The organism is Achromobacter sp. B7, from assembly GCF_003600685.1.
Taxonomy (GTDB): Bacteria; Pseudomonadota; Gammaproteobacteria; order Burkholderiales; family Burkholderiaceae_B; genus Achromobacter; species Achromobacter spanius_B.
The window spans coordinates 913,252-970,922 of record NZ_CP032084.1 but is presented as its reverse complement, the minus strand read 5'-3'; the positions used below and the strand labels follow the sequence as shown (position 1 = coordinate 970,922).

The 57,671-nt window shown below is 66.2% G+C and carries 49 protein-coding genes (2 of these 49 only partly in view); 31 read left to right on the top strand and 18 right to left on the bottom strand.

Going from position 1 to position 57,671, the window contains the following annotated elements:
- The 6 genes from DVB37_RS04325 to DVB37_RS28280 form a co-directional block, all read right to left on the bottom strand.
- Positions 1-282, bottom strand: partial view of an ABC transporter ATP-binding protein gene (locus DVB37_RS04325; protein WP_120153993.1) — the start only. It extends 699 nt beyond the left edge of the window; 282 of the gene's 981 nt are visible here — the first part of the coding sequence; it begins with the start codon at positions 280-282; its stop codon lies beyond the left edge, outside the window.
- A gap of 7 nt (positions 283-289) precedes the next feature.
- On the bottom strand, positions 290-1,204 hold the full coding sequence (locus tag DVB37_RS04320; protein WP_046803503.1) for an ABC transporter permease: 915 nt from the start codon (positions 1,202-1,204) through the stop codon (positions 290-292).
- Positions 1,204-2,193 (bottom strand): ABC transporter permease, encoded by a 990-nt coding sequence (locus DVB37_RS04315; RefSeq protein WP_120153991.1) that lies wholly within the window; start codon positions 2,191-2,193, stop codon positions 1,204-1,206. The genes DVB37_RS04320 and DVB37_RS04315 overlap by 1 nt, the downstream gene beginning before the upstream one ends.
- A 64-nt stretch (positions 2,194-2,257) precedes the next feature.
- Positions 2,258-3,829, bottom strand: a complete 1,572-nt coding sequence (locus tag DVB37_RS04310) for an ABC transporter substrate-binding protein (protein ID WP_046803505.1) — start codon at positions 3,827-3,829, stop codon at positions 2,258-2,260.
- Positions 3,830-4,053: 224 nt separating this feature from the next.
- Complete coding sequence (locus DVB37_RS04305; protein ID WP_046803551.1) at positions 4,054-4,560, bottom strand: MarR family winged helix-turn-helix transcriptional regulator; 507 nt, start codon at positions 4,558-4,560, stop codon at positions 4,054-4,056.
- 26 nt (positions 4,561-4,586) lie between these two features.
- Complete coding sequence (locus DVB37_RS28280; RefSeq protein ID WP_146073902.1) at positions 4,587-4,949, bottom strand: hypothetical protein; 363 nt, start codon at positions 4,947-4,949, stop codon at positions 4,587-4,589.
- Between DVB37_RS28280 and DVB37_RS04300 the strand changes: the two genes are divergently transcribed.
- The 14 genes from DVB37_RS04300 to DVB37_RS04235 all read left to right on the top strand — a co-directional run bounded on the left by DVB37_RS04300 (position 4,930) and on the right by DVB37_RS04235 (position 22,277).
- The gene (locus DVB37_RS04300; RefSeq protein ID WP_120153989.1) at positions 4,930-7,167 is read left to right on the top strand and encodes an indolepyruvate ferredoxin oxidoreductase subunit alpha; all 2,238 of its coding nucleotides are present in this window, start codon (positions 4,930-4,932) and stop codon (positions 7,165-7,167) included. The genes DVB37_RS28280 and DVB37_RS04300 overlap by 20 nt on opposite strands.
- Before the next feature lie 13 nt (positions 7,168-7,180).
- Positions 7,181-8,737: an indolepyruvate oxidoreductase subunit beta family protein gene (locus DVB37_RS04295; RefSeq protein WP_120153987.1), complete on the top strand. Its 1,557-nt coding sequence runs from the start codon at positions 7,181-7,183 to the stop codon at positions 8,735-8,737.
- Between the two features lie 50 nt (positions 8,738-8,787).
- Positions 8,788-9,765, top strand: a complete 978-nt coding sequence (locus DVB37_RS04290) for a PDR/VanB family oxidoreductase (protein WP_120153985.1) — start codon at positions 8,788-8,790, stop codon at positions 9,763-9,765.
- Between the two features lie 30 nt (positions 9,766-9,795).
- Positions 9,796-11,115 carry an aromatic ring-hydroxylating dioxygenase subunit alpha gene (locus DVB37_RS04285; RefSeq protein WP_046803509.1) on the top strand — a complete coding sequence of 440 codons (1,320 nt, stop codon included), beginning with the start codon at positions 9,796-9,798 and terminating at the stop codon, positions 11,113-11,115.
- Complete coding sequence (locus DVB37_RS04280) at positions 11,112-11,603, top strand: aromatic-ring-hydroxylating dioxygenase subunit beta (protein ID WP_046803510.1); 492 nt, start codon at positions 11,112-11,114, stop codon at positions 11,601-11,603. Before DVB37_RS04285 ends, DVB37_RS04280 begins: the two co-directional genes overlap by 4 nt.
- A gap of 9 nt (positions 11,604-11,612) precedes the next feature.
- Complete coding sequence (locus DVB37_RS04275) at positions 11,613-13,262, top strand: AMP-binding protein (protein WP_120153983.1); 1,650 nt, start codon at positions 11,613-11,615, stop codon at positions 13,260-13,262.
- Positions 13,259-14,428 (top strand): thiolase family protein, encoded by a 1,170-nt coding sequence (locus DVB37_RS04270; RefSeq protein WP_120153981.1) that lies wholly within the window; start codon positions 13,259-13,261, stop codon positions 14,426-14,428. The genes DVB37_RS04275 and DVB37_RS04270 overlap by 4 nt, the downstream gene beginning before the upstream one ends.
- Positions 14,425-15,666: an SDR family NAD(P)-dependent oxidoreductase gene (locus tag DVB37_RS04265; protein ID WP_120153979.1), complete on the top strand. Its 1,242-nt coding sequence runs from the start codon at positions 14,425-14,427 to the stop codon at positions 15,664-15,666. Before DVB37_RS04270 ends, DVB37_RS04265 begins: the two co-directional genes overlap by 4 nt.
- A gap of 90 nt (positions 15,667-15,756) precedes the next feature.
- A complete protein-coding gene (locus DVB37_RS04260) occupies positions 15,757-16,542 on the top strand; it encodes a cyclase family protein (protein WP_046803514.1) in 786 nt (261 codons plus the stop codon).
- Between the two features lie 45 nt (positions 16,543-16,587).
- Positions 16,588-17,316 (top strand): SDR family NAD(P)-dependent oxidoreductase, encoded by a 729-nt coding sequence (locus DVB37_RS04255; protein WP_046803515.1) that lies wholly within the window; start codon positions 16,588-16,590, stop codon positions 17,314-17,316.
- A 193-nt stretch (positions 17,317-17,509) separates the two neighbouring features.
- Positions 17,510-18,661, top strand: a complete 1,152-nt coding sequence (locus DVB37_RS04250) for an ABC transporter substrate-binding protein (RefSeq protein ID WP_046803516.1) — start codon at positions 17,510-17,512, stop codon at positions 18,659-18,661.
- Positions 18,662-18,679: 18 nt separating this feature from the next.
- Positions 18,680-19,720 (top strand): branched-chain amino acid ABC transporter permease, encoded by a 1,041-nt coding sequence (locus tag DVB37_RS04245; protein WP_046803517.1) that lies wholly within the window; start codon positions 18,680-18,682, stop codon positions 19,718-19,720.
- On the top strand, positions 19,717-21,510 hold the full coding sequence (locus DVB37_RS04240; protein ID WP_120153977.1) for an ATP-binding cassette domain-containing protein: 1,794 nt from the start codon (positions 19,717-19,719) through the stop codon (positions 21,508-21,510). Before DVB37_RS04245 ends, DVB37_RS04240 begins: the two co-directional genes overlap by 4 nt.
- The gene (locus DVB37_RS04235; RefSeq protein ID WP_120153975.1) at positions 21,510-22,277 is read left to right on the top strand and encodes an ABC transporter ATP-binding protein; all 768 of its coding nucleotides are present in this window, start codon (positions 21,510-21,512) and stop codon (positions 22,275-22,277) included. Before DVB37_RS04240 ends, DVB37_RS04235 begins: the two co-directional genes overlap by 1 nt.
- Here DVB37_RS04235 and DVB37_RS04230 read toward each other — a convergent pair.
- On the bottom strand, positions 22,274-23,209 hold the full coding sequence (locus DVB37_RS04230; RefSeq protein WP_120153973.1) for a glycosyltransferase family A protein: 936 nt from the start codon (positions 23,207-23,209) through the stop codon (positions 22,274-22,276). The two genes, DVB37_RS04235 and DVB37_RS04230, sit on opposite strands and share 4 nt — an antisense overlap.
- A 256-nt stretch (positions 23,210-23,465) precedes the next feature.
- Here DVB37_RS04230 and DVB37_RS04225 point away from each other — a divergent pair, with 256 nt between their 5' ends.
- Positions 23,466-24,449: a LysR family transcriptional regulator gene (locus tag DVB37_RS04225; RefSeq protein ID WP_120153971.1), complete on the top strand. Its 984-nt coding sequence runs from the start codon at positions 23,466-23,468 to the stop codon at positions 24,447-24,449.
- A gap of 56 nt (positions 24,450-24,505) precedes the next feature.
- Here the strand turns inward: DVB37_RS04225 and DVB37_RS28825 are convergent, their stop codons facing one another.
- The 4 genes from DVB37_RS28825 to DVB37_RS04210 form a co-directional block, all read right to left on the bottom strand.
- The gene (locus DVB37_RS28825) at positions 24,506-24,634 is read right to left on the bottom strand and encodes a hypothetical protein (RefSeq protein ID WP_006226408.1); all 129 of its coding nucleotides are present in this window, start codon (positions 24,632-24,634) and stop codon (positions 24,506-24,508) included.
- A gap of 221 nt (positions 24,635-24,855) precedes the next feature.
- The gene (locus DVB37_RS04220) at positions 24,856-25,815 is read right to left on the bottom strand and encodes a sugar kinase (protein WP_046803522.1); all 960 of its coding nucleotides are present in this window, start codon (positions 25,813-25,815) and stop codon (positions 24,856-24,858) included.
- Complete coding sequence (locus DVB37_RS04215; protein WP_120153969.1) at positions 25,808-26,455, bottom strand: bifunctional 4-hydroxy-2-oxoglutarate aldolase/2-dehydro-3-deoxy-phosphogluconate aldolase; 648 nt, start codon at positions 26,453-26,455, stop codon at positions 25,808-25,810. Before DVB37_RS04215 ends, DVB37_RS04220 begins: the two co-directional genes overlap by 8 nt.
- A gap of 22 nt (positions 26,456-26,477) precedes the next feature.
- Positions 26,478-27,263: an IclR family transcriptional regulator gene (locus tag DVB37_RS04210; RefSeq protein WP_120153967.1), complete on the bottom strand. Its 786-nt coding sequence runs from the start codon at positions 27,261-27,263 to the stop codon at positions 26,478-26,480.
- Positions 27,264-27,555: 292 nt separating this feature from the next.
- Between DVB37_RS04210 and uvrA the strand changes: the two genes are divergently transcribed.
- The 3 genes from uvrA (at position 27,556) to DVB37_RS04195 (ending at position 35,225) form a co-directional block, all read left to right on the top strand.
- On the top strand, positions 27,556-33,360 hold the full coding sequence (uvrA, locus tag DVB37_RS04205; protein WP_120153965.1) for an excinuclease ABC subunit UvrA: 5,805 nt from the start codon (positions 27,556-27,558) through the stop codon (positions 33,358-33,360).
- Positions 33,361-33,365: 5 nt separating this feature from the next.
- Positions 33,366-34,517, top strand: coding sequence for an aminodeoxychorismate synthase component I (locus DVB37_RS04200; protein ID WP_120153963.1), 1,152 nt, complete (start codon positions 33,366-33,368; stop codon positions 34,515-34,517).
- A gap of 75 nt (positions 34,518-34,592) precedes the next feature.
- A complete protein-coding gene (locus tag DVB37_RS04195) occupies positions 34,593-35,225 on the top strand; it encodes an aminotransferase class IV family protein (RefSeq protein WP_046803527.1) in 633 nt (210 codons plus the stop codon).
- Here the strand turns inward: DVB37_RS04195 and DVB37_RS04190 are convergent.
- Positions 35,206-36,138, bottom strand: coding sequence for a LysR family transcriptional regulator (locus DVB37_RS04190; RefSeq protein WP_120153961.1), 933 nt, complete (start codon positions 36,136-36,138; stop codon positions 35,206-35,208). The two genes, DVB37_RS04195 and DVB37_RS04190, sit on opposite strands and share 20 nt — an antisense overlap.
- Before the next feature lie 135 nt (positions 36,139-36,273).
- Between DVB37_RS04190 and DVB37_RS04185 the strand changes: the two genes are divergently transcribed.
- Genes DVB37_RS04185 through DVB37_RS04175 form a run of 3 tightly spaced genes read left to right on the top strand, consistent with a single transcriptional unit; the run spans position 36,274 to position 38,325 of the window.
- Positions 36,274-37,512, top strand: a complete 1,239-nt coding sequence (locus tag DVB37_RS04185) for an aromatic ring-hydroxylating dioxygenase subunit alpha (RefSeq protein WP_046803529.1) — start codon at positions 36,274-36,276, stop codon at positions 37,510-37,512.
- Positions 37,513-37,514: 2 nt separating this feature from the next.
- The gene (locus tag DVB37_RS04180) at positions 37,515-37,988 is read left to right on the top strand and encodes an aromatic-ring-hydroxylating dioxygenase subunit beta (RefSeq protein WP_120153959.1); all 474 of its coding nucleotides are present in this window, start codon (positions 37,515-37,517) and stop codon (positions 37,986-37,988) included.
- A gap of 25 nt (positions 37,989-38,013) precedes the next feature.
- Positions 38,014-38,325, top strand: a complete 312-nt coding sequence (locus DVB37_RS04175; protein ID WP_120157387.1) for a non-heme iron oxygenase ferredoxin subunit — start codon at positions 38,014-38,016, stop codon at positions 38,323-38,325.
- Positions 38,326-38,333: 8 nt separating this feature from the next.
- On the opposite strand, the gene DVB37_RS04170 is transcribed toward DVB37_RS04175, so the two are convergent.
- The 4 genes from DVB37_RS04170 to DVB37_RS04155 are packed head-to-tail and all read right to left on the bottom strand — an operon-like array spanning position 38,334 to position 43,821.
- On the bottom strand, positions 38,334-39,176 hold the full coding sequence (locus tag DVB37_RS04170) for a ThiF family adenylyltransferase (RefSeq protein ID WP_104143502.1): 843 nt from the start codon (positions 39,174-39,176) through the stop codon (positions 38,334-38,336).
- Between the two features lie 10 nt (positions 39,177-39,186).
- Entirely contained in the window at positions 39,187-40,668 is a 1,482-nt protein-coding gene (locus DVB37_RS04165; protein WP_240434036.1) for an efflux transporter outer membrane subunit, read from the bottom strand.
- Between the two features lie 5 nt (positions 40,669-40,673).
- Positions 40,674-42,632: a MacB family efflux pump subunit gene (locus DVB37_RS04160; RefSeq protein ID WP_104143501.1), complete on the bottom strand. Its 1,959-nt coding sequence runs from the start codon at positions 42,630-42,632 to the stop codon at positions 40,674-40,676.
- A 1-nt stretch (position 42,633) separates the two neighbouring features.
- Positions 42,634-43,821, bottom strand: a complete 1,188-nt coding sequence (locus DVB37_RS04155; RefSeq protein WP_104143499.1) for an efflux RND transporter periplasmic adaptor subunit — start codon at positions 43,819-43,821, stop codon at positions 42,634-42,636.
- 430 nt (positions 43,822-44,251) lie between these two features.
- On the opposite strand from DVB37_RS04155, the gene DVB37_RS04150 reads away from it, so the two are divergent.
- The 6 genes from DVB37_RS04150 to purU all read left to right on the top strand — a co-directional run bounded on the left by DVB37_RS04150 (position 44,252) and on the right by purU (position 49,463).
- The gene (locus DVB37_RS04150; RefSeq protein WP_104143672.1) at positions 44,252-45,460 is read left to right on the top strand and encodes an MFS transporter; all 1,209 of its coding nucleotides are present in this window, start codon (positions 44,252-44,254) and stop codon (positions 45,458-45,460) included.
- Positions 45,461-46,123 (top strand): gamma-glutamylcyclotransferase, encoded by a 663-nt coding sequence (locus tag DVB37_RS04145; RefSeq protein ID WP_046807884.1) that lies wholly within the window; start codon positions 45,461-45,463, stop codon positions 46,121-46,123.
- A gap of 140 nt (positions 46,124-46,263) precedes the next feature.
- Complete coding sequence (gene pdxH / locus DVB37_RS04140; protein WP_120153957.1) at positions 46,264-46,893, top strand: pyridoxamine 5'-phosphate oxidase; 630 nt, start codon at positions 46,264-46,266, stop codon at positions 46,891-46,893.
- A 39-nt stretch (positions 46,894-46,932) separates the two neighbouring features.
- Positions 46,933-47,457, top strand: coding sequence for a flavin reductase family protein (locus tag DVB37_RS04135; RefSeq protein ID WP_046807882.1), 525 nt, complete (start codon positions 46,933-46,935; stop codon positions 47,455-47,457).
- On the top strand, positions 47,454-48,563 hold the full coding sequence (locus tag DVB37_RS04130; protein WP_046807881.1) for an NAD(P)/FAD-dependent oxidoreductase: 1,110 nt from the start codon (positions 47,454-47,456) through the stop codon (positions 48,561-48,563). The genes DVB37_RS04135 and DVB37_RS04130 overlap by 4 nt, the downstream gene beginning before the upstream one ends.
- Before the next feature lie 45 nt (positions 48,564-48,608).
- Positions 48,609-49,463, top strand: a complete 855-nt coding sequence (purU, locus tag DVB37_RS04125) for a formyltetrahydrofolate deformylase (RefSeq protein ID WP_046807880.1) — start codon at positions 48,609-48,611, stop codon at positions 49,461-49,463.
- Positions 49,464-49,466: 3 nt separating this feature from the next.
- Here purU and DVB37_RS04120 read toward each other — a convergent pair whose 3' ends face one another.
- Entirely contained in the window at positions 49,467-50,384 is a 918-nt protein-coding gene (locus DVB37_RS04120) for a LysR family transcriptional regulator (protein ID WP_120153954.1), read from the bottom strand.
- A 114-nt stretch (positions 50,385-50,498) separates the two neighbouring features.
- Between DVB37_RS04120 and DVB37_RS04115 the strand changes: the two genes are divergently transcribed.
- The 4 genes from DVB37_RS04115 (at position 50,499) to DVB37_RS04100 (ending at position 55,903) form a co-directional block, all read left to right on the top strand.
- Positions 50,499-52,214 (top strand): acyl-CoA dehydrogenase family protein, encoded by a 1,716-nt coding sequence (locus DVB37_RS04115; RefSeq protein WP_120157386.1) that lies wholly within the window; start codon positions 50,499-50,501, stop codon positions 52,212-52,214.
- Between the two features lie 52 nt (positions 52,215-52,266).
- Positions 52,267-53,250, top strand: a complete 984-nt coding sequence (locus DVB37_RS04110; RefSeq protein ID WP_104143494.1) for a tripartite tricarboxylate transporter substrate binding protein — start codon at positions 52,267-52,269, stop codon at positions 53,248-53,250.
- A gap of 12 nt (positions 53,251-53,262) precedes the next feature.
- Entirely contained in the window at positions 53,263-54,399 is a 1,137-nt protein-coding gene (locus DVB37_RS04105) for a CaiB/BaiF CoA-transferase family protein (RefSeq protein WP_104143492.1), read from the top strand.
- A 97-nt stretch (positions 54,400-54,496) separates the two neighbouring features.
- Positions 54,497-55,903: an APC family permease gene (locus tag DVB37_RS04100; RefSeq protein WP_104143491.1), complete on the top strand. Its 1,407-nt coding sequence runs from the start codon at positions 54,497-54,499 to the stop codon at positions 55,901-55,903.
- Positions 55,904-56,036: 133 nt separating this feature from the next.
- Here the strand turns inward: DVB37_RS04100 and ggt are convergent, their stop codons facing one another.
- Positions 56,037-57,671 carry the 3' portion of a gamma-glutamyltransferase gene (gene ggt, locus DVB37_RS04095; RefSeq protein WP_120153952.1) on the bottom strand. 132 nt of this gene lie beyond the right edge of the window, so the window shows 1,635 of its 1,767 coding nt (coding positions 133-1,767); the start codon falls outside the window, past its right edge; its stop codon occupies positions 56,037-56,039.

Sequence of the window (57,671 nt, the reverse complement as noted above, 5' to 3'; positions counted from 1 at the left end):
CGCGCCGATTTCGCGGCCGCGCACGCGGCGCATCTGCTCGTCGGGCAGGTTGTCGATGCGGCGGCCCGCCAGCAGGATTTCGCCCGCCGCGATACGGCCAGGCGGTTCCAGCAGGCCGATGATGGAGGCGCCGGTCAGTGATTTGCCGGCGCCCGATTCGCCCACCACGCCCAGCACTTCGCCGGCCTGGATGGAAAAGGACACGTCGTCCAGGGCGCGTAGCGTGCCGCGGCGCGTGGGAAATTCCACGCGCAGATTGCGGACTTCCAGAAGTGCGCTCATGGTTACCTCAATTCAGCCGCGGGTTGAGCGCATCGCGCAGCCAGTCACCCAGCAGGTTGACCGACAGCACCAGCAGCACCAGCGCCGCGCCCGGGAAAATGGTGATCCACCATTCGCCGGAAAACAGGAAATCGTTGCCGATGCGGATCAGCGTGCCCAGCGACGGCGCGGTCGGCGGCACGCCCACCCCCAGGAACGACAAGGTCGCCTCGGTGATGATGGCGGTGGCCAGGTGCACCGTGGCCAGCACCAGCACCGGCCCCAGCACATTGGGCAGCACGTGGCGGAACATGATGACGGGCGAGGCCACGCCGATCACGCGCGCCGCCTGCACGTATTCGCGGTTTTTCTCCACCAGCGTGGACCCGCGCACGGTGCGTGCGTACTGCGGCCAGCCGGCCAGCGCAATGGCGCCGATCAGCACGGGGAACGCGATCAGCTCGTGCATCTCGCGCGGCACGGCGGCACGCGCCACGCCATCGATCAACAGCGCGATCAGAATCGCCGGGAACGACAGCTGCACGTCGGCCACCCGCATGATGAACGCATCGATGCGCCCACCCGCGTAGCCGGAAATCAGCCCCAGCACGATACCGATCAACATCGACAGCAGCACCGACGCCAGCCCGATCAACAGCGACACGCGCGTGCCGTAGAGGATGGCGGAATACAGGTCGCGGCCCTGGCTATCCGTGCCCAGCAGGTAGGTGGCCTGACCGTTGGCTTCCCAGGCGGGCGGCAGCAAGGCGTCCAGCAGTTCTACCGTAGTCAGGTCGAACGGGTTGTGCGGCGCGACCCAGCCGGCGCCGAACGAGCCGATCAGCAGCGTCACCAGCAACAGCGTCGCAATGATGGCTACGGGCGCGCGGCGCCAGGCCCAGGCAATGTCGCTGTCCCACCAACGTTTGAGTGCGGCGCGCATCAGTGAGCCCCCCCGGCGCGAGTCATCCCGGAACGCAAGCGCGGGTCGACGACGAAATAAAGCAGATCGACCACCAGGTTGATCACCACGAACACCAGCGCGATCAGGCACAGGTACGCGGCCATGACCGGCACGTCGGCAAATTGCACCGCCTGGATGAACAGCAGGCCCATGCCCGGCCACTGGAATACGGTTTCCGTGACGATGGCAAACGCGATGATGCCGCCCAGTTGCAAGCCGGTGATCGTGATGACGGGCACCATCGTGTTCTTCAGCGCGTGGCCAAAGTGAATGGCGCGGCGCTTCAGCCCCCGTGCGCGGGCGAACTTGATGTAGTCGGACCGCAGCACTTCCAGCATTTCAGAACGCACCAGGCGCAGCACCAACGTCATCTGGAACAACGACAAGGTGATGGACGGCAGGATCAGGTGCTTCCAGCCGGTGGCGGTGAACAGCCCCGACGTCCACCAGCCTACGGCGACGGTATCGCCCCGCCCGTAGCTGGGCAGCCAGCCCAGCTGCACCGAGAACACCAGGATCAGCAGGATGCCGATCAGGAAGGTGGGCAGCGACACGCCCAGCAAGGAACCGGCCAGCAGCAGCTGCGAAACCAGGCTGTTGCGCTTGAGCGCGGTGTACACGCCCAGCGGCACGCCCACCACCAAGGCCAGCAAGGCGGCCACCATGGACAGCTCCAGCGTGGCCGGCAGGCGGGACTTGAGCAAAGTGGAAACGGGTTCGCTCTGGCGCAGCGAAATGCCGAAATTGCCCTGGGCGGCGTTGGCCACGAAATGGCCGAATTGAACGATGGCGGGCTCGTTCAGGCCCAGGCGTTCACGCAGTTCGATGCGCTCGGTATCGGTGGCGTCCTGCCCGAGCATGATGGTGACAGGGTCGCCGACGTATTGGAAAAGCACAAAGGCCAGCAGCGCGACGGTGAGCATCACCGCTACGGCCTGCAACAGGCGGCGCAGTATGAAAGCAAACATAGGGGAACAACCAAAAACAGACGGCGCGCGCCGGGTGGGCGCCGCGCCGTCTGGTTAGCCGGGATCAGTCAACCTTGACCCAGTCGGCAACAAGGCGATTGTCGGCACGGTGGATAACCGTGACGTTCTTGCGCATCGCCCAGGGGATGACCTGGTCATGCAGCGGGATGTGGCCGAAGTCCTTGGCGTGCCCTTGCAGCACGGTGATGATGTCGGCGTCGCGCTTGGCGGGATCGGTCTCGGTCTTGATGCGGTCGATGATGACGTCAAGTTCCTTGTTGCTGTAGCCGCCCAGGTTGTACATGCCGTCCGCGCCCTCGCCCTTGGTGCGGATCAGGTTCTGCAACGAGTACATGGCGTCGAACGTGGGCACGCCCCAGCCGAACAGGTAGGCGCTGGTGTCGAACGACTGCACCTTGGGGAAGTACGTGGAACGCGGCATGGCGTTCATCGTGGCCTTCACACCCACCTTGGCCCACATGCCGACCACGGCCTGGCAGATGGCTTCGTCGTTGATGTAGCGGTTGTTGGGGCAGTCCAGCGTGAAGTTCAAGGTGCCGTCGTAGCCAGCTTCCTTGAGCAACGCGCGCGACTTTTCGGGATCGTAGGGCACGCGCTTGTGCACCGATTCCGCCCAGCCATGCACCTGCGGCGCGATCATCGTGCCGGTGGGCGCGGACAGGCCGCGCATCACGGCGCGCTTGATGGCGTCCACGTCGATGGCGCGGTACAGCGCTTCGCGCACGCGGATGTCCTGGAACGGGTTCTTGCCCTTGATGTTCGAGTACTGCAATTCCGGACGCTTCTGGTCCAGGCCCAGGTAAATGGTGCGGTATTCGTTGCCTTCGACCACCTTCTGCGCCTGGCGCAAGCGCTCCAGATCCTGCGCGGCGGGGTCCAGCACGAAGTCGATTTCGCCGGACAGCAACGCGGCGGTGCGCGTGGCGTTCTGCTTGATGGGCGTAAACACCACCTCGGTCACGTTGCCGACCTTGCCGGCCTTGTTCCACCAGTCCTTGTTTTCTTCAAAGACGGTGCGCACGTCCACTTCGCGCGTCTTCAGCTTGTAGGGGCCGGTGCCGTTGGTGTTGCGCGCGCCAAAGGTCTCTTCTTTGTTGACGTAGTCCTGCGGCTTGGCGATGTTGTTCTTTTCGGACCAGGCCTTGTTCATGATGAACACGTTGGTCAGCTGGCGCAGCAGCACCGGGTTGGGCGCCGACGTTTCGATCTCGATGGTCAGGTCGTCGATCTTGCGCGCTTCCTTGATGCCGGTCGTGTAGGCCTTGTAGTTCGACGTGGGCGCCATGGCGCGGTGAATCGAGAACACCGCGTCGTCGGCGGTGAAGGCCGCGCCGTCATGGAACTTCACCCCGGGGCGCAGCTTGAAGCGATACAGCGTCGGCGACACCTGTTCCCATTCCGTGGCCAGGCGCGGCACCACCTTGAACGTCTTGTCGTAGTCCACCAGCGGCTCGTAGATGTAGCTGTTGGCGGCGATCGTCATGCCCTCGTTTTGCGAGTGCGGGTCGAACGTAAGGATGTCGCCTTGGGCGGCCCAACGGAAAGTCTTGGCCTGCCCGATCGAGGGCACAGCCACGGCGGCGGCGATCGCGATAGCAATCAAAGTGCGGCGCATAGGGGTTAACTCCTGACATTAGTCTGAATACCGGCGCCGAGTGTGCCTACGCGTAAGACCCCAGTCAATTCAGGGTTTATGCGTACCGTGGCCCCTTTTCACAGAGGGGGATCTATTAAGGGACGTATAAGCATGTAACAAAATTGTCGGGTCGAACAATGTTCGAGTGCGCGGATGCAACGTCCGCCATCACCGCCCGAATCACCGCCCGAATCACCGCGCGCTTATTCCTCGGCGTCGATCGGCAGTTCCAGCGGCACGTGCTCGGTCATCAACACTTCCAGCATGTCGATCAGCAGCGCCGCCTTTTCTTCACCAAACGGCGCCAGCACGGCTTTTTGATGCTGCAACGCCTGTTCGCACAGGCCCGCGATCAAGTGGGTGCCCTTGGTGGTGATGCACACGCGCGTCTGGCGGCGGTCGGCCCGCACGCCGGTGCGCGCCACCAGCCCCTCGGCCTCCATCCGCTGCACCACCTTGCTTAGCGTGGGTTGCTTGGTGATGGCCAGCACGGCCAGCGTGCCGATGGTTTCGCCGGGGCTGCCTTCCAGGCTGGCCAGCACCCGCCATTCGGTCACCGATAGCCCGGCCGCCTTGACCTGCATATGGAATTCGGCCGAGATGCGCTGGCTGGCCTGCGCCAGCAGGTATGCCAGATAGCCGTCAACGAAACGCGGCCCTGAAGTGCCGCGCCCCGTCAGTTGTGTGTCCCGCTGCTTGTCCAACCGCATGTTGCTTTGCTCCCACGCACCGGAATTCATGAATGGCCGACGGCCGAAAAAACGCATTGCACCACGACGGCGCAAACGCGCGCCATGATGCACGGCAATGCTGTTGCGCAGCACAGGGTATACCCCGAATCGCAACCCGTTTTTGCACCATGGCGGGGCCGAAAACCCGCCATGAAGCTAGAGAACAACCAGTATATACATCCTTGTTTTAGCGTGATATTTTTTGATTTCCATGAAATTTCATCTTTTTTGTTGACAGCTAAAACGTTGACTCCTAAAGTATTTTTCAGACGACAATTTCGTGGCACGACGATGCTGCACGGCAGCAAGGCTTGAGGACCGGTCATCCGGCCCCACCAGGAGTTCGAGATGGCTGAAAGGTCTTTCAAGAAAGAAGTCCAGCAGTTGCGCATCGGCGCCGGCGAAGAGTTTCGCGGCGAGGGCATTCTTGCCGTCACCAAAGCCTTGCTGCAATCGGGTGTGGGCTATGTGGCGGGCTATCAGGGTTCGCCCATTTCGCATTTGATGGATGTGCTGGCCGACGCCAACGACATCCTGCAAGAACTGGGCGTGCACTTCGAGGCCAGCGCCTCGGAAGCCACCGCCGCCGCGACCCTGGCTGCATCGGTCATGTACCCGATACGCGGCGCGGTCACGTGGAAGTCCACCGTGGGCACCAACGTGGCGTCGGATGCGCTGGCCAACCTGGCATCGGGCGGCGTGACGGGCGGCGCGCTGGTCATCGTGGGCGAAGACTACGGCGAAGGCTCATCCATCATGCAGGAACGCTCGCACGCGTTCGCCATGAAGTCGCAGATCTGGCTGCTGGACCCGCGCCCCAACCTGGAAAGCATGGTCAAGGCCGTGGAAGACGGCTTTGAATTGTCGGAAGCCAGCAAGACGCCGGTGATGCTGCAACTACGAATTCGCGGCTGCCACGTGCATGGCCGCTTCATTGCCAAGGAAAACAAGCGGCCCGCGTTTTCGCTGGCGCAGGCGTTGGAAAGCCCGGCGCGCGACACCAGCCGCATCGTGCTGCCGCCCGCGTCCTTCCTGCACGAGCAGGAAAAGATCAAGGACCGCTGGCCCGCCGCCATCCGCTATATCAAAGAACACAAACTGAACGAGCACTTTGACGGCGACCAGGACGATATCGGCCTGATCCTGCAAGGCGGCCTGTACAACGGCGTCATCCGCTCGCTGCAACTGCTGGGCCTGGCCGATAACTTCGGCAACAGCCGCATTCCGCTTTACGTCATGAACGTGACCTACCCCGTCATCGAAGACGAGGTCACGGAATTCTGCCGGGGCAAGCGCGCGGTGCTGCTGCTGGAAGAAGGCCAGCCGGATTACATCGAACAGAACCTGCACGCTGTCCTGCGCAAGGCGGGTATCGACACGCACCTGTCCGGCAAGGACGTGTTGCCGATGGCGGGCGAATACACCACGCAAGTGATGCGCGACGGCGTGCGCGAATTCTTGAAGCGCCATCGTCCTGAATCGCTACAGACGCATGCGGCGGTGGCGGTGGATGCGGTGGCCCAAGCCCAAGCCCCCACCAGCCAACTTGAAATCACCGAAGTCGCGCGTCCGAAGCCTGCGGCAAAGCACGTCGAGCAACCGATCACCTTCCACAAGCAGGTGGACGGGCTGGCCTCGGTGGTGCCGCCGCGCCCTGCCGGCTTCTGTACGGGCTGCCCCGAACGCCCGATCTTTTCCGCGCTGACGCTGGCCCAGGAAAAGCTGGGGCAGCATCACATTTCCTGCGACATCGGCTGCCACCTTTTCTCCATCCTGCCGCCCTTCAACCTGGGCGCCACCACCATGGGCTACGGCCTGGGCGCCTCCAGCGCGGCGGCGTTCAATGTGCCCGCCGCCAAGCGCCCCATTTCCATCATGGGCGACGGCGGCTTCTGGCATAACGGCTTGTCGTCCGGCATCGGCAACGCGGTATTCAACAAGTACGACGGCGTCATCGTCATCGTCGACAACTTCTATGCGTCGGCGACCGGCGGGCAGGACATTTTGTCGTCGCGTGCCGACAACCCCGACCGCTCCACCAACAACCCCATCGATCATGCCGTGCGCGGCGTGGGCGTGAAGTGGGTGCGCACGCTGGACCGCACCTACGACGTGGCCAAGGTGCGCGCCACCATCGAAGAAGCGCTGACCACCGACATCAAGGGTCCGAAGGTCATCATCGCGCAGTCCGAATGCATGCTGAACAAGCAGCGCCGCATCAAGCCGCTGTTCAACAAGGCCGTCAAGGAAGGCCGCCGCGTGGTCAAGGAACGCTTTGGCGTGGACCCCGACGTCTGCACCGGCGACCACGCCTGTATCCGGCTGTCCGGCTGCCCATCGCTGTCCATCAAGGACAGCGGCGACCCCTTGAAGGAAGACCCGGTAGCGCACGTGGAAAGCAGCTGCGTGGGCTGCGGCAACTGCGGCGAAGTGGCCCATGCCGCCGTGCTGTGCCCGTCTTTCTATCGCGCCGATATCGTGCACAACCCCACCGGCACCGACCGCTTCCTGGCACGCATGCGCGGCGCCGTGATCGGTTTCCTACAACGCCGCCGCGCCGCGCGGCTGGCCCAATACGCCCTGTAAGGACTAGCCCTTCATGAACCCGCCGGCAATGCAGCAAGGCAACCCCATCAAGATCGCCATCCTGGCCATGGGCGGCCAGGGCGGCGGCGTCCTGGCCGACTGGATCGTCGACATGGCCGAACACGCCGGCTGGTGGGCGCAAACCACATCGGTGCCCGGCGTGGCGCAGCGCACCGGCGCCACCATCTACTACCTGGAACTGCTGCCCGAAGCGGACGTGGCGCGCGCCGGACGCCCGCCCGCGCTGGCGTTGATGCCCACCCCCGGCGACGTGGATCTGGTCGTTGCCGCCGAACTGATGGAAGGCGGCCGCGCCATCCAGCGTGGCCTGGTCACGCCGGAACGCACGGTGCTGCTGTCCTCGTCGCACCGCAGCTACGCCGTCAGCGAAAAGTCCGCGCCCGGCAACGGCATTGCCGACCCCAACAAAGTGCTGGAAGCCGGCCGCGCCGCCGCCAAGCGCTTCCTGTGCTTCGACCTGCAAGACCTGGCCGACCGCGCCGGCAGCGTCATCAGCGCCAGCCTGTTTGGCGCGGTGGCCGGCAGCGGCGCCCTGCCCTTCACGCGCGACGACTACGAGGACACCGTGCGGCGCGCGGGCCTGGGCGTGGACGCCAGCCTGCGCGCCTTCGCGCTGGGCTTCGACGCGGCGCATCAGGCGCCCGCCCAACCCGCCGCCATCGACCTGACGCGCCCCGTGGCCGACGTGCCCGAACGCGCCGCCAGCCCGAAAACGCAGGCGCTGCTGGACACCATCAAGCGCGACTTCCCCGCCTGTGCGCAGCCCATGCTGACGGCCGGCGTGCGCCGCCAGCTGGAATTCCAGGACGCCGCCTACGCCGCCGACTACCTGCGCCACATGAAGGCGCTACGCGACCTGGACGCCCAACACGGCGGCGACGCCCAAGGCTGGGCGCTGACCTGTGCCGCCGCGCGCTACGTGGCCACGGCCATGGCCTACGACGACGTGATCCGCGTGGCCGACCTGAAAACGCGCGGCACCCGCTTTGAACGGGTGCGAAACGAAGTGGGTGCACGGCCGGACCAACTGGTGATGACGACCGACTACATGCACCCGCGCCTGGAAGAAATCTGCGGCACGATGCCCACGCGCATGGGCCGCTGGCTGGAAGGGTCCAAGGCCTTCGGCGGCTTTGTGGAACGCCGCCTGGGCAAAGGCCGCCTGATGCAAAGCGGCACGCTGGGCGGCTTCCTGATGCTGTATTCGCTGGCCGGCATGCGCCGCTTTCGCCGCCGTACATTGCGCCATCAAATCGAATCGGAAGGCTTGCGGCAATGGCTGGACCTGATTGCCCGGCTGGCGCCGCGGGACTACGCGCTGGCGGTTGAAACCGTTAATTGCCGGCGCCTGGTCAAGGGCTATAGCGATACGCACGTGCGCGGCGGAGGCAAGTATCGCCAGCTGATCGCGGCGGCGGCACAGCTGGTGGGCCGCCCCGATGCGGCCGAGACGCTGCGCACGCTGCGCGAGACCGCGCTGGCCAACGAAAGCTGCGCCCCGATGGAACGCCAGATGGCCGAGAAGCTGGCCGAAAAACTGGCGGCCTGATCCCGCTACCCGAATACCGGAATACCGGAATACCGAAAGAGACAAACGCCGTGCAGACACTGAAACTGATCGTCCGGGAAGTCCGGCAAGAATCGCCGTTGATCCGTTCCTTCCGGCTGGCGCGCGAAGATGCCGGGCCGCTGCCCGCCTTCGGCCCCGGCGCGCATCTGAAGGTCACCGTGCCCGGTGTGCATGAACCGCGCTGCTATTCGCTGGTGCAGCTGACGCCCGACGCCGGCCAGTTCGCGCAGCCCACCGAATACCGGCTGGGCGTGCGGCTGGAAGAAACCAGCCAGGGCGGCTCGCGCCACATGCATGCGCTGGCCGAAGGCGACACGCTTAGCGTGGAAGGCCCCAAGAACGATTTTCCGCTGCATGAATCTCCGGCAGGCGACGAACCCGTGGTGCTGATCGCGGGTGGCATCGGCATTACGCCGGTGGCGTCCATGGCCGCCGCGCTCAAAGCCGCCGGGCGCGACTTTCATCTGCACTACTGTGGCCGCAGCAAGGATCAGCTGGCCTTCCTGGGCGAGCTCGAAGCGCTGGCGGGCGGCAACCTGACCGTACACGCGGATGACGACCCAACCTGCCGCTTCGACCTGCAAGCGCTGCTGGCCGCCTCCAACCCGCGCCAGCACCTGTACGTGTGCGGCCCCAAGGGCTTGATCGATGCCGTGATTGCCGGCGCCAGGGCCCGCCACTGGCCCGACGCCCACGTTCACTTCGAACTGTTCGTCACCGCCGCCGCGCAAGCCGGCGACCAGGCCTTTGAAGTCGAGCTGCGCCAGTCCGGCCGCACGCTGACCATTCCCGCCGACAAGACCATCGTCGACGTCATGGAAGAAGAAGGCTGCGACCCGATGTACGACTGCAAGCGCGGCGAATGCGGCGTGTGCCAGGCAACGGTGCTGGAAGGCGAGCCCGATCATCGCGACTACTACCTCTCGGACACCGAGAAGGCCAGCGGCAAGATCATCCAGATCTGTATCTCGCGCGCGAAATCCGCCCGCCTGGTGCTGGACCTGTAACGCTGCCGGCCCGACGACAAGGAAGCGACCATGGCCAAATACCGCGACAACCCCGACGCCATCCGCGCCCTGGTGCGCGACACGGAAGTGCACAAGGACCTGTTCATCGACCAGGAACTATTCGACCTGGAAATGGAACGCCTGTACGCCAACACCTGGGTCTACGTCGGCCACGACAGCCAGGTGCCCAACAACGGCGACTACATCACCACCACCGTCGGCAACCAGCCCGTGGTGATGGTGCGCCACAGCGACAAGACCGTGCGCGTGCTGCACAACCGCTGCCCGCACAAAGGCACGATGGTGGCCGGCGACGCCTGCGGCAACACCGGCAAGTTCTTTCGCTGCCCGTACCACGCCTGGACGTTCAAGACGGACGGCAGCCTGCTGTCGATCCCCCTGAAGAAAGGCTACGAGAACACCGGCCTGGAAAACTGCGAAGCCAGCCAGGGCATGGCCGCCGTCAAAGACGTCAAGAACCATCGCGGCTTTGTGTTCTGCCGCCTGAATCCGGAAGGCCAGTCGTTCGAGGATTTCTTCGGCGATTCCTTGTCCACGCTGGACAACATGGTGGACCGCTCGCCCGAGGGCCGGCTGGAAGTGGCCGGTGGCGTGCTGCGCTACATGCACCGCTGCAACTGGAAGATGCTGGTCGATAACCAGACCGATACCTGCCACCCGATGGTGGCGCACGAATCGTCGGCGGGCACGGCGGTAAAAGTCTGGGAGCAGGCGCCCGAAGGCACGCCCAAGCCGATGGCGGTGGAACTGTTCGCGCCCTTTATCTCGCCGTACGAGTTCTTTGAAAACATGGGCATCCGCGTCTGGGAAAACGGCCACGGGCACACCGGCGTGTCGGACTCGATCCACGCGTCGTACTCCGGCGTGCCGGGCTACTGGGAATCCATGGTGGCCGCCTACGGCGAGGAACGCGCCAAACAGATCCTGGGCGACGTGCGCCACAACACCGTGTACTTCCCCAACATCATGGTGAAGGGCCCGATCCAGACGCTGCGCATCTTCAAGCCCCTTGCCGCCGACCGCACGCTGGTGGAATCGTGGACCTTCCGCCTGGTCGGCGCGCCCGACCTGCTGCTGGAGCGCACGCTGATGTACAACCGGCTGATCAACGCGCCCACCTCCGTTGTCGGCCATGACGACCTGGAAATGTACGAACGCGCCCAAGACGGCCTGAATTCCCGCGCGCGCGACTGGGTCAATGTGGGCCGGCTGTATACGCCCGACGAAGCCGGCCAGAAGAACGTCACCACCAACGGCACCAACGAATGGCAGATGCGCAACCAATACCGCGCATGGGGCCGCTACATGACCGGATCGGAGTCGGTATGAGCGCAAGCGACCGCGAGTTGATCGACTTTGTCTACGCCGAAGCGCGCCTGCTGGACGAGCTGCGCTTCGAAGACTGGCTGAACCTGTACACCGAAGACGGCTACTACTGGATGCCGCTGGCGCACGGCCAGACGGACCCCAAGCTGCACGCGTCCCTGATGTACGAAGACAAGCTGCTGCTGCGCGTGCGCGTGGAGCGCTTGGCGGGCCAGCGCACATTTTCGCAGCAGCCTAAAAGCCGCTGCCATCACCTGCTGCAAGCGCCCACCGTCGAACACGGCCACCCCGACGCCGCGCCTGAAGAAGGCCGCCATGTGGTGCGCACCGCCTTTCACTATGTTGAAACGCGCCAGGACTTGCAGACGCTGTACGCCGGCTGGGCCACGCACCACCTGGTGGAACAGGACGGCGCGCTGCGCATCCGTTTGAAGCGCGTTGACCTGGTCAACTGCGACGCCGCCTTCGGCAACATCCAACTGTTCATGTAGGAGCGGCTTGTGAGCACCACCGTCCACCAGGCATTTGCCGACACCGCTTCGCGCTACCGCGCGCAGCCCTTCCTGTGCATCCTGCCGGAAACGGCCCAGGTCTATGGCATAGACGCCGGCGAACTGTCGTATGGCCGCGCGGCCGACGCCATTGAAACGCTGCGCGCCGCCTATGCGGCGGCCGGCTACGGCCACGGCCACCGCGTGGGGCTGCTGCTGGAAAATCGCCCCGCCTTCTTCCTGCATTGGTTCGCCTTGAACGCGCTGGGCGTGTCGGTGGTGCCGATCAACCCGGACCTGCGCGCGGCCGAACTCGAATACCTGACCGGCCATTCCGAGATCGCCCTGGCCGTTGCCCTGCCCACCCGCCACGCCGGTTTGCTGGCCGCCGCCGAACGCGCGGGCCGCCCCTTGCGCGTGATGGGCCCCGACGATGCACCGCCGCCCGCGCCCTTCACCGCCCCGCTGGCCGACACCGCGCCCACCGAGCTGACGGAATGCGCCCTGCTGTACACGTCCGGCACGACCGGCCGCCCCAAGGGTTGCATCCTGCCCAACCGCTATTTCCTGCACGCGGGCGGCTGGTATGCGCGCATCGGCGGGCTGGCAACGCTGCGCCCCGGCCAGGAACGCATGCTGACGCCGCTGCCGCTGGTGCACATGAACGCCATGGCGTATTCCGCCATGGCCATGGTGCTGACCGGCGGATGCCTGATTCCGCTAGACCGCTTCCACCCCAAGACGTGGTGGGACAGCGTGCGCGACGCCGGCGCCACCGTGCTGCATTACCTGGGCGTGATGCCCGCAATACTGATGAAGGCGCCGCCGTCCGACCGCGACCTGCAACCCGCCATCCGCTTCGGCTTTGGCGCGGGCGTGGACCGCAAGCTGCATGCGCCGTTTGAAGCGCGCTTCGGCTTTCCCTTGCTGGAAGCCTGGGCCATGACCGAAACCGGCGCGGGCGCCGTCATCATCGCCAACCACGAACCGCGCCACGTCGGCACCAGCAGCTTTGGCCGCGAAGAAGACGACGTGCAGGTGCGCATCGTGACGGACGCGGGCCAGCCCGCCGCCGTGGGCGAACACGGCGAACTGCTGGTGCGGCACGCCGGCGACGACCCGCGCTACGGCTTCTTCGCCGGCTACCTGAAAGACGAGGCCGCCACCGACGAGGCCTGGCAAGACGGCTGGTTCCATACGGGCGACATCGTGCGCCGCGAAGCCGACGGCGCGCTGCGCTTCGTGGATCGCAAGAAAAACGTGATCCGCCGCAGCGGCGAAAACATCTCGGCCGTGGAAGTGGAAAGCGTGCTGATGCAGCATCCGCTGGTCAAGGCGGTGGCCGTGGCCGCCGTGCCCGACCCGGTGCGCGGCGACGAAGTGCTGGCCTGCGTTGTGGCCGACACCCTGCCCGCCGACGACGCCGCCATGGCCGATGCCGCGCGCGATATCGTGCAGTGGTGCCTGCAACAGCTGGCCTATTACAAAGCGCCCGGCTATGTGGCCTTTGTGGACAGCCTGCCGCTGACCACCACCAACAAGATCCAGCGCGGCGAAATGAAAACGCTGGCGCCGACCTTGCCCGGCACGGCGCGCTGCATCGACACCAACGCCATGAAAAAGCGGCAGGCGCCCGACCGCCAGGAGTCTGCCCAATGAGCCGCCTGGGCTATGACGGCATCGTGGCGGCCCTGCCCGTCACCATCCCGTACGAACGTTATTCCACGCATGCCGCCCACTGGTGGCTGGGCCGCGCGCTGGGCGCGCTGATCCGGCAATCCGGCGTGGCCAAGCAGGACGTGGACGGCCTGTGCGTGTCCAGCTTCACGCTGGCGCCGGACACCGCCGTCGGCCTGGTCCAGCACCTGGGCATGAGCCCGCGCTGGCTGGACCACATCCCCATGGGCGGCGCCAGCGGCGTGGCCGCCTTGCGCCGCGCGGCCCGCGCGGTGCAGGCGGGCGACGCGAACATCGTCGCCTGCATCGCGGGCGACACCAACCACGTGGACTCGTTTCGCAATACCGTCAGCCAGTTCTCGCGCTTTGCGCAAGACGCCGTCTACCCCTATGGCGCGGGCGGCCCCAACGCCAGCTTCGCGCTGCTGACGGCGCATTACATGCGCACCACCGGCGCCACGCGCGAGGATTTCGGCAAGCTGTGCGTGGCGCAGCGCGACAACGCCTTGCGCTACCCGCACGCGCTGATGAAAAAGCCGCTGAGCCTGCAACAGTATCTGGACGCGCGCGTCATTACCGACCCCATCCATCTGTTCGACTGCGTGATGCCCTGCGCGGGCGCCGACGCCTTCCTCGTCATGCATGAAGACCAGGCCCGCGCCTTGAACCTGCCCTATGCCCGCATCCTGTCCACCATCGAACGCCACAACGCCTGGATCGAAGACCCCATCCAGACGCGCGGTGGCTGGACCATGGACGTGGACGAACTGTACGGCCAGGCCAACGCCACGCCGGCCGACATGGACTTCCTGCAAGCCTATGACGACTACCCCGTCATCAACCTGATGCAGATCGAAGACCTGGGCTTTTGCAACAAGGGCGACGCGCCGGAATTCGTCCGCGCCCACACCTTCACCGTGGACGGCAGCTTCCCCTTCAACACCAACGGCGGCCAGCTGTCGGTGGGTCAGGCGGGCGCGGCGGGCGGCTACCTGGGCATGGTCGAAGCGCTGCGCCAATTGACCGGCACGGCGGGCGGCACGCAAGTGGCCGACGCGCGCGTTGGCATGGTCAGCGGTTTCGGCATGATCAATTACGACCGCGGCCTGTGCACCGCCGCGGCCATCCTGGCAAGGAGCGACGCATGACCGAGCCGCTAGCCAAGCCGCCCCGGAAGAATCCGGTTGCGCGCACCCGCCAGCCCACCTTGCCGCCCGGCTCGCGCAGCCGCGCGGCGCTGGGCCTGACGGCCGCCGCCGCCGAAGGCCGCTTCGATTTGCAGACCTGCGCCGATTGCGGCGCGGTGCAGTATCCGCCGCGCGAAGTGTGCGGCCACTGCCTGTCCGAACACCTGCCCTGGCGTCCTGCCGACCCCAACGGCACGTTGCTGGTCAGCACCACGCTGCATCACAGCAACGACCTGTATTTCCGCGAACGCCTGCCGTGGCGCGTGGGCACGGTGGTGATGGACGCCGGCCCGTCGGTCGTGGCCCACGTGCACCAGGACTGCGCCGACGGCGCCCGCGTGCGGCTGGCGCTGAAGCTGGACCGCAGCGGCCAAGCCGTGATGATCGCCCTGCCTGAAAGGAATACGCCCAACATGGAAGACGACAAGACGCTGCGCGAAACCTCGTGCGACCCGAAGTTCCGCCGCGCGCTGGTCACCGACGGCAAGTCGGCGGTGGGCCAGGCCGTGGCGCGGGCCTTGCTGGACGCGGGCTGCCCCACGGTGTTCCTGGGCGATGCGCAGGCCTGGAAGCGCGACGCGGCCTTTGACGCGCTGGTTGCCGACCCGCGCGTGCAGTCGGTTGCCCTGGACGTGACGGATTCCGATTCCGTCGACCGCCTGGCGGCGTCCATCGGCGGCAAGGTGGAAATCCTGGTGAACACGGCCGATCTGGAACGCGAAGGCGGCCTGCTCCATCGCAAGGACGTCAACACGGCGCGCGACGCCATGGACGTGAACGTGCTGGGGCTGATGCGCCTGGCGCAGAGCTTCGGCCCTGCCCTGTGCGGCCGCGCCGCCGACGGCGTCAACAACGCCACCGCCTGGGTCAACGTGCTGTCCATCTACGCGCACATGAACCTGCCGTCGCGCGGCATGTGGTCGGCATCGAAGGCCGCCGCCTTGTCGCTGACGCAATGCCTGCGCGCGGAAATGCGCGGCGTCGGCGTGCGCGTGGTGAACGTGTTTCCCGGCCCCGTCGACCACGAATGGGAACAGCGCACGCCGCCGCCGCGCGTGGCCCCCGCCGCCATCGCCGCCGCCATCGTGCGCGCGCTGAAGGACGGCGTGGAAGACGTGTATGTGGGCGACGTGGCGCAGGAATTCCGCGCACGCCTGGCCGACAACCCCAAGGGGCTGGAACGCGAGCTGGGCGCCTGACCGCGCCCGCCACGCCACTGCCCAAGACAACATCCCCGATTCCCTCCGGCGCATCGCGCAAGCGACGCGCCCACCCCCAGGAGCCGCAGCATGAGCCAGAACATTCTTGCCCAATTCATGACGGAACTTGTCACCGGCCGCATCGGCCTGGTGGACTTGACCGAGACGCTGACGCCGGAATTTCCCACCATCGTCCTGCCGCCGGAATTCGGCCAGGCGTGGCCGTTCCGCATGGAAGAAATCTCGCGCTATGACGAGCGCGGCCCGGCTTGGTACTGGAACAATTTTTCGTGTTCCGAGCACACCGGCACGCACTTCGACGCGCCCGCCCACTGGGTATCGGGCAAGGATCAGCCCGACAACACAGTCGACACGATTCCCATCGACGCCTTCATCGCCAGCGCGTGCGTGATCGACTGTTCCGCCGAGGCCCGCGACAACCCCGACTTTCTGCTGACCATCGACTTCGTCAAGGCCTGGGAGGAAAAGCACGGCCGCATCCCCGCGCGGTCGTGGGTGCTGATGCGCACCGATTGGTCCAAGCGCGCCAAGCCCGTTGAATACCTGAACATGCAGGAAGACGGCGCGCATTCGCCCGGCCCGGACGCCGACGTGGTGCCGTGGCTGATCAAGGAACGCGATGTGCACGGCTTCGGCACGGAATCGGTGGGCACCGACGCCGGCCAGGCTCATCACTTGAACCCGCCCTACCCCTGCCACTACTACATGCACGGCAATAACCGCTACGGCTTGCAGTGCCTGACCAACCTGGACCAGTTGCCGCCCACCGGCGCCGTGATTTTCTCGGCCCCGCTGAAGATCCGCAGCGGCTCGGGCAGCCCGCTGCGCGTGCTGGCGCTGGCGCCCCGCGCCTGAGCCCCGCCGGACCCGGCCTATACGGCAACCCAACCAAGGACACGCATGACACAACAACACGTAGCGCTGGTCACCGGCGGCAGCGCCGGCATAGGCGCCGAGATCTGCCGCAGCATGCTGGACGCCGGCTATGAAGTGATTTCAATGGCGCGCCGCGCGGCGGACTTTACCCACCCGCGCCTGCACAACATGCAGGTGGACCTGCTGGATGCGGACGCCACCGCGCAGGCCGGCCAGGAGGCCGCGTCCCGCTTTCCGATCAGCCACGTTATCCACAACGCGGGCGTGATCTGGCCCAACCTGCTGCCCCAGGTAACGCAGGAAGAACTGCACGGCCTGACGCAGATTCACCTGGGCGCCGCGATCAGCCTGGTGCAGGCGGCGCTGCCCGGCATGCAGGAACGCCATTTCGGCCGCATCGTGATGATGTCGTCGCGCGGCGCATTGGGCCTGCCCACGCGCACCGCCTATTCGGCCACCAAGGCCGGCATGGTGGGCATGGCGCGCACCTGGTCGCTGGAGCTGGCGCCCCATGGCATCACGGTCAACGTGGTGGCCCCCGGCCCGATCCAGACGGACATGTTCTACGAAGTGATCGAACCCGGCAGCGAACGGGAAAAGCAGCTGGCCAACGGCATTCCGGTCAAGCGCCTGGGCCGCTCCGACGACGTGGCGCGCGCGGTGATGTTCTTTGCCGACCCCGCCAACAGCTTCGTAACCGGCCAGACGCTGTTCGTCTGCGGCGGCGCCAGCGTCAGTTCCATCACCATCTAGTGGACGTTGCGCCATGCATGCTTCGGGTTTTGACGGATAGGTAAGCACCAAGAGCCCGTCTACAGTGCTGATCCTTGCAGGTTAGAAATTTTAAGCAACAAGTAATTCTCGCGGTTCCCAAGATTTTCGCTGTTCCCGTTTTCTCCGCTTTTCAGCTGCACCCCCACCCTGCTCCCTATCCGGAGGTTTTGCCATGCTGTCGAAGAAACTCCCCCTGGCCGCGGCCGCCGCCGTTGCCGCCCTGTTCGCCCTGCCCGCGTTGGCGCAAATGAAAGTGGGCGTCGTCACGTCTTCCACCGGCCCGACCGCACTGGTCGGCATTCCGCAGAAGAACACCGTGCCGCTGCTGCCCAAGAAAATCGGCGACCTGACCGTGGAATATGTCTCGCTGGACGACGCCAGCGATTCCACCAACTCGGTGACGGCGTTCAAGAAGCTGATTTCGGAACAGAACGTGGACGCGTTGATCGGCCCGTCGGGTTCGCCCAACGCCATGGGCGTGATCCAGTTCGCCGCCGAGGCCGGCGTGCCGATGCTGGCGCCGGTGGGCACGGCGGCCGTGGTGCTGCCCATGAACGAGCAGAAGAAGTGGGTGTTCAAGACCACGCAGAACGACGACATCATCGCGCGCGCGCTGGTCGACCACATGGCCAAGACCGGCATCAAGACGGTGGGCTTCATCGGCCTGAACGATCCGTATGGCGAGAATTGGTACAAGGTTTTCTCGGGCCTGGCGACCGAGAAAGGCATCAAGATCATTGCCAACGAGCGCTATCTGCGCTTTGACAGCTCGGTCACGGGCCAAGCCTTGAAGATCCTGGCCGCCAAGCCGGACGCCGTGCTGGTGGCCGCCCCCGGCGCCGCCAGCGTGCTGCCGCAGACGACGCTGTTCGATCAGGGCTACAAGGGCAAGTTCTACCAGACCCACGGCGCGGCGCTGCCCGACTTCCTGAAACTGGGCGGCAAGAAGGTTGAAGGCACGGTGCTGGCCGCCAGCCTGATGCTGGTGCTGCCGGAAATGCCGGACAGCAACCCGTCCAAGAAAGTCGCCACCGACTACATCGCCGCGTACGAAAAGCTGAACGGTTCCAAGCCCGCCACCTTCGGCGCCAACGTCTACGACGCCGGGCTGCTGCTGGAAAAGGCCGTGCCGATTGCCGAGAAGGCCGGCAAGCCGGGCACCAAGGAATTCCGCAGCGCCTTGCGCGACGCGCTGGAACAGACCAAAGAGCTGGTGGGCACGCAAGGCGTCTACAACATGAGCGCCGCCGACCACAGCGGTTTCGATGATCGCGGCCGCGAGCTCATCACCGTCAAGGACGGCAACTGGACGCTGGTGAAGTAACGGCTTGGACCTTTTCGCATGAATGCTCAGATCGCCTTGATACTCGGGCAGGACGGCATCACCAACGGCGCGATTTATGCGTTGTTGGCGTTGTCGATCCTGCTGGTCTTTACCGTTACCCGCGTGCTGTTCATCCCCCAGGGCGAGTTCGTCGCCTTCGGCGCGCTGACCATGGCGGCCATCCAGGCCGGCAAGCCCGTGCTGCTGGTGTGGCTGCTGCTGGCCTTCGCGCTGGCTGAAGCCGTGGCCGACCTGATGGCGCGGGCCAAGCGCCCGGGCCGCTCGCGCGGGCTTTGGCGCATCGCGGCCAAGGCGATCTACCCGCTGATCCTGGCGGGGCTGTTGTACCAACTGCCGCTGGCGCAGCTGCCGATGGCCGTGCAGGCGTTGTTGACGCTGCTGCTGGTGGTGCCGATGGGGCCGCAGCTGTATCGGCTGTTCTATCAGCCGATTGCCTCGGCGTCCACGCTGGTGCTGCTGATCGTGTCCATTGCCGTGCACCTGGCGCTGGTGGGCCTGGGCTTGTTGGCGTTCGGCGCCGAGGGCGCGCGCACCGCGCCTTTTTCCGACGCCAGCCTGGCGCTGGGTCCCATCAACGTCAATAGCCAGGCGCTTTGGGTGGTGGCGGTGTCGGCGGTGCTGATCGTGGTGCTGTACCAGTTCTTTGAACGGTCGATGTACGGCAAGGCGCTGCGCGCCGCGGCGTTCAACCGGCTGGGCGCGCGGCTGATGGGCATTTCGCCCATCTTCGCCGGGCGCGCCACGTTTTTTCTTGCCGCGTTGATCGGCACGGTGTCGGGCATACTCATCGCCCCCATCACCACCATGTATTTCGATTCGGGCTTCATGGTCAGCCTGAAGGGCTTCGTGGGCGCCATCATCGGCGGCCTGGTCAGCTACCCCTTGGCGGCGGCCGGCGCGGTGCTGGTCGGGCTGATCGAAGCGTTCTCGTCGTTCTGGGCCAGCGCGTACAAGGAAATCATCGTGTTCACGCTGATCATTCCCGTGCTGCTCTGGCGCTCGTTGAAAAGCCATCACGTCGAGGAAGAAGACGAATGAACCCCCGCATCATCCTCGTCGCGTTTCTGGCGCTGCTGGCGCTGGGGCCGCTGGCCCTGCCGCCGTTCTATATCACGCTGCTGAACTACATCGGCCTGTACGCGCTGGTGGCGCTGGGCCTGGTGCTGCTGACCGGCGTGGGCGGCCTGACCAGCTTCGGCCAGGCGGCCTTCGTGGGCGTGGGCGCCTACACCACGGCGCTGCTGACTACCCGCGCCGACACGCTGCCGTCGTGGCTGGCCTGGCTGGGCGCATCGCCCTGGTTGACGCTGCTGGCCGGCTTGTTGCTGACGCTGGTCATCGCCTACCTGCTAGGCGCGATCACGCTGAAGCTGTCGGGCCACTTTCTGCCGCTGGGCACCATCGCCTGGGGCCTGTCGCTGTACTTTGCGTTCGGCTCGGTGGAAGGGTTGGGCGGCCATACCGGCATCCCTGACATCCCGGCCATCAACCTGTTCGGCTGGACGCTGAACCAGGGCGGCAGCATCTATTACCTGATCTGGGCGTTTCTGATGGTGGCCGTCTGGTCCACGCAGAACCTGCTGGATTCGCGCGAAGGCCGCGCCATCCGCGCGCTCAAGGGCGGCCGCGTGATGGCCGAATCCATGGGCGTGAACACGGCGCGCTCGCGCATGGTGATCTTCATCATCGCGGCGTTGCAGGCCTGCGCGTCCGGCTGGCTGTACGCGCACATGCAGCGCTTTGTGAACCCGAATCCGTTCGGCCTGCAAATGGGTATCGAATACCTGTTCATGACGGTGATCGGCGGCGCGGGCCAGGTCTGGGGCGCGCTGGTGGGCGCCGGCGTGTTTACGGTGGCCAAGCAATGGTTGCAAGACTGGTTGCCCAAGGTGCTGGGGCAGACGGGCAACTTTGAAGTCATCGTGTTCGGCTTCGGCATGGTGCTGTTGCTGCACCGCGCCCGCAGCGGCCTGTGGCCGGTGCTGACGCGCTGGATCCGCGTGAAGAAAGCAGTGCGCCGCGTGGACATGAACGCCGAGCCCCTGCCGCGCAAGCCCATGCCGGCGCGCGGCGAGGTGGTGTTGAAAGCGGTGGACGTGACGCGCAAGTTCGGCGGCCTGGTCGCCAACAACGCCATGAACCTGGAGATACGCGCCGGTGAGATCCTGGCGTTGATCGGCCCCAACGGCGCGGGCAAGAGCACGATGTTCAACCAGATTTCGGGCGTGGACACGCCCACCTCGGGCCAGGTCACGCTGCTGGGGCAATCGGTGGCGGGCGCCGGTGCGCGCAAGATCGCGCGCCTGGGTTTGTCTCGCACGTTCCAGCATGTGCGCCTGTTGGGCCGCATGAGCGTGCTGGAAAACGTAGCGATCGGCGCGCACCTGCGCGGCCATCGTGGCGTGCTGCCGGCCGCCTGGCGCCTGGACCGGGCCGAGGAAGCGCGCCTGTTGGCCGAGGCCGCGCGGCAGGTCGAACGCGTGGGGCTGGGCAAGCACCTGCACGACGAAGCCGGTTCGCTGGCCTTGGGGCAACAGCGCATTCTGGAAATCGCGCGGGCGCTGGCGTCGGACCCTTGCCTCCTGCTGCTGGACGAGCCGGCGGCGGGGCTGCGCTATCAGGAAAAATGCGAGCTGGCCGAGCTGCTGAAGAAGCTGCGTTCGGAAGGCATGGCCATCTTGCTGGTCGAGCACGACATGGATTTCGTGATGGGCTTGGTGGATCGCGTGGTGGTCATGGACTTCGGCGAAAAAATCGCCGAGGGCTTGCCGGGCGAGATCCAGCACAACCCCGCGGTGCTTGAGGCCTATCTGGGCGGAGTGGAATGATGAGCACGAATCTGCTGGAAGTGCGCGACTTGCGCGTGGCGTACGACAAGGTCGAAGCGGTCTCGGGCATGAGCCTGACGGTGGGCGAAGGCCAGATCGTGACCGTGATCGGCCCCAACGGCGCGGGCAAGACCACCTTGCTGTCGGCCATCATGGGCGTGCTGCCCTCCACGGGCCAGATTGTGTTCGGCGGGAAACCGCAGGAGCATGCCGAGATCGAGGAAATGGTGGCGGCCGGGATGAACCTGGTGCCCGAAAAGCGCGAGCTGTTTTCTGAAATGACGGTGCACGACAACCTGATGCTGGGCGGCTTCCACCGTTTTCGCACGGGCTTGCGCGACCAGGACAAAACGCTGGCGGAAGTTTACGAGCTGTTCCCGCGCCTGAAGGAACGCCATGCGCAACTGGCCGGCACGCTGTCGGGTGGTGAACGCCAGATGCTGGCCGTGGGACGCGCGTTGATGGCCAAGCCGCGCCTGCTGATGCTGGACGAACCCAGCCTGGGGCTGGCGCCGCGCATCGTGCGTGAAGTGTTCAAGATTGTGGCGCGGCTGCGCGAGATGGGCGTGTCGATCCTGCTGATCGAACAGAACGCCCGCGCGGCGCTACAAGTGGCCGACTACGCCTACGTGCTGGAAACGGGCGCCGTCACGCTGGAAGGGCCTGCCGCCGAGGTCGCGGTGGACCCGCGCGTGGTCGAGGTGTATCTGGGGCTGGGGCATGGCGCGTCCGCGCCTGCCGTGCCCGCCGCCCCCACGGCGGTCTAGGCCACGCCGCGCCGCCGATCCCGCCGGTACAGCGCATAGCCCACCGGCCACATCGCCGCCACCATGAAGGTTGCCATGGGGTTGGTCAGCCGATAGGCGCCCACTGCCGTGGGCACGCCCGAATGCTTCAGGTGCAGCCGAAAGCGCGTGTAGCGCGCGGCCGCCATGATGAATTCGCGCGGGCGGTAGCGGAAGAATTCCAGGTGATGTTGCAGCATGTCCCAGGCCAGCAGGTACAGGCCTTGGGCGTTGTTGCTGACCGACACCGCGCCTTGGGACAAGCCGCCCGGGGTGTCGTGGTACGTGCGCACCACGCGGTTGATGAAGCGGCTGAGATAGCCCGCGCGCGCAATCGCCCACCACACCAGGCTTTCCGGCACGAAGCCGGCCACGTCTTCCGGAAAAGGATATTTGCGCAGGATGTCGGTGCGCATACAGCCGAACTTCTCGCCCTTGATGCGATAGCGGAAGTACACGTCCACGGCGGTGCTGTCGAACACGTCTTGCGGATAGCGGTCGCCGACGATGCTGCCGTCGGGCCGCGCGCACAGCCCGGTCACGGCCACATAGGAATCGCGGCGCGCGGGCGGGATGGCCTCCCAGGCTTCCTTGAAGATGGCCAGCGCGTCGGACGGCATTTCGTCGTCGCTGTCCAGGCCGACGATCATCTGGCCGTTGGCTTCGCGCACGCCCCGATTGAAGGCGGTTTTCTTGTGCTGGTTGTTCTGCCAGATGTATCGGATGGGAAAATCCGCGCGCGTCTGCCAGTCCAGGATGGATTCGTGGGTGTTGTCGGTGGAGCCGTCGTCCACCACGACCCATTCGAAGTCCCTGAATGTCTGCCGGGAAAGCGATTCGTACACCCGGTGCAGCGTACCCGCCCGGTTGTAGGTGGGCGTTAGAACGGTGAAAAACGTTGGTGTATCGGTCATGCCTGCTATGCCCCTTTGCGATCTCCGTGCCACCGCTGCGGTCTTGGTCTGTCTGTTTTCGCCTGAAGTGTAGGGGATATGCCAACGTGAACCGATGCCACGGCATTCAAATTTGCAATCAAATCTGTCAACCCATGCGATTTTTAGGCAATATCGCGCGGCTGTGGCGCGGCGTTGGCGAATTTATCGCGATCTTTTGACCAAGCGCTGCCGTGCGCGAGTGGCGTAAACTCGTGCGGCCAAATCCGGAACGCCTATGGAAGCTTCGACCGTCCAGCTCAATGACATTGCCTTGTTTGTAGAGGTCGCCAAGCGCAAGAGCTTCAGCATGGCCGCGCGCGCGCTGGACATGCCTACGTCCACGCTGTCGCGGCGTATCAACGAACTGGAACGCGCGATCGGCCTGCGGCTGATCAACCGCAACACCCGGCGGCTGGACCTGACCGAAGCGGGCGCCGCCTACATGCGCCGCTGCCAGGGCCTGATCGACGAGGCCCGGCTGGCGCACGAGCAGTTGCTGTCGCTGTCCGGCGGCCCGTCGGGCAACCTGCGGGTGTCGATGCCGTACAGCCTGGCGATGTGGCTGCTGCCCGAAACCATCAAGGACTTCACCGACCAGTACCCCGACGTCGAATGCGAGTTTGACCTGAGCATGATGACGGCGTCCGACGCGCAAGGCACGCCGTTTGACGTGGTGCTGCGATTTGGCCGCGATGGGGATATTTCGCCGACGACGCTGGACGTCGGCCATGGCAACGGGAACGGTAACGGCAATGGCGGCGACGCCGGCCGCCCGGTTGGCGCCGTGGTGCAGGAGCTGGTGTCCCTGGACAACTACCTGTATGCGTCCGAGCGCTACCTGCAACGCCATGGCGAACCCCGGACACCGGGCGAATTGACGCAACACCAGTGCCTGCGAACCACGATCGACGACGCGCATTCGCACTGGACGCTGCACGACGGCACGGTCAGCGAAGTGGTGCCGGTCAGCGGCCATCTGGCGGCCAACAACATGAGCATCGCGGGCACGCTTGCCGGCCTGGACCTGGCCATCACCCGCATGCCCAACTGCCTGGCGCTGGACCCGATCATCAAGCGCAACTCGCTGCGCCGCGTGCTGCCGGGCTGGTCAGTGGACCCGATCTCGATCTACGCGGTGTACCCGTCAAGCATCCAACCGGCCAAGACGCGCGCGTTCATGGATTTCATCAAGCCCAAGCTTGGCCCGGCCCCTGCATAAAAAAATCCCCGCAAGGCACGAAGCCCTGCGGGGATTTTTCAGATCCAGAACGTCGATTAGACGCGCTTGATCTTTTCCAGCATCTTGAAAACACCCTTGGGCGACTTGACGAACAAGCGCTTGAAGGCCTTGCCCAGGCAACGGCGTTCCAGGGTGTTACGACGCACGCGTTTGCGTTCAGCCATGTTGATTCTCCTGTTGAATTTGCGGAAAAAAGTCACCGCACAACCGGATATCAGGCTGGCGGAAAAAATTCGGATAACTTGGCATTTTAGCCTGAAATTTCCCGCCGACGCCAATGGCGGGTATTTGGGGCGCATGGCGGCGCGGAGGGGACCCGTCCCTGAATTGATCCAGGCGGCATCGACCGCCTCCGCCCGCGCTCCCGCGATCCCTCGCCCCAGGGCTACTTCGACCCCGCGGCGCCCTGCCCCGCCAGCAACGCCAGGCGTTCCCGAACCTGTTCGGCACGCGGCAGCGGGTCCACCGCGCCATAGCCCAGGGTGGACAGCGCCGCCGCCGCGTTGGCATAGCGCACGGCCTCTTCCCAGCTGTCGCCCTGGCAGCGCCGGGCCAGCAGGCTGCCGGCAAAGCAGTCGCCCGCCCCCGTGGCGTCCACGGCGTCCACGCGCAGGGCGGCCATCGGCGTGCGGGTCTTGCCGTCGTCGATGATGGAACCGTCCTTGCCCAGTTTCAGCACGACCACGCCTGCCGCGCCGCCGTCGCGGATCCAGTCCAGCGTGCGTTCGGGGTCGTCATTGCCGGTCAGGTGCTGCATGTCGTCCATGCTGGGCAAGAACAGATCGGCCTGCCGCATCGTTTCGCGCAGGATGGCGCGGGCGCGGTCCACGGGCCACAGGCGCAGGCGCAAGTTGGAATCCAGGCTGATCTGGGTGCCAGCCGCCCTGGCCCGCTGCATGGCGGCAAACACCGTGTCGCAGGCGCTGGTGCTGATTGCCATGCTGATGCCCGACACATGCAGGAAGCGGCTGCGTTCGATCAGCCCGCTGTCCAGCAGGGCCGGCGTCATCAGGCTGGCGGCCGAGCCCCGGCGCAGGTAGCTGAACGCATGGCCGTCGGGCCCGTGCTGCACGAAATACAGGCCCGTGTGGGCGTCATCGTCGCGCTGCACGCCGGACGTGTCCACGCCTTCTGCCTGCCAGAGGTCCAGGAACTGCGCGCCGAAGGCGTCGTTGCCCACCCGGGTCAGATAGGCGCAGCGCGCGCCTTGCCGGGCCGCCGCGATGGCTGCGTTGGAGGTATCGCCCCCAAAGCCTTGCAGGTATTGAAGCTGGCCCTTGTGCGTCTGGTTCAATTCGATCAGCGGCTCGCCCAGCGCGACGATGTCGAAGTCCACGTCAGCCATGGGACGCCTCCAGGGTGCGAGTGATCTGCGCGACCAGAGCCGCCGTATCGCGCGCGGCGAAGGCGGCCTTGTCATAAAGGTTGCTGCCGATGCCGACCAAGCCGGCCCCGGCCGCGAAATACGTGCCCATGTTTTCCTGCGTGACGCCGCCCGTGGGGCAGAAGATGGTGTCGGGAAACACGGATTTCAGGGCGGCCAGGTGCTTGGGGCCGCCCGTATCCGCCGGAAAAACCTTCACCACATCCACGCCCGCGCGCCGCGCGGCCAGTACTTCGGTGGGGGTAAAGGCGCCCAACAGGCACAGGGCGTCGGCGGCATGGGCCATGTCGACGATATCGGTGGCCAGGCCCGGCGACACCAGGAAATCGGCGCCGGCCACCAGCGCTTCGCGCGCCTGGGTTTCGTCCAGCACGGTGCCCACGCCCAGCAGCAGGCTGGGGCCGTGCTTGTCGCGCAGCGCGCGAACCAGGTCGGTCACGCCGGGAATCGTCCAGGTCAATTCCAGGGTGCGGCAACCGGCCGCCACCGCCACTTCGGCGGCATAGGCGGCGGTGGCGGCGTCGGTATAGCGCAGCACGGGCACGACCCGGGCCGCCAGCAAGGCGGATAGCTTGGACGCGAGGGGAGCGGATGCGGTCATGGAATTCCTCTGAGGCTGACGGTCAGGCGCCGCCGGTGGACACCGGCAACACGGCAAGTTTGGCCACGGCGGCATCGCGCAGCCGCAGCAAGGGGTCGATATAAGCGGTTTGGGGATCGTCCTGGCGCCGGAACAGCAGCGTGCTGACGCTGACGCCCGCCACCGGCCGGCCGGCCGCGTCGCACAGCGCCACGCCATAGCAGACGATACCGGCTTCATTTTCTTCGTCGTCCATGGCGTAGCCCCGGCCTCGGGCTTCGTCCAGCACGGCGCGCAGCGCCGGCAAGCTGGTGACGGTGCCCGGCATGCGCGCCGGCAGGGGCAGCCCGCGCAGCAGCTGTTCGCGAGCCGCCTCGTCCAGCGCGGCAAGATAGGCCTTGCCCACCGCGCTGGAATGCAGCGCCACGGACGCGCCCACGCGCGACACCATGCGGACGGGCCCGGGGCTTTCCAGTTTGTCGATATAGATCATTTCGTGGCCCGCCGGCACGGCCAGATGGACCGTTTCGCCGGTGGCATCGCGCAGGGCTTGCAGGTCGGGCGCCAGGGCGGCGCGCAGGTCGAACCGCGACCACGCCCGGCTGGCCAGCGATATCAGCCGCGTGCCCAGCCGATAGGCGCCGCCCGTTTCGGCCACCATGCCCTGCTCGGCCAGGGCCGCCACGATACGGTAGACGGTGGGGCGGGGATAGCCGCAAACGCGCGCCAGCGCGGCGGCCGTGGGCGGCTCCGGCGCATCGGCAACGGCTTGCAGCACGGCCATGAATTTCCCGAACGCGGCAGCGCCCGCGACCTTGGTTTCCGACAAGAACGTCCCCAGATAAGACCAATGCGCCGTCCTGGGACGGCACATGGAACGGCGTAGACCTTCAACCCGGAAATTCGAAGAAGTCCTAAGAACGCCACAGATTCGAAATGCAGGCAGCGCGGATTTCAGACGAATCTGCGATACTGTTTATTTGTACAGCCAGACCGCCTGGCGGTGTCCATAATGTGGACAATCGCATCACAATATAGGCAATTATTCCATATCGCCGCGCTTGGAACCAGCGATGGGTTATCGCTCGGGCAGGCGGCTTCCTCAGGCTACGATACCGTCCATGAGCTCCCAAATCCGCATCGTTGGCGCACGCCAGAACAACCTTAAAAACCTGGACCTGACCCTCGCCACCGGCGAATTGGTCGTTGTGACCGGCGTGTCGGGGTCCGGCAAAAGTTCGCTGGCTTTCGACACCCTGTACGCCGAAGGCCAACGGCGCTACGTGGAAACCTTCTCGCCCTACGCGCGCCAGTTCCTGGACCGCATGGACAAGCCCCAGGTAGACCGCATCGAGGGCATTTTGCCCGCCATCGCCATCGACCAGACCAACCCGGTGCGCAGCTCGCGCAGCACGGTCGGCACGATGACCGAACTGAACGACCACCTGAAACTGCTGTTTGCGCGCGGCGCGCGGCTGTACTGCCGGGGCTGCGGCAAGCTGGTCCGGCGCGACACGCCCGAATCCGTCTATCACTCGCTGGCCGAACGCGCCGCCGTGGCCGGCGACCCGCGCCTGGTGGTGACCTTTCCCATTGCCGTGCCCGCCAACTTCACCGAAGACGAAGTGCGCGGCTTTCTTGAGCAGCAGGGCTACACCCGCGTGCACGCCGAGGAAACGGCGGTGCCGCGCGCCACCGTGGCCAAGCCGGCCAAAGGCGCCAAGAAGGGCAAGGCCGCCAAGGACGCCGGCGAAGAACGCCGCATCCTGCACGTTATCCAAGACCGTTTCCGCTTCGCCGGCACCGAACGCGAACGCGTGATGGAAGCGCTGGACACGGCACTGCGCATGGGCGCCGGGCACCTGGCCGTCTACGTCATGAACGCCGAGGGCGAGAACGCGGACATCTGGAAATACAGCGACCGCCTGCACTGCGCCGACTGCAACATCGAATACACCGACCCGCTGCCCAGCAGCTTCTCGTTCAATTCCCCGCTGGGCGCCTGCGAGGCGTGCCGGGGCTTTGGCCGCGTGATCGGCATCGACTTCGGCCTGGTCATCCCCGACGAAAACAAGACCCTGATGGAAGGCGCCATCAAGCCCTGGACCACGCCGTCCTACAAGGAATGCCAGGACGAGCTGCAAAAGTACGCCCCCCGCGCGGGCGTGCCGCTGGGCGTGCCCTGGAAAAGCCTTAGCGAAGAACACAAGCGCTGGGTGCTGTACGGCACGCCCGACTGGAAGGGCGGCAACGATGCCTGGAAGCACCAGTGGTACGGCGTGCAGCGCTTTTTCGACTGGCTGGAAACCAAGGCGTACAAGATGCACGTGCGCGTGCTGCTGTCCAAGTACCGCAGCTACACGCCCTGCCCCACCTGCAACGGCGCGCGCCTGAAACCGGATGCGCTGCTGTGGCGCCTGGGCACCAAGGAAGAAGCCGACACCGTGCTGCCGCCCGAAGACGGCCGCTATCAGCGCTTCATGCCGGTCGCCGCCAACTGGTCGCGCGATCAGCTGAACAACATCGGCGGCCTGTCGATCCATGACGTGATGCTGTTGCCCATCGAACGGGTACGGCGCTTCTTTGACGGGCTGTCTTTCTCGGGCGCGCTGGATGCGGCCACCGACCTCTTGATGACCGAGGTGCGCGCGCGCCTGAAGTTCCTGTGCGACGTGGGCCTGGGCTACCTGACGCTGGACCGCCAGAGCCGCACGCTGTCGGGCGGCGAAGTGCAGCGCATCAACCTGACCACCGCGCTGGGCACCTCGCTGGTGAACACGCTGTTCGTGCTGGACGAGCCGTCCATCGGCCTGCACCCGCGCGACATGCACCGCGTGGTCGAAGTCATGCATCGCTTGCGCAACGCCGGCAACACGCTGGTGGTGGTGGAGCACGACCCGCAGGTCATGGTGGCGGCCGATCGCATCATTGACATCGGCCCCGGCCCCGGCGAACGCGGCGGCTACATCGTTTTTGACGGCACGCCCAAGCAACTGCGCGCGGCCGACACGCTGACGGGCAACTACCTGGGCGGACGCCAGCGCGTGGAAGCCCCGCGCCCCATGCCGGTGGCAGCGAACACGCCGCGCCTGCTGCTCGAAGGCGTCAACGCGCACAATCTGAAGAACGTGTCCGTCGAACTGCCGCTGGGCCGTCTCGTCTGCGTGACCGGCGTGTCCGGCTCGGGCAAGTCCACGCTGGTGCAAGACGTGCTGTACCCCGCGCTGCTGAAGCAAAAGGGCAAGCCGTCGGAAACGCCCGGCGCGTTCGACCGCCTGTTGGGCGCCGAGCAGATCGCCGACGTGGTCATGGTGGACCAGACGCCCATCGGCAAGACGGCGCGGTCCAACCCCGCCAGCTACGTGGGGGCCTTTGACGCCATCCGGAAGCTGTTTGCCCAGGCCCCGCTCGCGCGCGAACGCGCCTACACGGCCGGCACGTTCAGCTTCAACGGTGGCGACGGCCGCTGCCCCACCTGCGGCGGCACCGGCTTCGAGCACGTCGAAATGCAGTTCCTGTCCGATGTCTACCTGCGTTGCCCCGACTGCGACGGCAAGCGTTTCCGCCCCGAAGTGCTGGAAGTGCGTGTCGAACACCTGGGCAAAAGCGCGTCCATCGACGAAGTGCTGGCCATGACGGTCAGCGAAGCGCTGGACTTCTTCAAGGGCCTGCGCGACGTGCAGACCGGCCTGGCGCCGCTGGCCGACGTGGGCCTGGAATACGTGCGCCTGGGGCAACCCGTGCCCACGCTGTCCGGTGGCGAGGCGCAGCGCCTGAAGCTGGCCGGCCACCTGGCCGAGGCCGCGCGCAGCGGCATTTCCACGGCCAAGGTGGCCAAGAAAGGCAGCCTGTTCCTGTTCGACGAACCCACCACCGGCCTGCACTTTGACGACGTGGCGCGGCTGATGCGCGCGTTTCGCAAGCTGCTGGCCGCCGGCCACACGCTGCTGGTCATCGAACACAATCTAGACGTGATCCGCGCGGCCGACTGGCTGATCGACCTGGGCCCCGAAGGCGGCGACGCCGGCGGCCTGCTGATCGGCGTGGGCACCCCGCAAGACCTGATGGACAACCCCAAGTCGCATACCGGCGCGGCGCTGCGTGACTACGAAGTCAGCATCCTGCCGGCCGACGTGGTGGTCACCAGCGACATCGACGCGCAGGAAGTCGAGCAAGCCGGCCTGACCGCGCGCATCGCCGAGCCCACCGCCGTCTACAACGGCGCGGACGTGGCCACCGATGCCGCCGACCCCGGCGCCGGCGAAGGCACGCCATTGCAGTCCGTGATGCGCGCGCGTCGCCAAGGCAACATGGCCATCGAGATCCGCAACGCGCGCGAGCACAACCTGAAGAACATCAGCGTTGAAATCCCGCACGATAAATTCACCGTGATCACGGGCGTGTCGGGCTCGGGCAAGTCAACCCTGGCGTTCGACATCCTGTTCAACGAAGGCCAGCGCCGCTATCTGGAATCGCTGAACGCCTACGCGCGCGCCATCGTGCAGCCGGCCGGCAAGCCCGACGTGGACGCCATCTTCGGCATTCCGCCCACCGTGGCCATCGAACAGCGCACCAGCCGTGGCGGGCGCAAGTCCACCGTGGCCACGATGACGGAAATCCACCATTTCCTGCGCTTGCTCTATGTGAAGCTGGGCACGCAGTACTGCCCGGATTGCAACGTGGCCGTTGAACCGCAGAACACGGACCAGATCGTGGCGCGCCTGCTGCGCGACCACAAGGGCGTGCACATCGGGCTGCTGGCCCCGCTGGTCACCGCGCGCAAGGGTTATTACACGGACCTGGCCAAGTGGGCCGGTTCGAAGGGCCATTCGCACCTGCGCGTGGATGGCGAGTTCATCCCCGTGGCCCCGTGGCCGCGCCTGGACCGCTACAAGGAACACACCATCGAACTGCCCGTGGCGGACGTGGTGGTGGATCCGGCCAACGAGGCCGACCTGCGCGCCGCCGTCAAAAGCGCGCTGGAAAACGGCCAGGGCGTGATGTCGGTGGTATGGCCGGTGAACAAGCTGCACGAAGCGCTGAACAGCGAATTGCAGCAGCAGCATTTTTCGGTCAAGCGCGCGTGCCCGTCTTGCGGCACCAGCTTCCCGGAACCTGATCCGCGCCTGTTCTCATACAACTCCAAGCATGGCTGGTGCACGGGCTGCTACGGCACGGGCCTGCAATTGCAGGGCTTTGACGAAGAGCAGACGGGCGAGGAAACCGCCTGGAACGCCTGGTACGAAGGCGAGGCCAAGGCGTGCACGCAGTGCGACGGGCAGCGCCTGAACCGCGTGGCGCGCGCCGTGCGCTGGCGCGACAAGTCCATTGCCGAACTGGCGTCGCTGCCGGTGTCCGACGCGCACACCTTCTTTACCGGACTGGTGGCGCGTGGCCGCGAAGGCGAGATCGCCCGCGACATCCTGACCGAAATTCGCGGCCGCCTGAACTTCATGCAGGAAGTGGGCCTGAACTACCTGGCGCTGGACCGCGCCGCGCCCACGCTGTCCGGCGGCGAAGCGCAGCGCATCCGCTTGGCCGCGCAGCTGGGTTCCAACCTGCAGGGTGTTTGCTACGTGCTGGACGAGCCCACCATTGGCCTGCACCCGCGCGACAACCGCATCCTGCTGGACGCGCTGGCGCGCCTGGAAGGCAACGGCAACACGCTGGTGGTGGTGGAACATGACGACGACACCATCCGCCGCGCCTCGCACGTGATCGACATCGGACCCGGCGCGGGCATCCGTGGCGGTCGGGTCGTGGCGCAAGGCACCGTGGAAGACGTCATGAACGCGCCGGAATCCATCACCGGCCGCTACCTGAAGACGCCGCTGGCGCATCCGCTGCAAGGCCGTCGTGCGGTCGAGGCCGACACGCCCATGATCGAAATCCGAGGCGCGCGCCTGCATAACCTGCGCAGCGTGGACGCCAAGATTCCGGTGGGCCGGCTGAGCGTGGTGACCGGGGTGTCCGGTTCCGGCAAGTCCACGCTGGCGCGCGAAGTGCTGCTGGACAACCTGACGCAAGCCGTGTCGCAGGGCAAGGCCCCGGGCTGGGCGGGCTGCGAAAGCATCAAGGGCTGGGAAGCCATTGACCGCGTGCTGGAAGTGGACCAGACCCCCATCGGCAAGACGCCGCGCTCGTGCCCGGCCACCTATGTGGGCTTCTGGGACGACGTGCGCAAGCAGTTCGCCGATACCCGCGAAGCCCGCATGCGCGGCTGGACGGCGGCGCGCTTCTCGTTCAACACCGGCGATGGCCGCTGCCCCATCTGCGAAGGCCAGGGCATGCGCACCATCGAAATGAACTTCCTGCCCGACGTCAAAGTGCCGTGCGACGCCTGCAACGGCGCGCGCTTCAACAGCGACACGCTCAGCGTGCAGATGCGCGGCAAGAACGCCGGCGAGCTGCTGTCCATGGAAGTGGACGACGCCATCGGCTACTTTGCCGCGCACCCGAAGATCCATCGCCCGCTGCAATTGATGCAGGACGTGGGCCTGGGTTATTTGACGCTGGGCCAGCCGTCGCCCACGCTGTCGGGCGGCGAGGCCCAGCGCATCAAGCTGGTGACCGAGCTATCCAAGGCGCGCCTGACCGACGGGCTGATCAAGACCGGCCGCGCCTCGCGCATCCCGCACACGCTGTACGTGCTGGACGAGCCCACGGTGGGCTTGTCGATGGCCGACGTCGAAAAGCTCATCCACGTGCTGCATCGCCTGGTGGAAGCCGGCAATACGGTGGTCGTGATCGAGCATAATCTGGACGTCATCGCCGAAGCCGACTGGCTGCTGGACCTGGGCCCCGAAGGCGGCACGGGCGGCGGGCAGCTGGTTGCCGAAGGCTCGCCGGAACATGTGATGACCCTGGCCGACCATTCCCACACGGGACGCGTCCTGACGGAATTCCTGGCTCATCAACATCCGTAGCAAGCATGCATTGTCGTTTTGAAGACCGGCTGGCCGGTCGCGCACTGAAGTTCGAGGGCTTTTGCTCCCGGATCGAGGCACGCACCGCCGCCGAGGTCGGCCCGGCGCTGGCGGCCATCGAGGCCGCCCGGCAGCAGGGCCGCTGGGTGGCCCTGTTGCTGGACTACGAATTGGGCGAATGGCTGCTGCCGGAAGCCTCGCGGGCGGCGCCGACCGGCCCTTGGACGCCTCCCCAAGACGACGGCCGCCCGCGCCTGACCGCGCTGGTGTTCGAACGCAAGGTCGACGAAGCGCCGTGGGACGCGCCCGACGCGGCAAGCGCCGATGCGGCAAGCGCCGACTCCGCCATCACCCTGCCCACGCCGCGCATGACGGAGGCCGACTACGTGCGCCAGATCAACGCCATCCGAGGCCTGATCGAAGACGGCGAGCTATACCAAGTCAACTACACCCAGCCGCTGGACGTGCAAGTCCAGGGCGATGCGGCCACGCTTTACCGGCGCATCGCCGCCCGCAACCCGGTCGCCCACGCCGCCTTTATCCAGGACGGCGCGCGCACGGTGCTGTCGTTTTCGCCCGAGCTTTTCGTACGGCGAGACGGCTCGCGGCTAACGACCCGCCCCATGAAGGGCACCGCGCCACGCCATGCCGATGCCGGGGAAGACACGCGGCTGGGGCAGGCCCTGCTGGCCAGCGAGAAAAACCGCGCCGAAAACCTGATGATCGTGGACCTGCTGCGCAACGACCTGGGTCGCCTGGCCCAGCCGGGCTCGGTCAAGGTCAACGCGTTGTTCTCGCTGGAGCGCTATCCCACCGTCTGGACCATGACGTCCACCGTGTCGGCACAGGCGCCCGACGCCACCCTGGAAGCCGTGCTGCGCGCGCTGTTCCCCTGCGGATCGATCACCGGTGCCCCCAAGGTCGCGGCCATGCGCCGCATCCGCCAGATGGAAACCGGCCCGCGCGGCCTGTATTGCGGCAGCGTGGGCTGGCTGGCGCCGGATGGCGATTTTTCGTTGAACGTGGCGATCCGCACCCTGGTGCTGGATGACGCCGGCCAGGGCGTCTACAGCGTGGGCGGCGGCATCGTGCACGATTCGGACCCCGCCGAGGAATGGCAGGAGTGCCATTGGAAAGCCCGGATCCTGCGCGCCTGATGCCGCGCTGGAACTTCCGGCGACGGCGGTAGTAGCATAGAGCCCGGCCACACCCGCCACGACCAGGAGCGACCCATGCAACCCGAATTGATCGAGACCATCCTGGTTGATGCCGAACAGCGCGTGCCCTTGCTGGACCGCCACCTGAAGCGGCTGGAGGCGTCCTGCAAGGACCTGGGTTATGTCTGGGCCGGGCGCGCCGTTGAAGGCGACATCATGATCGCCGCCACCAGCCTGGTGACCCCGGGCGCGCATCGGCTGCGGTTGCTGGTGGCCCGCGACGGCAGCCGCCAGATCCAGACCGCCATGCTGCCGCCCCTGCCCGCCGTGCAGGAAGTGATGCTGGCGCCCGAGACGCTGCGCTCGACCGAACCGCTGCTGCGCTACAAAACCACGCACCGCCCCTGGTACACCAAGACCATCGAATGGCTGCCGGCGCATCCGCACATCTTTGACCTGCTCTATCTGAACGAACGCGGCGAACTGTGCGAAGGCAGCCGCAGCAACGTATACCTGCGCCTGGACGGCCGCTGGTATACGCCCCCGGTGGACAGCGGCTGCCTGCCCGGTGTGCAACGCGGCGAACTGCTGGATACGGCCAACGTGCGCGAACGCGTGCTGACGCTGGCCGACCTGCATGCCGCCGACGAAATCCGGCTATCGAACGCGCTGCGCGGCTGGTTCAACGTCACGCTGCGGGAAGCCTGAGCGGCCCGTCCGGCTCGGCAAACTGCTCCACCACCACCTGCCGCAGCCACTGATTGGCGGGATCGCGATGGTTGCGCGCGTGCCAGAACACATTGATGACCGACTCCGGAATCTTCACCGGACAGGGCGCCGTCGCCAGCCCGAAGGGCGCACAGGCGCAATCGGCAAAACGCTGCGGCACCACCGCGATCATGTCGGTGGCCTGCAACACTGGCCCCACCGCAATGAAGTGCGGCACCGTTAACCGCAAGCGGCGCTGGATGCCGGCACGTGCGATCACCTCGTCCACCACGCCATGCCCGGTGCCTTCGGACACGATGGCCACGTGCTCGGCCGCGCGGAATTGTTTGGCTGACACGCCCGAATGCGCCAGCGGATGGTCGCGCCGGAAAATGCACACGTAAGGCTGGCTGAACAGCTTGCGCTGGAAAAAACCGCTTTGCAGGCCGGGCAGGAAACCCATCGCCACATCGATGCGGCCGCGCTCCATTTCGTCACGCACGTCGATCGACGTGGTGCGCACCGTGCGGATGGTGACGCCCGGGGCGGCGGCGTCCAGCGCCCGCATCAGGCGCGGCAGGAAATAGGTTTCGCCCACATCGTTCACGCCAATCACGAAGGCCCGTTCGCTGCTTGCGGGGTCGAACACGGCGCGCGCGTTCAGCGTGCCATGCAGCGCCGCCAGCGCGTCCGCGATGGGCTGGGCCAGCGCCTCGGCATAGGGCGTGGGCACCATGCCGCGCGACGTACGCAGGAACAGCTCATCGCCCAGCAGCTTGCGCAGACGGGTCAGCGCGTTGCTGACGCCGGGCTGCGAGATGCCCAGGCTGTGCGCGGCGGCGGATACCCGGCCATGCCTGTGCAGTTCGTTGAAGATGACCAGCAGGTTCAGGTCCACGTCTTTCAGGTTCATGCGCTTGTCTCCACCAATATTGATTCTGGTGATGCGTTCTATTGACCAGATTCTATTTATTTATTTCTGCGCGTGGCGGAACATGGACCGATAAAAGCAGCGATAAAAGCCGCGACAACGACTCGGAGACAAGCCATGCCCATCGACCCGCCCTGGCCGGACGACGGTTCCCACCGCATTCCGTTCGGCGTCTACACCGACGCCGCCCTGCACCAACGCGAGCTGGAACGTTTTTTCTACCAGGCGCACTGGTGCTATGTCGGTCTGGAAGCCGAAATCCCCAACCCCGGCGACTTCAAGCGCACCGCCGTCGGCGAACGTTCCGTCATCCTGCTGCGCGACAACGACGGCCAGGTGCGCGTGGTGGAAAACGTATGCGCCCACCGTGGCGTGCAGTTCTGCCGCGAACGTTCCGGCAACCGCACCGAATTCGTCTGCCCGTATCACCAGTGGAACTACGACCTGCAAGGCAACCTGATCGGCGTGCCGTTCCGGCGCGGCGTCAAGCAGGACGGCAAGGTCAACGGCGGCATGCCGCCCGACTTCAAGACCGAGGACCATAGCCTGACCAAGCTGGCGGTGGCCTGTCGCAACGGCGTCGTGTTCGCCTCGTTCGACCACGACGCCGAACCGCTCGAAGACTATCTGGGCCCGGACATCCTGCATTACTTCGACCGCGTGTTCGACGGCCGCCAGCTGCTTATCCACGGCTACAGCCGTCAGCGCATCCCCGGCAACTGGAAGCTGATGCAGGAAAACATCAAAGACCCCTACCACCCGGGCCTGCTGCACACCTGGTTCGTCACCTTTGGCCTGTGGCGCGCCGACAACCGCTCAGAACTGAAGATGGACCGCCATTTTCGCCACGCCGCCATGATTTCCACGCGCGGCCAGGGCGGCAAGGGCAGCGTAACCAGCGGCGTGTCCAGCTTCAAGGAACAGATGTCGCTGAACGATGACCGCTTCCTGGACATCGTGCCGGAGCCCTGGTGGAACGGCCCCACCGCCGTGCTGATGACGCTGTTTCCCAGCGTCATCATCCAGCAGCAGGTCAATTCGCTATCCACGCGCCACATCCAGCCCGTGGGCCACGACGCCTTCGACTTCGTCTGGACGCACTTCGGCTTTGCCGACGACACGCCCGAGATGACGCAGCGGCGGCTGCGCCAGGCAAACCTGTTTGGCCCGGCCGGCTTCGTGTCGGCGGATGACGGCGAAGTGATCGAATTTTCGCAATCGGGTTTTCAACAGAAGCCGTGGCACCGCAGCGTGGCCGAATTGGGCGGCAAGACGGCCGAGAACACCGACCACATGGTCACGGAAACGTTGATACGCGGCATGTACGCGTATTGGCGACGCGTGATGGAGGCATGACGATGCTGGACTTTCCGCTTTATTACCGGCTGACCTGCCTGTACACCGACTACGCCGCCGCGCTGGACGCAGAGCAATGGGACAAGTGGCCCGACTTTTTCCTGGAAGACTGCATCTACAAGGTGCTGCCCCGCGAAAACCATGAACGCGGCTACCCGCTGGCCACCATGGCGTTCGAAAGCCGGGGCATGCTGAAAGACCGCATTTACGGCGCCACCGAAACGATCTTCCACGACCCGTATTACCAGCGCCACGTGGTCGGAGCGCCGCGCGTGCTATCGGTCCAGGGCGACCGCATCGAATCCGAAGCCAACTACGCCGTCTTTCGCACCAAGCCCAATCAGCTGACCACGGTATTCAACGTGGGCCGCTACCTGGACGTGGTGCGCGACACGCCCGACGGCATGAAGTTCGAATCGCGCTTGTGCATCTTCGACAGCGAGCTGGTGCCCAATTCGCTGATCTACCCCATCTAGCCTAGCCAGGATCACCGCCATGACGATGACCACCCAATGGATACAGGCCATCGCCCATGCCGATGTGCCCGAAGACGACGTGATTGCCGTGCAGGCGGGCGACCGCGAAATTGCGCTGTACGGCGTGGACGGCCAGGTCTACGCCACGGACAACCTCTGTACGCACGGCAACGCCCGCCTGTGCGACGGCTTTTTGACCGGCCATGAAATTGAATGCCCGCTGCACCAGGGGCGTTTCGATGTGCGCGACGGCCGAGCGCTGTGTTCGCCCTTGCGCGACAACGTGGCCACCTATCCCGTCAGGATCGAAGACGGAATGGTGTTCGTGGCGCTGTAACGCCGCGTTCAGATCGCCATGCGCAGCGCTTCGTTGGCCGCTGCCATGCCCATGGCCGCCGTCACCGTCACCACCGAGCCGTAGCCCGCGCAGGACAAGCCTTGCGGGGCGGTCGCCTGGCCCGCGGCGCCGACATCGTCCTCGCCTTCAGTGGGGCGCGTCCAGGCGTCGGGCAGAATGGCCGGCTGGTCGAACCACAACGCATGCACGCCCATCTTGGGCACGCGCTTGAGCGCCTTGCCGTGCTGGTCGGACGCGCGCGGAAACCCGTGTTCGCGGCGCAGCTTGTTGCGCAGCTTGGACAACAAGGCGTCGTTCACCGCCGCCGACAAGTCCCCTGCCCGCAACGCCAGCGGATCGGTCTTGCCGCCCGCGCCGCCGCACAGCAGCATCGGCACGCCCAATGCGCGCGCGTGCAGGATCATTGCGATCTTGGCGGCTGCCTGGTCGGTGCAATCGATGATGACGGTGTAGGGGCCGGGCAGCACCTCGGCCACGTTCTCGGGCGACACGAAGTCATCCACCCGGGTCACGCGGCATTCGGGGTTGATCTCCAGCACCCGCTCGGCCATCGCATCCACCTTGGACTTGCCCAACGTGGACGTCAGCGCGTGCAGTTGCCGATTGACGTTGGATTCGGCGATGTGATCCAGGTCGATCAACGTCAACGCGCCCACGCCGCAACGCGCCAGCGCCTCAACCGTCCACGACCCGACGCCGCCCAAGCCGGCCACGGCCACGTGCGCGCGCTGCAAGTGCGCGGGCGCTTGCGGGCCGTACAAACGGGAAAGGCCGCCGAAACGGCGGTCCAGGTCGGCGGCGGGGGCTGGGGTGGGGTCGGGAAAGTCCATGGCGGCTATTTTAGGGCAAGGGCTGGGTCTGAGTCCGAGTCTGGGTCTGGGTCTGCGCCTGGGTCTGAGCCTGGGTCTCAGCCTGGGTCTGCGCCTCAGTCTGCGCCTGATCGTCCCCGCCCAGCGCCCGGTACACCGTCACCTGGTTCACCAGGCGGTTCAAGCCGTTTTCGTCGCGCGCGATCTCGGCGCTGCGGCGCTTCTCCTGTGCGTCCAGCCAATCCTTGAGCGACACCGCCCCTGCCCGATACCGCACTTCGTACAGGCGTTCGGCATCGCGCGCCGCGCGCAGCGACACCGCCAGCTGCTCGGCCTGCAAGCTCAGTTGCGTCCGGTTCGACAAGGCGTTTTCAACATCCGCCATGGCCTGATACAGCGTCTGCCGGAAATTGACGACGCGCTCTTCGTAGTCGGCCTTGGATATCTTGATGTTCAGCTGCATCTGGTTCCATTGCAGGAACGGCAGCGTCAAGCCCACGCCCAGGGCGGCGACGGGGTTTTGCAGCACGTTCGACAGCGTGGGGCTGGCGCTGCCCACCGCCCCCGTCAGCGTCACGGGCGGATAGAAGCTGGCGCGGGTGGCGTCCACGGTGGCCAGCGCCTCGCGCAGGCGCAGTTCGGCGGCGCGCAGGTCGGGGCGACGGCCCAGCAAATCGGCGGGCACGCCGGCACGCGCCTCGGGCAACGGGTACGGCGGCAGGCGCAGCGGGTTGGCCATGCTGCGGTCGGGCGGGCCGTCAAACAGGATGGCCAGCGCGTTGGTGTATTCCACGCGCTGCTGCACCAGCAGCGTGTGCGCCGCTTGCTGGCTGGCCACGGTCTGTTCGGCTTCGGCCAGTTCCAGCGCCGACGCGCCGCCCGCTGCGTACTGCGCGCGCACCAGGTCCTGCGTGCGGCGCGCGTAGGCGATGCTTTCCTCGCTGCTGGCGATGCGCTGGTTGATGAATGCCGTCTGCCAATACAGCGTGGCGGTAGTGCCCACCAGTGACAAAGCGGCGGACTGGCGGTCTTGCTCGGTGGCCAGTGCTTCCCACTGGGCCGCATCGCGCTGGCGCGACAGCTTGCCCCACAGGTCCACTTCGTAGCTGACCGTCAGCTGGGCCTGGTTGTTGCGGGTGATGATGCGGTCGCCGTACAGGTTGCGGTTGCGCGTCACGCTGGCGTCGCCACCCAGTTGCGGCATCAGCTGGTCTTCGGTCAAGCCAGCCTGGTATTGCGCGCGGCGCACACGGATCGCGGCGGCCGCCAGATCGTTGTTGCGCGCCAGCACGGCGTCGATCAAGCCATTGAGCACCGGGTCGTTGAAGTTGCGCCACCACTGGCCGCCCTGGGCCAGGGGCGCATGCAGGTTTTCCGAACCGCCATGGGTCCAGGCGGCGGGCGTCTGGGTCATGGGGGGTTCGTAGTCACTGCGCAGCAGGCTGCCGCATCCGCCCAGCGCAACAAGCAGCGCCAGCGCGACGGGTTTGCAAATCAGGGAAACCGCTTTCATCGTCCTCATTCCCGAGCCAAGGCCTCGACGGGATCCAGGCGCGCCGCGTTGCGCGCCGGCAAATAGCCAAAAAGCACACCGATCAGCGTCGAGCACGTAAATGCCGCCACCATCGATGCCGTGGAATAAATCATCTGGAACGAGCCGCCCGTGGCCTTGGACACCAGCACGCCCAACGCCAGCGACAGCAGGATGCCCACCGCGCCGCCGATCAGGCAGACCAGCACGGCCTCAATCAGGAACTGCTGCATGATGTCGCTGCGCCGCGCCCCCACCGCCATGCGCACGCCGATCTCGCGCGTGCGTTCGGTAACGGACACCAGCATGATGTTCATCACCCCGATGCCACCCACCATCAGCGAAATCAACGCAATCAGCGACACCAGCAGCGTCATCGTTGCCGTGGTGCGCTCGATGGTCTTGCGGATGGCGTCCGTGTTGAACACGAAGAAATCCTTCACCACGTGGCGGCGCATCAGCAGCCGTTCGATGGATTTCTCGGCGGCGGCCGGCGGCGTGGCGTCGCTGACGCGCACCGTGATGCTTTTCAGATGCTGCTGCCCCAGCACGCGGGATAACGCCGTGGTGTAGGGAATCCAGACGTTCAGCGATTCATTGTTGCCGAACACCGAGTCTTTCTTGGCGGTCACGCCGATCACGCGCGCGGGCATGGACCCCAGGAACACCACCTGCCCGATGGGCTCGGTGTGCGAGCCGAACAGCGCGCGCCGCGTGCCTTCGTCGATCACCACTTCCTGGGCGCGGCGCACCACGCTGGTCTCGTCGAAGAACTTGCCTTGCGCCAGCTTGATGGCGCGCACGCGGAAATACTGTTCGCCCACGCCCTGGATCGAGCCGTTCACCGACACGTTGCGATAGCGCAGCGTATTGCTGGTGGCGACCTCGGGCGTGACGCTGTCCACATAGGGCTCGCGCGCCAGGGCGTCGGCGTCCGCCGCGACCAGCGTGCGGATGTTGACGGCCTTTTCGTCGCCAAAGTCCTTGCCCGGAAAGACTTCCACCGTGTTGGTGCCGATGGCGCTGATGTCTTCCAGGATCTTGCGCCGCGACCCTTCCCCCAGCGCCACCACCGACACCACGGCGGCAATGCCGATGATGATGCCCAGCATGGTCAACGAGGTGCGCAGGCGGTGCGCGTTCATGGACAACAGCGCCATGCGCAGGGCTTCGCCGCAGCGGTCCAGGTAGGCCTGCCACGCGGGCCGCCTGGGCAGTTCGGGCGGTGCATCGCGCGCGGCGTCTCGGCGCGGGGCGTCGGGGTTGCGCTTGTCCGCCACGATCTCGCCGTCGCTGATCTCGATGATGCGCTGCGCGTGGCGCGCCACATTCATGTCGTGCGTGACGATGATGATGGTGTGCCCGGCCGCATTCAGCTCTTCCAGAATGCGCAGCACTTCCTGCCCGGTATGCGTGTCCAGCGCGCCGGTGGGCTCGTCGGCCAGGATGATGTCGCCACCGTTCATCAGCGCGCGCGCAATGCTCACACGCTGCTGCTGGCCGCCGGACAATTGGCCGGGCCGGTGCTCGGACCGGTCAGCCAGGCCCAGCCGCGCCAGCAGTTGTTCGGCGCGGTCCATGCGGGCCTCGCGGCGCTTGCCGGCATACACGGCGGGCATTTCGACGTTGCCCTGCGCGGTCAGGTCCGACAGCAGGTGATAGCGCTGGAAGATAAAGCCGAAATGCTCGCGGCGCAGTTCGGCAAGCTCGTCCGGACCCAGCTCGCCCGTGCTGCGGCCGCCCACGCGGTAGTCGCCCCGGGTCGGGCGGTCCAGGCAGCCCAGGATGTTCATCAGCGTGGACTTGCCCGAGCCGGACGCCCCCACGATGGCGACCATCTCGCCGGCTTCGATGGTCAGGTTGACGTCTTTTAAGACGGCGATGGTCTGGTCGCCGGCGGGAAATTCACGCCGTACGCCGGACAACGCAATCAGCGGACCGCTCATGTCAGGCCCCCGGCGCGGCGGCGGCGGCCGGGGCGGAATCCGCCGACACGACCCGCTCGCCTACCTCCAGCCCTTCCAGCACCTGCGCCTGCACGTTGTTGTTCATGCCGATCTTGACGTGGCGCACCTCGGTCTTGTTGTCCTTCAGGACGACGCGCACGGCATAGCGGCCGTCCTCGCCCCGCTTGCCCAGCGCCGAGGCCGGCACCACGACGGCGTCGCGCGCCTCGCCCAGCACGATGAAGACCTGCGTGGTCATCGAAATGCGCAGTTTTTCGTCGGGGTTGGGCACATCGAACAGGCCGTTGTAGTAGACGGCGGCGGTGGTCGAGCTGCCGCTGGATGCGGTCAGCGACGTGGTGGCGTCGTCTTTCTGGATGGAGTCGGGCGCCGGTTCCACGGCGCGCAAGGTCGCGTGATAGCGCTGGTCGGGCTCGCCAAGAATCGTGAAGTACACGGGCAGCCCGGGTTTGACGCGGGTGACGTCCGCTTCGGAAATCTGCGCCTTGATCGTCATGGTGTCCACCTGGGCCACCTTGATGATGGTGGGCGCGCTTTGGATGGCGTTGACCGTCTGCCCTTCCTTGGTCACCACGGCCACGACCATGCCGTCGATGGGCGAGACGATGCGGGTGTAGCCCAGGTTGACCTTGGCCGTGTCCACCTGGATCTCGGCCTGCGCGATCTGCGCATCCAGCGAGGCGATCTCGGCGCGGGTCACGCCCAGCGTGGCCTCGGCGGATTCGTAGGCTTCGCGCGAACTGGCGTCGGCGGCCAGCATCTGGCGTTGGCGCTTGAAGGCCAGTTCCGCCTGCTTCAGCATGGCGACCTTGGCGGCCCGCTCGGCGCGCCGGGTCTGAAGGGCGGCCTCGGCGTTGCGCAGATCGTTCTGCTGGGTCAGGTCGTCGATCTCGGCGACCAGCTGCCCTTTCTTGACGCGGTCACCCAGCTGCACTTTCAGGGACTTGAGCTGGCCGGTCGCCTGCGCACCGACGCTGACGCGCTCAATGGCGTCCAGCGTGCCGCTGGCCAGCACGCTGTCTTCCAGGTTGGCGCGGGTGACCTCGGCGACGGCGAAGGTGGGCGGCGGCGGGGCCGAGAAGAACATGGCGCGCACCGCCAGCCCCCCCAACAGGACGACGACGGCGATCAACGCGTAACGCTTGAACTTACTGCGGGACTTTTTCATTGCACCTGAGAATGAGTGACCGGCAAGGCGGCCGTAACGTAACGCCACGCCATCGCAGCGCCACGCCCTCGCAACGCCACGCAGTCGCGCAACGTCGGGCCGCCATCCTAAACGGGGCGAGGGTGCGTGGCGATGACCGATTGCGGCGAAACGGTGAAAAACCGTAAAGCGGGTTTCGGCCGGGACGCCGGCAAGAACGATTGTTCCGTTGCGTGAACGATACAACGGCAATGGCGCATGCACGAAACCGCCGTCCTGCGCCTGCCCGGATCGTGCCGCCAACGTGCCGCCTCTTGTTGCGTAAGGCCGCGACTTGGCCGCTAGATGGCCGCTATCTTGTTCGCGCCGCCTGAAACATTTTGCCGCGCCGCAAAAAAACCGCGCCTCGACATAGCCCGACGATCCGCACAGAATGATTGCAGTTAACGCCGTGTCTACCTCCAACAGATCCCCCTCCTCGCCCTCTGGTTCCCCGGAATTTTCCGGGGCGGTGCTGCTGTGTCTGTTGGCGATGATGAATCACGTGGCGCTGACGGGCGGCCGGATCACCGTGTCGCTGACCGCGTTGCAAATGGGCCTGTCCACCTTCAAGGTCGGCACCCTGGTCGCGGTGTTTGCCGTGCTGCCGATGCTGTTCTCGGTGCGCGCGGGCCGCTGGGTGGACCGCGTGGGCATCGTGCGCCCGCTGGTCATTGGCACGTCTTTGGTCGCCATCGGCACCGCTTTGCCCTTTATCTTTCAGACACAGACGGCCCTGCTGGTGGCGTCCTGCTGTATCGGCATCGGTTTCATGCTGCACCAGGTCGCCACGCAAGATCTGCTGGGCCACGCCGAACCGGCGCAGCGGCTGCGCAACTTCTCTTTCATGTCGCTGGCCTTGGCCGGATCCGGCTTTTCGGGGCCGCTGATCGCGGGTCTGGCCATCGACAACCTGGGCACGCGAACCGCCTTCGGCCTGCTGGCCCTGGGCCCGATCCTGTCCGGCATCGGCCTTTATTACCTGCGCCACCAACTGAAGGCGGTGGACTCGCAGCTGTCCGGCGCCAAAGAGGCCCAGCGCCGCCGCGTGACCGAACTGCTGGCGGTGCCGGCCCTGCGCCGCATCCTGATGGTGAACACGATTCTGTCGGGCGCCTGGGACACGCATCTGTTCGTGGTGCCAATCTTTGGCGTGGCGATCGGGCTGTCCGCCACCACCATCGGCGTCATCCTGGCGTCATTTGCGGCGGCAACGTTCGTGATCCGGCTGGTATTGCCGCTGATCATGCGCCGGGTGCGGTCCTGGACGCTGGTGCGCGTGGCGATGGCCACCGCCGCCATCGACTTCATGCTTTACCCGCTGTTCACCGACGTTACCGTGCTGATCGTGCTGTCTTTCATTCTTGGGCTGGCGCTGGGCTGTTGCCAACCGAGTATGCTGTCGCTCTTGCACCAGCATTCCCCGCCCGGCCGCGCGGCCGAAGCCGTGGGCCTGCGCATGGCGCTGATCAACGGTTCTCAGGTGTCCCTGCCGTTGACCTTCGGCGCGCTGGGTGCGGTAATTGGCGTTGCCCCCCTGTTCTGGGCCTATTCGCTGGCCCTGATGGCGGGCGGGTGGGCCAATCGAAATCCCCCGCTCGAGTCTGACCGGAAGCCTTAAGTGAACACGCAGTCCCCTCCCTCCGCCCCCGGCGTCGCCGGCGCCAGCTTGCCTTTTCGCCTGTGGACGCCCGAAGAAAGACAGGCCTCGCTGGACGACGCGCTGCGCCATTGGCAGGCGGGAGACGACGTCTGGGTATATGGGTATGGGTCGCTGATCTGGCGCCCGGACTTTGACTTCATGGAGCGCCGGCTGGCGACCTTGCGCGGCCACCACCGGGCGCTGTGCCTGTGGTCGCGGGTCAACCGGGGCACGCCGGAATGCCCGGGGCTGGTGTTCGGGCTGGACCGGGGCGGCTCCTGCCGCGGCGTCGTGTACCGCCTGGCGGGCGACCAGGTGCCCAACTATTTCCCTGCCTTGTGGGAACGCGAGATGTCCACCGGCGCCTACCTGCCCCGCTGGATCAACTGCACTACCGACGCCGGCACCGTGCGCGCGCTGGTGTTCATCATGAACCGCGACAACCCCGCGTACATCCGCGCGCTGCCCCAGGACGAACTGCTGGCCATCGTGCGCCGGGCGGCCGGCCGCTACGGCCCCTGCACCGATTACGTGGTCCAGACGGCCCAGGCGCTGCGGGCGGCCGGCATCCACGATGCCCGGCTGGACGCCATTGCGCGGCTGCTGGAAGAAGACGGACACAGGCTGCCTGAAGGCGCCTGAATCGGGCGGGAACGGGGTGGGTAGTGCTGCCCGGCCACACCCCGGGCCGGAAACATCCCCGAGGTCTGCGCGGGGTCAAAGGGCGGGTGGTGGTGCGGGCGGTATAAACTCCCTGTTATCCACCCTGAATCCCCATCCTCATGTCCGTCTCCGATCTGCGTCAAAGCTACGAAAAGAACGTCCTGTTGGAAAACCAGGCCGCCGCCTCGCCGTTCGAGCAATTTACCCGCTGGTTCGACGAAGCCCTGGCCGCCAAGGTGCCCGAGCCCAACGCGATGACGTTGGCCACGGTCGACGCAAGCGGCCAGCCCAGCGCCCGCATCGTCCTCATCAAGGGCTTTGACGAACGCGGCTTCACGTTCTTCACCAACTACGAGTCCCGCAAGGGGCAAGACCTGTTGGCCGAGCCGCGCGCCAGCCTGCTGTTTTTCTGGCAGCCCCTGGAACGCCAGGTCCGGATTGAGGGCGTGGTGGAAAAAGTGGCGCCCGAAGAGTCGGACGCCTACTATCACAGCCGCCCCGCCGGTTCGCGCATCGGCGCCTGGGCTTCGCCCCAGAGCCAGCCCATTACCCGTGAAGCGCTGGAAGCCCGTGAAAAGGAATTCCGCGAACGCTTCGGCGAGCAGCCGCCGCGTCCGCCGCACTGGGGCGGTTACCGCTTGAAGCCCACCACCATCGAATTCTGGCAAGGCAGGCCGTCGCGCCTGCACGACCGCCTGCGCTACGTCGCGGACGGCCCGGCCTGGAAGATCGAACGCCTGTCGCCCTGATGTCGGGCGCGTTTGCGCGCCCGCCCAATTACCGATTGCATGCCCGCCTCCTCCCCTGATTTTGACGCCGCTTTTTTCCGCACCGCGCTGGGCCGCTACGCCACCGGCGTAACGGTCGTGACGGCCGCCGGGCTTGATGGCGCCCCCATCGGCCTGACGGTCAGCTCGTTCAACTCGGTGTCGCTGAACCCGCCGCTGATCCTGTGGAGCCTGTCGCGCTCGTCGTCCTCGCTGGCGGCGTTCGAACAGTGCGAGCGCTACGTGGTCAACGTCCTGAGCGCCGAGCAGATCGCGCTGGCGCGCCGCTTCGCCACGGGCAAGACGCCCGACCGCTACGCCGGCCTGACGGTGCATTACGCGCCAGGCGGCACCCCGATGCTGGACGGCCATTGCGCCGCCTGGTTCGAATGCCGCAACCGCAGCCGCTACGAAGAAGGCGACCACATCATCATGGTGGGCGAAGTGGAACGCTGCGGCCACAGCAACGAACCGCCGCTGGTGTTTCACGCCGGCGGCTTTGACCTGACGCCCGCGGGCAGCCGGTCCGAAAGGAAGACGCCATGAGCGTGGACGTAGATTGCGTCGTCATCGGCGCGGGCGTCGTGGGGCTGGCCGTGGCCCGCGCGCTGGCGCAAGCCGGCCGCGAAGTGCTGGTGACCGAAGCCACCGAAGCCATCGGCACCGGCACCAGCTCGCGCAATTCCGAAGTGATCCACGCCGGTATCTATTACCCGGCGGGCAGCCTGAAGGCGCGCCTGTGCGTGCGCGGCAAGCACCTTCTGTACGCGTACTGCGCCGAACGCGGCGTGCCGCACAAGCGCCTGGGCAAGCTGATCGTGGCCACCGACCGCGATCAGGCGGCCCAGCTTGAGGGCATCGCCCAGCGCGCGCGCGCCAACGGCGTGGACGATTTGCAGTTCATTTCCGGCGAAGAAGCCATGCGCCTGGAGCCCGCACTGCAATGCACCGCCGCGCTGGTGTCGCCATCCACCGGCATCGTCGACAGCCATGCCCTGATGCTGTCATTCCAGGGCGACGCCGAAAATGCCGGCGCGCAGTGTGTCTTTCACACGCCACTGGTGTCCGGCCGCGTGCGCCCCGAAGGCGGCTTCGAACTGCAATTCGGCGGCGACGAAGCCATGACGCTGACCTGTAACGTGCTGATCAATTCAGCCGGGCTGCAAGCGCCCGCGCTGGCCCGCCGCATCGACGGCGTGCCGCCCGCCACCATTCCGACCGATTACCTGTGCAAGGGCAGCTACTTCACGCTGGCCGGCCGCGCGCCCTTCACGCGCCTGATCTACCCCGTGCCGCAACACGCCGGCCTGGGCGTGCACCTGACGCTGGACATGGGCGGCCAGGCCAAGTTCGGACCCGATACCGAATGGATCGGCACCGAAGACTACACACTGGACCCGGCGCGCGCCGACGTGTTCTACGACGCGGTGCGCAGCTACTGGCCAGCGCTGCCGGACCATGCGCTGGCGCCCGGCTACACCGGCATCCGGCCCAAGATCTCGGGCCCGCACGAACCCGCCGCCGACTTCGTCATTGCCGGCCCCGCCGTGCATGGCGTGCCCGGGCTGGTGAACCTGTTCGGCATTGAATCTCCCGGGCTGACCTCCAGCCTGGCCCTGGCGGAAGAAACCCTGGCGCGCCTGAGCGCCTGATTCCGCCCATCCCCTTTTCTCCTTACCTCGGCCTATTCCCGCACCATGCAGCACAACGACTACATCCTGACCCTGTCCTGCCCTGACCGCACCGGCATCGTCTACCGCGTCAGCGGCCTGTTGTTCGAATTGGGTTGCAACATCCTGGATTCGCAGCAATTCGGCGACGAGGAAACGGGCCAGTTCTTCCTGCGCGTGCACTTTGACCTGCCCGTGGCCGTGAACCCCGACGACCTGCGCGGCCGCCTGGATACGCTGTCGGCGGACTACGGCATGGACCTGAAGCTACATGACGCGCGCCGCAAGCAGCGCCTGTTGATCATGGTCAGCAAGCAGGGCCATTGCCTGAACGACCTGCTGTTTCGCGTGCATAGCGGGCATTTGCACGCCGAAGTGGCGGCCATCGTGTCCAACCACAACGACTACGCCAGCCTGGCGGCGTCCTACGGCATCCCGTTCCATTACCTGCCCGTCACGGCCGACACGAAGGCCGAGCAGGAAAAGCAGGTATTGCAGATTGCCGACCAGTCCAACACCGACCTGGTGGTGCTGGCCCGCTACATGCAGATCCTGTCGGCGGATATGTGCCGCGCGCTGAACGGCCGCGCCATCAACATCCACCACAGCTTCCTGCCCAGCTTCAAGGGCGCGCGCCCGTATCACCAGGCGCACGCGCGCGGGGTGAAGATCATCGGCGCCACCGCTCATTACGTGACGTCGGACCTGGACGAAGGCCCAATCATCGATCAGGACATCGAACGCGTGGACCACACCATGACGGCGGCCGACCTGACGCAAGTGGGCAGCGATATTGAATCGCTGGTGCTGTCGCGCGCGGTGCGCAGCCATGTCGAACACCGCATCTTGCTGAACCGCAACAAAACCGTCGTGTTCCGCTGATCGTCAATCCGCCTGCTGGGCCACCGCCGGCGTGGCCGGCGGAAACTGGCGCGTCACCAGCGCCATGGCCCGATGCTGCAAAGGCGACTGCGCGCCGGCTTGCCAGATCACCTGGCTGACCGAGCGCGCCGCGTGTTCGAACGCAATGAAGCGCGTGCCGGCCAGCCCGCTGCGCGACAGGCAGAACGGCACGATCGACACGCCCAGCCCCTGCGACACCAGCGACGCCACGCTAAGCCAATGCCGCACTTCGTGGCGGACCACCGGCATGAAGCCGGCCGCCACGCACATCGACAACACGGTTTCGTAATAGCTGGGTGAGGCCGCGCGGGCGAAGAAGACGAAGTCATCGCCCGCCAGGTCGGCCAGCCGCAACGACGCGCGCGCGGCCAGCGGGTGAGAATCGGGCAGGCACACCACAAAAGGTTCGGCGATCAGGTCACGCGCCAGCACCTCTTCGGGCACCGGGTTGGCATGGATGAACCCCAGGTCCTGTTCCCCGCGCCGCACGGCTTCGATCTGCTCGTGCGAGTTCAGCTCGGTCAGCACGTGCTCCACGTCGGGCAGTTCGGCGCGCATGGCGTTCAGCAGCACCGGCAGGCCGCGATACAGCATCGACCCGACGAAGCCGATGCGCAGCCGGCCGCGCAGGCCCGCGTCCACCCGCTGCACCAGTGTGCGCACTTCCTCGGCCTGCCGCAGCAACGTCAGCGCCTCGCGATACAACACGTGGCCGGCGTCGGTCAGTTCCACATGGCGGCTGGTGCGGGCAAGCAGGCGCGCGCCCACGTTGTCTTCCAGCTGGCGGATGGCGTAGCTGAGCGGCGGCTGCGAGATATGCAGGCGGGTGGCGGCACGGCTGAAATGGCGCTCTTCGGCCACCGCGATGAAGTAGCGCAACAGGCGCGGGTCCAGATCCATGGTCTCCCCCTATCTATATTTTTTATGGATTGTTCTACACCAAAACGGTATTTGCATAGATTAATCTACCCGCGCAACATCGGCCATCTTCCCGATTTTTCGCAGGATGCCGCCATGGACGCCCCCGCCCGCCCCAATCCCGCCGTTGCCACTTCCGCCGCCTCCACCCCGGTGCCGGATTCACGCGGGCTGAACCTGTTCACTGCCGACCCCTACGCCGCCACGCTCAGCCGGCGCTACCTGCCCGCACCGCTGCACGCCCACCTGCTGCCCCACCTGGAACGCCTGGGCGGCCTGGCCGGAGGCGTGATGGACGAACTGGCCGCCACGGCGGACAAGCATCCGCCCACGCTGTCGGTGCGCAGCCGGGCCGGGGCCGACGAATCGCGGGTGGACAAGCACCCCGCCTATGTGGAACTGGAACGGCTGGCGTACAGCGAATTCGGCTTGGCCGCGCTGTCGCATCGCGGCGGCGTGCTGGGCTGGCCCGAACCCATGCCGGCCGCCGCCAAGTACGCGTTGAGCCATTTGTTCGTGCAAGCGGAATTCGGCCTGTGCTGCCCGGTCAGCATGACCGATTCGCTGGCGCGCACGCTGCGCAAGTTCGGCGACCCGGCGCTGGTGGAACGCGTGCTGCCGCAAGTGACCACGCAGGATTTCGACGCGTTGCGCCAAGGCGCCATGTTCATGACGGAACAAGGCGCGGGCTCGGACGTCAGCGCCACCGAAGTCACCGCCGACCTGCAAGCGGACGGCAGCTGGCGCATCCACGGCGACAAGTGGTTCTGCTCGAATCCCGACGCGGGTTTTGCGATGGTGCTGGCGCGCAGCGAAACCGCGCCCGGCCTGAAAGGCGTCTCGCTGTTCCTGTTGCCGCGCGACTTGGCCGACGGCAGCCACAACCACTACCGCATCCTGCGTCTGAAAGACAAGCTGGGTACGCGGTCCATGGCCAGCGGCGAAATCCGGCTGGAAGGCGCCGTGGCCTGGCTGGTGGGCGAGCGCGGCCGGGGCTTCAAGCACATGGCCGACATGATCAATAACTCGCGCTTGTCCAACGGCATGCGCGCGGCCGGGCTGATGCGCCGCGCGGTGACCGAAGCGATCTTCGTATCGCAGCAGCGCCGCGCCTTCGGCAAGCGCCTGATCGACATGCCGCTGATGCAACGCCAGCTGGTCAAGATGACGGTCTGGGCCGAGCAGGCGCGCAGCGTCATGTTCCAGACGGCGCGCGCGCTGGCCGACGCTGACCAGGGCATGGCCGACCCGGCGCTGGCGCGCATCCTGACCCCGCTGATCAAGTTCCGCGCCTGCCGCGACGCACGCAAGGTGACGGGCGACGCGATGGAAGTGCGCGGCGGCTGCGGCTATATCGAAGAATGGACCGAGCCGCGCCTGGTGCGCGACGCGCATCTGGGATCCATCTGGGAAGGCACTAGCAACATCGTCGCGCTGGACGTGCTGCGCGCCATCAGGAAAGAAAATTCGCTGCCCGCGCTGCGCGCCCATATCGACCAGCTGCTGGCAGACGGCGCGCCCTGCCCGCCCGCGCTGGCCGCGTTGCAGGCCGACGCGCTGGCCAAGACCTTTGCGCTGGCCGAGCACGCCGCCATGGGCGACCACGCCGAACTGGCCCGCCAGGCGGCGTCCCTGCTTTACCACGCCGTGTCCATGGCCGCCTTGCGCTGGGAAGCCACGGACGCGGGCATGCAAAGCCGTGCGCAACTGGCCGACCAGGTGCTGTTGCACCGCCTGGCGCCGCGCGACCCCTACGCCATTCCCCCCAACGAAAGCGCCGCCTGCCAGGCCATCTTGCAGTACGCGCTGTAATCCGCGACGCCGGCGGCACAGCCGGCGCGCCCCCCTCACAGGAGACACCACCATGAAACGCCTATTTGCCCCCTTGCTGCTGGCCGTGGCCACCACCGTGGCGCCCGCCGCGCCCGCGCTGGCGGCCGATGCTTACCCCAGCGCCAAACCCATCACGTTGATCGTGCCGTTCCCGCCGGGCGGACCCACCGACGCCATGGCGCGCCGCCTGGCCGAAAAACTGCGTGAACCGCTCAAGCAGAACGTCATCGTGGAAAACCGCAGCGGCGCGGGCGGCAACATCGGCTCGGAATACGTGGCGTCGGCCAAGCCCGACGGCTACACGATCCTGTTCGGCACGTCCGGCCCGCTGGCCATCAACGTCAGCCTTTACAAGAAGCAGGGCTACAACCCCGAGACCAGCTTCGCGCCGATCATCCGCCTGGGGCACCTGCCCAACATCCTGGTCGTGAACCCGTCGGTGCCGGTCAACAACGCCAAAGAGCTCATTGCGTACGCCAAGCAGAATCCGGACAAGCTCAGCTACGCCTCGTCGGGCAACGGCGCGTCATCGCATCTGGCCGGCATTCTGTTCAACCAGATGGCCGGCACCAAGATCATGCACATCCCGTACAAGGGCACCGGCCCGGCGCTGAACGATCTGCTGGGCGGGCAGGTATCGATGTCATTCACCGACATCCTGACCGCGCTGCCTTACATCAAGGCCGGCAAGCTGCGCGCCATCGGGCTGGCCAGCGCGCAACGCTCTGACGCATTGCCCGACCTGCCCACCTTGTCCGAGCAAGGACTGACGGGCTACGACGTCAGCGTCTTCTTCGGCATCGTGGCGCCCAAGGGCACGCCGGCCGATGTGGTCGATACCTTGAACCGCGCGTTCAAGACGGCGCTGTCGGACCCGGCCATCGAACAGACGCTGCGTTCGCAAGGCATCGTTGCCGCGCAGGACCAGACGCCGCAAGGCCTGGCCGCGTTCATCACCACCGAAGTCCCCAAGTGGCGCGAGCTGATCAAGAGCGCCAACGTTTCCATCGACTGAAGCAGACCACCCATGGCCCCTACCCTACCGAACGCCGGCGCGCTTGCCGGCTGCAAAGTCATCGACCTGTCGCGCGTGCTGGGCGGCCCGTATTGCACGCAGATCCTGGCCGACCACGGCGCCGACGTGTTGAAGATCGAACCGCCGGGCGGTGATGAAACGCGCGGCTGGGGGCCGCCTTTCCTGGGCGACACGGCTTCGTACTTCATCGGCGTGAACCGCAACAAGGAAGGCATGACGCTGGACCTGTCGCAACCGGCGGGCCAGGAACTGCTGCGCCATCTGCTGGCCGACGCGGACGTGCTGGTCGAGAACTTCAAGCCCGGCACGTTGGAAAAATGGGGCCTGGGGTTTGACACGTTAAGCCAGGCGTTTCCCAAGCTGGTGCATTGCCGCGTCAGCGGGTTCGGCGCCGATGGCCCGTTGGGCGGCTTGCCCGGCTACGACGCCTGCGCGCAAGCCATGTGCGGCCTGATGAGCGTGAACGGCGAAGCCGACGGCGACGCCACGCGCGTGGGCTTGCCGGTGGTGGACATGGTGACTGGCTTGAACGCCGCCGTCGCCATCCTGCTGGCGCTGAACGAACGCCATCGCAGCGGCCTGGGCCAGTTCCTGGACATCACTTTGTACGACTGCGCGCTGTCGCTGTTGCATCCGCACGCCGCCAATTTTTTCTACAGCGGCAAGGTGCCCAAGCGCAGTGGCAACGCGCATCCGAACATCGCGCCTTACGAAACGCTGCCCACCGCCAGCGGCCCGATCTTCCTGGCCGTGGGCAACAACCGGCAGTTTGCATTGATGGCGCAGGTGCTGGACGCGCCGACACTTGCCGCCGACCCGCGCTTTGCCACCAACGCCGATCGCCTGCAAAACCGCCAGGCCTTGCGCGACGCCTTGTCCGACCTGCTGGCGCCGCAACACGCCGCGCCATTGGCCGACCGCCTGCTGCGCGCGGGCGTGCCCGCCGCGGCGGTGCAGACGGTGGACGAGGCGCTGGCGCACCCGCACACGCGCCATCGCGGCATGGTGGTGGAACAGGGCGACTACAAGGGGGTGGGCTCGCCCATCAAGCTGTCGCGCACGCCCGCTACCTTGCGCAAGCTGCCGCCCGCGCTGCAAGAGGCGCCATCAACGAATACCAACAACTAAGACATTTCGTTGCACCGCTGTAGCAACGGCTGCTACGTCCTCCCCTTAGACTTTTCGGGTCGCCTCCCGCGAGTCAAAGAAAGAGGAGAAAAAGAAGATGGCTACAACCGATGTAAAAGCCCCATCGCAATCGGAAAACGCGCCGCTCAAGCGCGTGATGGGCCCCAAGCTGCTGTTGCTGTTCATTGTTGGCGACATCCTGGGCACAGGCGTTTATGCATTGACCGGCCAGGTCGCCGCCGAAGTTGGCGGCGCGGCCTGGCTGCCCTTCCTGGTGGCCTTTGCCATCGCGCTGCTGACCGCGCTGTCCTACCTGGAACTGGTCACCAAGTACCCCAAGGCGGCCGGCGCGGCGCTGTATGTGCACAAGGCGTTCGGCGTGCACTTTTTGACCTTCATCGTCTGCTTCACCGTCATGTGTTCGGGGCTGACATCGGCGGCCACGGCGTCCCAGGCGTTCGCCGCGAACCTGTTCGCCGCGTTCGGCATCAAGGCCGAGAAGACCTGGATCACGTTCGGCGCGCTGGGCTTCATGCTGCTGGTGATGCTGGTGAACCTGCGCGGCGCGGCCGAAAGCGTGAAGGCAAACGTGGTGCTGACGCTGATCGAGCTGTCGGGCCTGCTGATGGTGATCTTGCTGGGCTTTTATGCCATCGCCGGCGGGCAAGCGGATTTCTCGCGCGTGGTGGCGTTCGACACGCCCGAAGATAAAAGCGTGTTCCTGGCCGTCACGTCGGCTACCGCGTTGGCGTTCTTCGCGATGGTCGGGTTCGAGGACTCGGTCAACATGGCCGAGGAAACGCACGAGCCCAGCCGCATTTTTCCCAAGGTGATGTTGACGGGGCTGGGCATTACGGCCGTGATCTACGTGCTGGTGTCGATCTGCGCGGTGGCGCTGGTGCCGGTGGGCGAACTGGCCAAGAGCTCGACGCCGCTGGTGCTGGTGGTCAAGCGCGCCGCCCCGGGCCTGCCGGTGGAATACATCATGCCGATCATCTCGATGTTTGCCGTGGCGAATTCGGCGCTGATCAATATGATGATGGCCAGCCGCCTGCTGTACGGCATGTCGCGCCAGGGCGTGCTGCCGGCCTTTCTGGCGCACGTGCATCGCAAGAACCAGACGCCGTGGACGGCCATTCTGTTCACGACCGTGCTGGCCTTCGGCCTGATCATCCTGGTGTCGCTGGCCGACTCCGAAGCCATCCGCGCGTTGGGCGGCACCACGGCGCTGCTGTTGCTGGGCGTGTTCGCCTTCGTCAACGTGGCGGTGCTGGTCCTGCGCCGCGACAAGGTCAAGCATCAGCACTTCACGATCAATCGCATCGTGCCGTGGCTGGGCGCGGCGGCGTGCCTGTTCATGGTGACCCCGCTGACCGGGCGCGACGTCATCCAATATCAGGTGGCGGGTTGGTTGCTGCTGCTGGGCGTGGTGATGTGGGGCGTGACGTACGTGGCGCACCGCAAGGAAGCGCGCATGGAGATCGACCCGGCCTCGCTGGATTGAGGCGGCATTGCGGGGTCGCGGGACCGTTTGATCGGACGTCACAGCGTCGATCAGGCGGGGCGGCAACGCATGGGCCTTGCCTGAAATGGGCGGGTGCGCATCGCGCCCCGCCTTCCTGCCGCCCCGGGCGGTTTCAACCGCCCTTTGCCAGCCCTTCGCGGCGCGGGTCCGCGCCCCCTTGCAAGCCCTGCGCATCGATCACGATGCCGTGTATCCCGCTGGGAAATTCGGTGATGCGCACCGGGTGGCCCATGGCTTCCAGCGCGGGCGCCAGCGCCTCCAGCGCAGTCCCCTTTTCCAGTTCGGTTTCCTTGTTGCGGCTGCCCATGTTGGGCAGCGCGATGGCGGCCTGCATGTCCAGCCCCCAATCCAGCACGCCCACGATGGTCTTGGCCACATAGTTGATGATGGCGCTGCCGCCGGGCGATCCCACCAGCATGAAGGGCTTGCCGTCACGCAGCACGATCATGGGCGCCATCGAGCTGCGCGGCCGTTTGCCCGCTTCGACGCGGTTGGCCACGAGCCGGCCTTCGGGGTCCTTGAATGACGAAGAAAAATCCGTCATTTCGTTGTTCAGCAAAAAGCCGCGCACGAAGATCTTGCTGCCGAACTCGCTTTCGATGGTGGTCGTCATGGACAGCGCGTTGCCCTTGGCGTCCACCGCGACCAGGTGGCTGGTGGACGGCACTTCCAGCGCGTTGTCGCGGCCCAGGGTCAGCAGCTTGCCTTCGGGGTCGCCGGGCAGGGCCACCTTCATGCTGCGGTCGGGCGGAATCAACGCCCCGCGCGCGCGCAGATAGGCCGGATCCAGCAGCGCGCGCACCGGCACGTTGACGAAGTCCGGATCGGCCACGTAGAAGTCGCGGTCGGCAAAGGCCAGCCGGCCCGCCTCGGAAAAATAATGCACGGCCTGCACGGAACCGGGCGTGTAGGTGGCGACCGGATACTGTTCCAGCTCGCCCAACATCTGCAACACCGCGATGCCGCCGCTGCTGGGCGGCGCCATGCCGCACAACTGGTAGCCGCGATACGGCCCGCACACCGGGTCGCGCGTCTTGGCGCGGTAGTTGGCCAGGTCCGCCAGAGTCAGGTCGCCCGGCTTGGCGTGGCCATGCACGGCGGCCACGATGTCGCGCGCGATGTCACCCTGGTAGAACGCATCGGCGCCCTGCTTGGCCACGGCGCGCAGCGTGCGCGCGAATTCGGGATTTTTCAGCACATGGCCTACCGGCCAGGGCGCGCCGTCGGGCGCGTAGAAATACGCCGCGGCGGCGGCCTGCGTGGGCAGCGCCTTGTTGCCGGCCAGCAGCGTGTGCAGGCGGGGCGACACGGCAAAGCCCTGTTCGGCCAGGTCGATGGCGGGCTGGAACAGGTCGGCCCAGGGCAGGACGCCCGCTTCTTTGTGGGCCAGTTCCAGGCCGCGCAACAAGCCCGGCACCCCCACCGACATGCCGTTGTTGACGGCCTGCGCAAACGGCAGCGGCTTGCCGTCGGCGTCCAGGAAACGGTCGGGGCGCGCGGCGGCGGGCGCGGTTTCGCGGCTGTCGACCGTCTGGATGCGCCCGGACTTGGCCGAATACCACACGATGAAGGCGCCGCCGCCGATACCCGACGATTGGGGCTCGACCAGGTTCAGCACCAGCTGCGTCGCGATGGCGGCGTCGATCACCGAGCCGCCCTTGCGCAGCATGGCATCGCCCGCCTCGGTAGCCAGCGGGTTGGCCGACACCATCATGTAATGCTTGGCGCGAACCAGTTCGCGCGCCTT

What these genes read in the sequence shown, in the direction of transcription:
- DVB37_RS04240 (WP_120153977.1), top strand. Translation starts at nt 19,717, where the DNA reads ATGAACCCCCGCATCATCCTCGTCGCGTTTCTGGCGCTGCTGGCGCTG.
- DVB37_RS04305 (WP_046803551.1), bottom strand. Translation starts at nt 4,560, where the DNA reads ATGCGGTTGGACAAGCAGCGGGACACACAACTGACGGGGCGCGGCACT.
- DVB37_RS04195 (WP_046803527.1), top strand. Translation starts at nt 34,593, where the DNA reads ATGCAACCCGAATTGATCGAGACCATCCTGGTTGATGCCGAACAGCGC.
- DVB37_RS04285 (WP_046803509.1), top strand. Translation starts at nt 9,796, where the DNA reads ATGGCCAAATACCGCGACAACCCCGACGCCATCCGCGCCCTGGTGCGC.
- DVB37_RS04265 (WP_120153979.1), top strand. Translation starts at nt 14,425, where the DNA reads ATGACCGAGCCGCTAGCCAAGCCGCCCCGGAAGAATCCGGTTGCGCGC.
- DVB37_RS04175 (WP_120157387.1), top strand. Translation starts at nt 38,014, where the DNA reads ATGACCACCCAATGGATACAGGCCATCGCCCATGCCGATGTGCCCGAA.
- DVB37_RS04250 (WP_046803516.1), top strand. Translation starts at nt 17,510, where the DNA reads ATGCTGTCGAAGAAACTCCCCCTGGCCGCGGCCGCCGCCGTTGCCGCC.
- DVB37_RS04110 (WP_104143494.1), top strand. Translation starts at nt 52,267, where the DNA reads ATGAAACGCCTATTTGCCCCCTTGCTGCTGGCCGTGGCCACCACCGTG.
- uvrA (WP_120153965.1), top strand. Translation starts at nt 27,556, where the DNA reads ATGAGCTCCCAAATCCGCATCGTTGGCGCACGCCAGAACAACCTTAAA.
- DVB37_RS28825 (WP_006226408.1), bottom strand. Translation starts at nt 24,634, where the DNA reads ATGGCTGAACGCAAACGCGTGCGTCGTAACACCCTGGAACGCCGTTGC.
- DVB37_RS04130 (WP_046807881.1), top strand. Translation starts at nt 47,454, where the DNA reads ATGAGCGTGGACGTAGATTGCGTCGTCATCGGCGCGGGCGTCGTGGGG.
- DVB37_RS04120 (WP_120153954.1), bottom strand. Translation starts at nt 50,384, where the DNA reads ATGGATCTGGACCCGCGCCTGTTGCGCTACTTCATCGCGGTGGCCGAA.
- DVB37_RS04295 (WP_120153987.1), top strand. Translation starts at nt 7,181, where the DNA reads ATGAACCCGCCGGCAATGCAGCAAGGCAACCCCATCAAGATCGCCATC.
- DVB37_RS04255 (WP_046803515.1), top strand. Translation starts at nt 16,588, where the DNA reads ATGACACAACAACACGTAGCGCTGGTCACCGGCGGCAGCGCCGGCATA.
- DVB37_RS04185 (WP_046803529.1), top strand. Translation starts at nt 36,274, where the DNA reads ATGCCCATCGACCCGCCCTGGCCGGACGACGGTTCCCACCGCATTCCG.
- purU (WP_046807880.1), top strand. Translation starts at nt 48,609, where the DNA reads ATGCAGCACAACGACTACATCCTGACCCTGTCCTGCCCTGACCGCACC.
- DVB37_RS04315 (WP_120153991.1), bottom strand. Translation starts at nt 2,193, where the DNA reads ATGTTTGCTTTCATACTGCGCCGCCTGTTGCAGGCCGTAGCGGTGATG.
- DVB37_RS04135 (WP_046807882.1), top strand. Translation starts at nt 46,933, where the DNA reads ATGCCCGCCTCCTCCCCTGATTTTGACGCCGCTTTTTTCCGCACCGCG.
- DVB37_RS04245 (WP_046803517.1), top strand. Translation starts at nt 18,680, where the DNA reads ATGAATGCTCAGATCGCCTTGATACTCGGGCAGGACGGCATCACCAAC.
- DVB37_RS04215 (WP_120153969.1), bottom strand. Translation starts at nt 26,455, where the DNA reads ATGACCGCATCCGCTCCCCTCGCGTCCAAGCTATCCGCCTTGCTGGCG.
- DVB37_RS04270 (WP_120153981.1), top strand. Translation starts at nt 13,259, where the DNA reads ATGAGCCGCCTGGGCTATGACGGCATCGTGGCGGCCCTGCCCGTCACC.
- DVB37_RS04200 (WP_120153963.1), top strand. Translation starts at nt 33,366, where the DNA reads ATGCATTGTCGTTTTGAAGACCGGCTGGCCGGTCGCGCACTGAAGTTC.
- DVB37_RS04320 (WP_046803503.1), bottom strand. Translation starts at nt 1,204, where the DNA reads ATGCGCGCCGCACTCAAACGTTGGTGGGACAGCGACATTGCCTGGGCC.
- DVB37_RS04105 (WP_104143492.1), top strand. Translation starts at nt 53,263, where the DNA reads ATGGCCCCTACCCTACCGAACGCCGGCGCGCTTGCCGGCTGCAAAGTC.
- DVB37_RS04260 (WP_046803514.1), top strand. Translation starts at nt 15,757, where the DNA reads ATGAGCCAGAACATTCTTGCCCAATTCATGACGGAACTTGTCACCGGC.
- DVB37_RS04170 (WP_104143502.1), bottom strand. Translation starts at nt 39,176, where the DNA reads ATGGACTTTCCCGACCCCACCCCAGCCCCCGCCGCCGACCTGGACCGC.
- DVB37_RS04225 (WP_120153971.1), top strand. Translation starts at nt 23,466, where the DNA reads ATGGAAGCTTCGACCGTCCAGCTCAATGACATTGCCTTGTTTGTAGAG.
- DVB37_RS04235 (WP_120153975.1), top strand. Translation starts at nt 21,510, where the DNA reads ATGAGCACGAATCTGCTGGAAGTGCGCGACTTGCGCGTGGCGTACGAC.
- DVB37_RS04180 (WP_120153959.1), top strand. Translation starts at nt 37,515, where the DNA reads ATGCTGGACTTTCCGCTTTATTACCGGCTGACCTGCCTGTACACCGAC.
- DVB37_RS04300 (WP_120153989.1), top strand. Translation starts at nt 4,930, where the DNA reads ATGGCTGAAAGGTCTTTCAAGAAAGAAGTCCAGCAGTTGCGCATCGGC.
- DVB37_RS04280 (WP_046803510.1), top strand. Translation starts at nt 11,112, where the DNA reads ATGAGCGCAAGCGACCGCGAGTTGATCGACTTTGTCTACGCCGAAGCG.
- DVB37_RS04310 (WP_046803505.1), bottom strand. Translation starts at nt 3,829, where the DNA reads ATGCGCCGCACTTTGATTGCTATCGCGATCGCCGCCGCCGTGGCTGTG.
- DVB37_RS04165 (WP_240434036.1), bottom strand. Translation starts at nt 40,668, where the DNA reads ATGAAAGCGGTTTCCCTGATTTGCAAACCCGTCGCGCTGGCGCTGCTT.
- DVB37_RS04220 (WP_046803522.1), bottom strand. Translation starts at nt 25,815, where the DNA reads ATGGCTGACGTGGACTTCGACATCGTCGCGCTGGGCGAGCCGCTGATC.
- DVB37_RS04155 (WP_104143499.1), bottom strand. Translation starts at nt 43,821, where the DNA reads ATGAAAAAGTCCCGCAGTAAGTTCAAGCGTTACGCGTTGATCGCCGTC.
- DVB37_RS04115 (WP_120157386.1), top strand. Translation starts at nt 50,499, where the DNA reads ATGGACGCCCCCGCCCGCCCCAATCCCGCCGTTGCCACTTCCGCCGCC.
- DVB37_RS04190 (WP_120153961.1), bottom strand. Translation starts at nt 36,138, where the DNA reads ATGAACCTGAAAGACGTGGACCTGAACCTGCTGGTCATCTTCAACGAA.
- DVB37_RS04230 (WP_120153973.1), bottom strand. Translation starts at nt 23,209, where the DNA reads ATGACCGATACACCAACGTTTTTCACCGTTCTAACGCCCACCTACAAC.
- DVB37_RS04160 (WP_104143501.1), bottom strand. Translation starts at nt 42,632, where the DNA reads ATGAGCGGTCCGCTGATTGCGTTGTCCGGCGTACGGCGTGAATTTCCC.
- DVB37_RS04100 (WP_104143491.1), top strand. Translation starts at nt 54,497, where the DNA reads ATGGCTACAACCGATGTAAAAGCCCCATCGCAATCGGAAAACGCGCCG.
- pdxH (WP_120153957.1), top strand. Translation starts at nt 46,264, where the DNA reads ATGTCCGTCTCCGATCTGCGTCAAAGCTACGAAAAGAACGTCCTGTTG.